This window comes from Aestuariibacter sp. GS-14 (assembly GCF_006494365.1).
Classification (GTDB): Bacteria; Pseudomonadota; Gammaproteobacteria; order Enterobacterales; family Alteromonadaceae; genus Alteromonas; species Alteromonas mangrovi.
In genome coordinates this window covers 173,015-230,685 of record NZ_VHIP01000003.1, presented here as the reverse complement: position 1 = coordinate 230,685, position 57,671 = coordinate 173,015, and the positions used below count along the sequence as shown (strand labels likewise).

Here is a 57,671-nt window from a genome sequence, read left to right as displayed (position 1 = left end):
ATGTGAGTGAAAATAGTTCAGGGATCAGGGTTCTGCTGGCACTTCCGGTGAACTTGACCAGGCAGAAATCACTGCTTTTACCAGCGTTGCCAACGGGATCGCAAAAAATACCCCCCAAAAGCCCCACAAGCCGCCAAAAAACAATACCGCCACTATGATGTACAAGGGGTGTAAACTCACGGCTTCAGAAAACAGTATAGGTACCAGCAAATTACCATCTAACGCCTGAATAATGCCGTAAGCAACCATCAGATACCAGAACTCAGGTGTAATACCCCACTGGAACATCGCAACCACAGCGACCGGAATAGTCACAACGGCGGCGCCGATATACGGAATTAATACCGATAAGCCAACCAGTACACCGAGCAATAACGAGTACCGCAAATCCATAATGGCAAACGTTACACACGACACGGCACCAACGATAATAATTTCGATAACCTTGCCGCGAATATAGTTGGCAATTTGCACATTCATCTCGTTGCCAACCTGCGTTATTAACCTGCGCTCCCGTGGCAACAAGCGGGAAATACTCTCGGTGAAGTACGGCTTGTCTTTCAACATGAAAAACACCATCAGCGGCACTAAAATAAGGTATATGAGTAGAGCCGCAACACTGGCAATAGAGCTAAACGACGCTGACAGCGCTTCCTGTCCAAAATCTACCAGGTGCTGGTTTGCACCTTCCATCATCTCATATATTTGTGAAAACTGAACGTACTCAGGGTATTTGTCGGGCAGCGTCAGTAACCAGTCCTGGGCTTTCTGCCAGATGTTCGGCAACTCCTGAACCAGACTCATGCTCTGCTTGGTTACCACGGGCACCAGGCCAATCAGCAATAAAACCATCACAGACACAAAGCAAAGCAGTACCAGACTGCACGATAACGTGCGCTTCATGCCAATGCGGGTTAACTGTGATACCGGCCAATCGAGCAAGTAAGCTATAACAGCAGCAACAATAACCGGCATCAGCATATTCCCCCAAATCACCAGCACGGCACTGGTGATCAGTATGAGGATCAGCAGCATGGTGGCATCGGGATCGGAAAATTTGCGTTTATACCACCTACCAAAAATACTTAACATGTAGACATCCTATGTAATTCCTTTACGGGTAATCACTTTACTTACGGGCCGGGCTGGCATACATGACCGTGAATTTTTCAACTACGCTAAATTCAACAACACCACAACATGCAGCGGTAAGGGGCGTTACTATACCGGTATATAGTGCCCTGCACTAGGTCTGGTGCGATGAATTCGCAATACTGTCAGACATGACAATTTTACGGTAAGACGCTTGCTTGTATAACAGGCTTGTGTTGTGATCCTATTAGGTTATGTTTGCTTATTAAACAGGCAAATAGCTACTTTTAATTCAGAAAAAAAGGAACTGTCAGGCAAACTGTTGTCCAATAATCAGCAGTATTGGGTGTTTGCCAGGGGAATCATGATTTCATCGCTATTTTTTAGAAGCTCTATCGTTAGTGCAATATTGGTAACGCTTCTGGTTGCCGGTAAAGCCGAGGCGCAAACACTTGGCAGTGACAAAAATACATTGCCTGAAATTGGTGTAGTGGCTTCCGAGGCCCTGACACTCGACAAAGAAATACTGATCGGCGACGCGATCATGCGCCAGATGCGCGGTCAGGCACCAATGATTGGCGATCCCGTAATTAATGAATACATTCAGGATTTGGGTAATCGTTTGGTACTCCAGGCCGACAATACCAAGTTCCCTTTTCAGTTTTTTGTAATTAACAACAACGCAATGAATGCCTTCGCATTCTACGGCGGTCATGTGGGTGTTCACACTGGGATCATCACAGCGGCCGATAACGAAAGTGAATTAGCCTCAGTTCTGGCGCACGAAGTAACACACGTTACCCAGCGTCACCTTGCGCGAAGAGCACTGTCTCAGCAGCGCAGCTCACCGCTTCAGCTTGCCTCAATGTTTGGCAGTATTTTGTTGGCGATGGCTAATCCGGAAGCCGGTATAGCAGCACTTTCTACTACGCAGGCCATGTCAGCCCAAATGGGCATTGATTACACCCGTTCAAACGAACAGGAAGCCGACCGCATTGGTATTGATATTTTGTATTCTGCGGGTTTTGATCCCAAAGCTACTGCCAGCTTTTTTGGCAAAATGGCCGAACAATACCGTACCAGCTCGCGTCCTCCGGAGCGGTTACTGACCCACCCTTTAACAGAAAAGCGGATTGCCGATGCCCGGATCCGAATGGATGGCTATCCCAATGTGAGGCTTCCACCGAGTAAGACATTTCATCTGGCAAAAGCCAGAATTCAGGCTCGCTATCAGTTTAAGCCGGATTACTCTCTGGAGTATTTTCAGGCAATGAATGACACTGGTACCTATTTGATTAAAGAGGCCGCCCAGTATGGTTTGGCCATTGCCCTGTTTGAAAACGAAAAGTACCAGCAAGCTAAAGCAATCAACGACGCGCTATTACTTCAAGACAAAGAGAATTTGTTTTACCTGGATTTAGCCACAGACATTGAGATTGCGCTGGGCAACCCACAAAATGCCATCACTCAATTAGAACATGTGTTGGCGCAAAAGCCGCGCAACAGCGTGGTTGTATTGAACCTGTCTAACGCATTGGTATCAGCCAAGCAATATACACGAGCAATCGAATTACTGCGTGATTACCTGTTGATTCATCCACAGGACGAAATTGCTTATCAAATCCTAACCGATGCTTACAAAGGTGAAAAGTTGTACATGGGAATGCATCAGAGTAAAGCAGAACTGCTAGCGTTATACGGCGCGTATCCCAATGCAATAGACGAATTACAATACGCTTTTAACTTTACTGGCGACAATCACCTGGAAAAGCAGCGCATCAGAGCGCGCATCCAACAGTTCCGCGACGAACAAGAAAAACTGAAGCAAATGCAATAAACGAAGTAGCGCTAGTTTGATGAAAGTGCTGTCAGTAAAGCCTTAAGTCCTGCTTCGGTTTGCTCTCCGTGTAACGTTTGTATCAGCTGCCCGTCGGGTGAAATGATGTAGGTTGTTGGCAATACGCTGGGCATGGGCACAGGTAGGTTTGCAACGTCTGTACTGTTCACCACCGGGAACTGAATGTCCTGCCGGGCAATCATGGCATTCAGTTCTGCTGCTGCTAAATTGTCGTAGCTCACCCCCAGAATTCGCGCCTCACCAGAGCGGTAAAATGCATTTAATTCAGGTAACTCACGTAAACAAGGTGCGCACCATTCGGCGAAATAATTAATCACTGTCCAGGACTCCGATTGCCAGGAATACGCTTTACCGTCTGCCGTGGACAAGGTTACATCGCTACCCGACATTTGGCGCTGCGCAAATACCCCTGCCAGCATGGCAGCCAACGCCAAGACAATCAGAACCGCGGTCTTAATTGATCCTCGTTGTTGCGTTTGTCGTTTAAAATCTGCGACAATTTTCAATTCGTTCAAGCCGATACTCCTTCGCGCTAACAAAACAGGATATGAGAAACGCACATGGCAGAATTAAAAATACTACACAATCCACGCTGTTCAAAGAGCCGTGAAACCTTAGCATTGTTACAGGATAAAGGCTTAACGCCGGAGGTTGTGGAATATTTGAAAGAACCGCTGAACGTAGCCGAGTTAAAAACGCTGTATGTGCAGTTGGGTTTAACTGACGTAACCAGCATGATGCGCGTAAAAGAAGCGGAATACAAAGACGCCGGGTTAGATAACCCATCAACCACAGATGATGAGCGTTTCGCAGCCATGGCTGCGTGTCCCAGATTGATGGAACGTCCAGTGGTAATTAATGGGGGCGTGGCAAAAATTGGCAGGCCGCCTGAGTCGGTACTGGATATTCTGTAAATGGGTCCGGTATTAATTCTGTACTACAGTCGCCACGGTGCTACTGCTGCACTGGCGCGGGCTATTGCATTGGGTGTTGAAGCGACAGGGGCAACCGCCCGGCTTCGCACTGTGCCACCATTAGTAACAATAGAAGAAAACAACGCGCCGCCGGTTGAGCCGGAATCCGGCCCACCGTATGTGACCCTACAGGATTTAAAAGAGTGCAGCGCACTGGCACTGGGCAGTCCCACCCGATTTGGCAATATGGCTGCCGCGCTTAAGCATTTTTTAGACTCAACCAGCAGTTTGTGGCTGGATGGCGCGCTTATTAACAAGCCAGCCTGTGTATTTACCTCGAGCAGCAGTATGCACGGTGGACAGGAAAGCACTTTACTGTCGATGATGCTGCCGCTGCTCCATCATGGCATGGTAATTTGTGGTCTGCCTTACTCTGAACCAGCGTTGCATAGTACAACCGAAGGCGGCACCCCTTACGGCCCAACGCATGTTGCTTTGAGTCAGCATGGTAACCAGTTAACGCAAACGGAAAAACAATTGTGTATCGCGCAAGGCAAGCGTCTTGCTACACTCGCAGCTTCGCTTAATCAAGGTAATGTTGTATGACCTCCAAGGCTCCATCTATGTCCCCAACTATGGCACCTGCCACCAAAAAATTCCGTTATCTGGCACTCGTTTGCACGCTGGCTTTATTTGTTTGGGTAGTGAGTTGGCAACTTATTTTCACAACCACGGAACAGTATTCACTCAAATTCATATTCCTTATTTATGCCCTTCCCTTACTATTACCGATGTGGGGCATTATTAAAGGCAAACCCTATACGCACGCTTGGGCTAACTTCATTGCACTGTATTATTTGATGCATGGTTTTACCGTGTTATACGCGGAACCGGCAGAACGCGGGTTTGCTATTATTGAACTGGTACTGGTAGTTGGCATGTTTACCGGTTGCAGCGTATATGCCCGGCTTCGAGGCAGGGAATTAGGCCTCGGTTTAAAGAAGTTAAAAGAGGAGATGCAAGAAGAATGCGAGCGGTTTTCAAAGCGATCATAAGCACCACTGTTGCGATTAGTTTAACGACGCTGTTGGCTGGATGTGGCGGTGGCGGCGGCAGTAATGCGCCGGGCAACCCAACGACGCCAACACCAGACTTTACCCGGCTAACGCCGTTAAAATCAGAAAATGGTTTATCTGTTTTTGGTAATGACATTATTGATGTGAATGCCTCTGCTGGGTTTGTGGTGCTGGCCGACAATGGTGAGTCACTGACCAACGTGCAGTGGGAACAAACGTCAGGGCCAGCATTAACATTGTTGGCAGATCAATCACAAGCTATTGGTTTCGACGTAACAGAAACCGGTGACTACGCTTTTACCGTATCGGCCACTACCGCAAGTGGTATTTTTCGCACTGTAACCGTGTCATTTACCACCAGTGATAACACCCCCGAAGACACAGTTAATTTGCGACTGGATCATATGGCTACCGAGCGTGGCCGGGTATCCATTCGGGTTGACAGCCCTTCCAATAAAATCATTACCTCAACCCAATGGACCCAAATTGGTGGCCCTGCCCCTGCTGAAATCACCTATCAGGAAGACCGCACCAATGGCCCTATGCGCTCGGCATTTATGGAAGCCCCTGAGGTATCCCGCGACGAAGTGATGGCGTTTCGCGTGACTGCTACTTTTGATGATGGCACTACAGCCAGTGATGACGTGCTGATCGGTGTAAAAGAAGCCAGTATCGTAAACTCGGCGATTTTCACCGATATCGAGATGTACGTTACTACCGATTTACGCCCCTATAATCCGAATACGCCTTATGCAGATGCGCTGTTGGAATGTGTTTACAACAACACAGTAGTGAATAGTTGTTCATTCGACAAACTCCCACTGATTGGCATGGATACCCTGTCACCTACTATCGACACTATTTTAGATCGTACACTTGTCTCTCACGCCTGGATGGGTGAGCGTTTCAGGGAGTTTTTAACTCAGTCTGCGGCGGCAGAGGACATCATAAAATTACTGCGCGGTGTAACTGCCGTTGTTATTTCGTACGATGTACGCCCGTCTTTTTATTGGGTAAGAACCGGTGCGATCTATCTGGATGCCCGCAACTTTTGGCGCACACCACAAGAGCGCGACACCATTAACACTATTCCCGATTACCGCAGTAGTTTTGGTAACGAACTGCAATTTGGCATTTACTGGCGGTACGTGAAAGACGGCGAATACTATTATCCTCAGTCGTCATTAGCGGCCAGCAGCCGACTTTCGAAGAGTTTCGATCAACTGGAAGCATCACTGGCCTGGCTGATGTACCATGAACTGGCTCACGCCAATGATTTCTTTCCCCCCTCAGTTTGGTCAAGTGTTGATTCATCGAGCAATCCATTGAGCCATTTCCAGCGTTACGGTGCACAATCCTCAATAATGTCATCAAACTATCCGTTGCAATCGGCATTACTGGAAGGATTGGCAGATGTATCATTTGGTGGTGAGGATGCAACGACTGCGCAGAAAAATACCACGCCAGCCGAGGTTGCTGATGCGTTCAGTGCTGACATTGCGCCCGCCTATTATGCCTATTACACCGAGCGCGAAGATTACGCTATGTTGTTTGAGCAATTTATGATGCTCTATCGCATGAATGTAAGCGCCGATGTCGCGGTTATTGGCCGAAACAACAACGACGATGCGCTAATCACCTGGGGGCAGCGTCATCGCATTAATCAGGACACACTACAAGTTAGAACGGCATTTGCGGTACAGCGCATCCTGCCCGACCTCAACGTGTCCAGCATTCAGGCGGATTTACCCGATGTTATTCAAATGCCGGCCGGCCAGTCGTGGTTCGATTTGGTTACATTAGACAGTGCCGGAAACCTGCGTTTCCTGACAAGCGGAAAAGAAGCAAACTCCCAAGCAACACTGCCGCCTTTGCAGATTGCAGAGTTTGAGCGTCATTTACACTAGGGCGTCTTGATCTTTGCTGTATAAATTTTGTTCGTTCTAGGTGTTCAGCGATCGCGGCGCATGTTCGCAGGTGCAGTGGTTCTGCATCAAGAGCATGCAACAAAGAGCGGTGGACACCTAGAGCGAACCCTTCGGGCAGCGCCTGTGCAACATTTCTACTGCTTCAGCCCAAGTTCATGTAGATAACTACACTTCACTTGCGCTTAATTGTATAAATATCGCACAGACTGCTGCAAAATCATACAGCAAAGTTCAACACGCACTAGATTAAAATTCAGAGGTAAGCGGGCTATTGGCGTAATGACATTATTCCGATAGCTCGCGCTTCACCAGCGCGACGGAAATTTTCTTTTGTTCCTGTAGCGAGCGTTGATCCAGTCGCTCCAACAACGCCATTAAGCTTGGCAAGTCGCGCTGACTGTGATTCAACAGGTAATGCAGCGCTTGTTCAGACAGATTTAATCCACGTTGTTGCGCTCTGGAACTTAACACTTCAGCACGCTCTTCGTCGGTTAAACCCACTAATTGAAATGTTAACCCGGCACTGAGCCTGGAGCGCAGATCAGGCAATAAAAATTCACTGTGCTGGGGCCCAAGTTGCGAAGCAAAAATCAACAAGCCAACCCCAGTTTCACTCACCCGGTTAATCAAATCGAATACCGCTTCTTCCCAGGCTTCATTGCCACCGATATGCTCAAGGTTATCCAGACAAATCACTGGCAATAATTCCAAAGAATCCAGTACTCTTGGCGATAAGCCTATCAGGTCTGCACAATTGAGGTACACATGTGGAATATCGCGAGCAGCCAGTTGATGACACACAGCATAAAGCAGATGACTTTTGCCCTTGCCATTACCGCTAACCAGATTGATCAACGGAATCGACGCCGCATGTAAAATTGCCAGCGACGGTTCTTCCCGCCAGTTGGGTGAGTGCTCAGCGACACAGGCAAGCAACGTCAGAACCTGTTCATTACCTCCTGCCACAAAACTGGCAAAGGTTTCATCATCAGGCAGAGTTACTGGCAAAGGAAGCTGCATAAATCACTGACTCCAGAAATAATGCATGCCTTCCAGAGGCTGACCAAACGCATCTCTAAGTGGCTGTAAACGGTTATCGAGACTCAACACCGCGCGCAAATCTTTCTCGCTGCCAAGCAGATGTAAGCTAAATGTACTTACTGTACCTTGTTGGCGTACTAAGGTAACGCTTTCGGTAACACTTAACGCTTCTAGATATTGTTGAACGGCAACATAACCACGTAAATCATGCAAATTACCCACAGACAATTCTATACGCTGTTCGCTATTGGCATCGCCAGGCAAAATAGCGTAAGTCTGGCCCAAATGATCGGCATAACGGTTGATTAGTTGTGTTATTAACTCATTAGGCTCGTCGCCAATCAGTGTACCGTGAACAACCTCCGAGGAAGCGCCGTTAAAAGGAACGTAGAAAAAATCCAATGAATAACGGCCTTTCTTTGCTCTGGCTGCCAGGGTTGAAAACTCTTCCTGGGTAAACAACGGGCCGTCGTCGAGTGCAACTGGAGTGATGTGACCTTCCGGCAATGCCAGCAACGCTTCTTGTACGCTTTCCGCCTGTTGCAGGGGTTGCTCCAACCGCGGCTCAATGAAGTCTGATTGTGTTACTGCCGATGTCTCAGGCTCTAATCCGCTCGTATTGGTAGCGTAATCTGTACCCGGTAACACGAAGTCCCGTGTACGATTGCGATAAATGCGGGCACCTAATACAAAATCCACGTTGTATCGTGCGGATGCCAGATTAAGCTGACGAGGAAATAACCCCCAAACGTCAAAGGCGTTAATACGCGCAGCGTCGTCTAAATCCATCAGTGGAAACGTTAACGGTACCCCTCGCACTTCAGCTTCACGCCGAGCGGTAATAGCAAACTCGTTTACCTGTCCATCGCCAGTGATACGCCGCTCGCCTTTGTCATTTTCTGTCGCCAGCCACAACAAGGCATCAGGGCGACGATCTCCCCAAATGGGCAGTCGCTCGCGTTTTAGTACCGTTTCTAATTGTTGGCGGTCGAATTCGGCAACAAAGTATAGCTGACCGTTTTCCTCCGTATAGCGGTAAGCTCTTAAGTACCGATTGGCATCTTCACTGATTGTTTTCAGTGCCTGATAACTACTGATATCACCCTGCCCGGTAAATTTGATCAATAATTGCGTGAGTGCCTGACGGGTAGCTGCGCGCTGCGTACGACTATTGCGATCATCTACTGCCACTTTTGCAGATTGGATGTTAATTGTTGAACTCGCCTGTACAGGCAATAGTATCTGGATCAACATGCTGCCCATTATCAGAACAGCACAACATAACTTTGTTTTAGCAATCATAAACCACTTAAGCAGAACGCTTTCTCCCTATCCCTGAACAGCAACATCTGTTCGGAAGTGAGTGACTTCGAGTAGTGAACAGCAATCGCTTTACTCAACTTTCGACCTTTTTACATTCACTGACTATTTGCAAATCACTTCTGGTACCAACTGGTCAATACAGTGGTGATAATTTTTGTATTGTGAGCTATTTAAATCTGATTTTCACCACAAAAATGAGCATTGTGCTGATCTATCCCGATGCATCTGTACAGAAAACAACCGCTCAACCCCAAAGGTCAATATTGACGACCAATATCCGCTGGCGGTACCTCTTGTCCCCTGTTGGGAATAATACACATTTCCTGCTTAACTTGAGGGATTACGCATTGGACTTAGAGACGGATACTGGTAGAATCCGCGCATTCAAACCCGTCCACCTAAAAAGGCTTGCCCGTGACTGACAAAAATACCTCGTTAAGTTATAAAGATGCAGGCGTCGACATCGATGCTGGCAATCAATTAGTAGAACGTATTAAATCGGTAACCAAACGCACTAACCGACCAGAAGTACGTGGAGGTCTGGGTGGCTTTGGCGCACTGTGTGCGCTGCCGGAAAAATACAAACAACCGTTGTTGGTTTCAGGCACCGATGGCGTGGGTACAAAGCTGCGTTTAGCCATGGACTATGCGCGTCACGATAGCGTGGGTATTGATTTAGTTGCCATGTGCGTGAACGACCTGATAGTTCAGGGTGCTGAACCCCTATTCTTCCTGGACTATTACGCCACAGGTAAACTCAATGTAGACACCGCGGCCGACGTAGTATCGGGAATTGGTGCTGGCTGTGAGCAGGCAGGTTGTGCACTTATTGGTGGCGAAACTGCTGAAATGCCCGGCATGTACCATGGTGACGACTACGATATCGCTGGCTTCTGTGTAGGCGTGGTAGAAGCCTCTGAGGTTATTGATGGAGCCAATGTTACTGCTGGCCAAAAAATCATTGCGCTGGGTTCATCGGGTCCGCACTCAAACGGCTATTCTCTTGTTCGTAAAATTATTGAAGTAAGTGGTGCCGATGTAACACAACCATTGGAAGGTAAGCCAATTATCGACCATTTGCTAGAACCCACAAAAATCTACGTTAAATCCGTTCTCAAGTTGCTGGAAACAGTAAAAGTGTCGGCTATTTCTCACATTACCGGTGGCGGTTTCTGGGAAAACATTCCTCGTGTACTGCCTGAAAATGCGAAAGCCGTAATCGACGGAAAAAGCTGGGAATGGCCAGCAGTATTCAAATGGCTACAAACTAACGGCAATGTAAAAACCCGCGAAATGTACCGCACATTTAACTGTGGTGTAGGTTTGATTATTGTAATTGATAAAGCCGATGTTGATTCAGCTCTGTCTATTTTAACGCAAGCCGGTGAAAACGCCTGGTTGATTGGTAGCATTGCTGAATTAGATGGTGATGCACAAGTAGAAATTACCGAGTAATGCCGATGTCCAGTGCAGTGCCTAATATTTGTGTATTAATCTCCGGAAACGGGTCAAACCTTCAGGCCATAATTGATGCTGTTGCGGCGGGTAAAATTCACGGCAAGATTGCCTGTGTGATATCAAACCGTCCAGACGCCTATGGTTTAGAACGTGCAGAAACCGCAGGGATCCCTGCGGTTTGCCTGGACCACAAAACCTTTGATGATCGCGAAAGTTACGACGCTGCACTGATGCAAACGCTCGACAGCTATGCACCCGACTGCGTAGTGCTAGCAGGTTTTATGCGAATCCTTACCGCTGATTTTGTTGATCATTATCTGGGTAAATTATTGAACATTCATCCATCCTTGTTGCCTAAGTACAAAGGGTTAAATACGCACCAACGCGCCATCGACAATGGCGACGAGGAGCACGGATTAAGCGTTCACTTTGTAACACCAGAACTTGACGGCGGCCCGGTCATCATTCAATGTAAAGTGCCGGTGTTTAGCGACGATGATGCTGGTACACTGGCTCAGCGGGTGCAGGAACAGGAACGCCATATTTACCCATTGGTGGTACACTGGTTTTGCAGTGGCCGGTTATCAATGAATAATAATAAGGCAGTATTAGATGGGAATCTTCTTCCAGAAGGCGGTTACGCTAACGATTAAGCGTGTTATTTGCATATCTCTGCTCGGCCTGTTTTCTTCAACAGGCTTAGCGTCCACCAAATCAACTCATATCGCCGAAGTCCAACTACAACCTTTTGAAGCTGTATACTACGCTTATAAATGGGACGACAATCTGGGCTCGGCAAAAGTTTCATTAGAAGCGTTATCACCTGGGCTGTATTCACTGACTTATCAATCAAAATTATCCAAGTTCTTCCTCACAGACAAACGTTTTGAACACTCTATTTTTAGAGTCGACGGCGATACTATTACGCCGCAGGAATACAATTATTCCCGCACCGGCACGGGTTCAGATAAAGCACTAAAAGTCACATTTCATGCAGGACCACCCGCCTTTATTGATATCGACAATGATGGCGAACAAATGCAGTTACCCTGGCAAAACGAATTGGATAACCAGCTTTACCGACTCGACCTGACAGTAAGACTGGCACAGGGTGTAAAAGAACTGGATTACCAGTTTATTAACTATCGCGGTCAGCAAAAACACTATGGCATGCAGGTTCATGGGGTTGAAAAATTAACCTTGCCCTATGGCGACATCGAAGCGATTAAAGTTGAAATAGAACGCGACTCTGGTTCGCGGGTAACTTACGCTTGGTTTGCGCCAGAACTAAATTATCAGATGGTAAGGTTACAGCAGTTTAAAGACGGTGAAGAGCAAGGTGATTTGCGCTTAAAAGCCTACGCTCCCATGTAAACAGAATTTGACTCAATTGCGCGGCTTCAGCCGCGCAATTGGCTTTTAACTATTATCTTTCCAATTGTATTTCCCTTCAATTAACTACCTCTAAGCGAACTTCGTTTATTACACGGATTTAACACCGTTTTTACTTGATTTTTCGGCTATGCAGAGATAGTTTTAACGTATTCTGGTCAGACCTCAACAGTAGATTATGAGGAGTAAAAATGTCTGATTTAGTGTGGATCATTATCGTGTTGGTCGCACTCGCAGTGTGTGCCTATAAACGATTTACCTTAACTAACACCGTAGCAATCGGCGCGGCTGCGCTAATTATTGCAACGCTGTTTGGCAGCCTGGGCTTTTTCAGCTGGGTGTTCTTTGCATTACTTGCAGTCCCCTTTGTAGTGCCTTCGGTACGTATTCCTTATCTCACTACACCCATGCTGGCATTTTATCGCAAAGTAATGCCTGAAATGTCATCCACTGAACAGGAAGCCATTGATGCAGGTACCGTATGGTGGGATGGAGAAATTTTCTCTGGCCGTCCAAACTGGCATACCCTTCATGCTATTCCTAAAGGGCGCTTAACCGCCGAAGAACAGGCTTTCCTGGATGGTCCGGTTGATCGCGTGTGCAGTATGATTGACGAGTGGCAGGTAAACCATAAAGATGCCGATCTGCCCCCTGAAGTATGGGCCTACCTGAAAGAACATAAGTTCTTTGCCATGATCATTAAAAAGGAATACGGCGGTCTTGATTTTTCTGCCTATGCCCAATCCCGCGTAATAGCCAAACTGGCGGGCACCAGTGCGGTGCTCTCGAGCACAGTAGGCGTGCCTAATTCGTTAGGCCCGGGGGAATTGCTCCAGCATTATGGTACCCAGGCTCAAAAAGACCATTATTTGCCGCGACTGGCAAAGGGTGACGAAATCCCCTGCTTTGCATTAACCAGCCCGGAAGCGGGTTCCGATGCGGGTGCCATTCCCGATCAGGGCATTGTGTGTAAAGGCGAATGGGAAGGTGAAGAAGTGCTGGGTATGCGTCTTACCTTTGACAAACGCTATATCACCCTGGCACCGGTTGCTACTGTAGTGGGCCTGGCGTTTAAACTGTATGACCCAGACCAATTGTTAGGTAACAAAACCGATTTAGGTATTACCTGTGCGCTCATTCCACATGACACTAAAGGGCTGGACATAGGCCGTCGCCACTTCCCGTTAAATACGCCATTCCAAAACGGTCCGGTACGCGGAAAGGATATTTTCGTTCCACTTGATTTCATTATTGGTGGCGCTGACATGGCCGGTAAAGGCTGGCGCATGCTGATGGAATGTTTGTCGGTTGGCCGTTGTATCACCCTGCCCTCTACTTCAGCGGGCGGTGCAAAAGCCTGTGCCATGTCTACCGGTGCCTATGCTCGCATTCGTCGTCAGTTTAAAATTCCTATCGGACACATGGAGGGCGTGGAAGAAATGCTTGCCCGTATCGGTGGCAATGCTTACATGATGGACGCCGTAACGCGTTTGTCTACGGTAGGTGTAGACCTGGGTGAAAAGCCCTCCGTGATCTCTGCCATTTGTAAATACCACCTCACTGAGCGCTCACGTATCGTGGTAAACGATGCGATGGACGTGCATGGTGGTAAAGGCATTATGCTGGGGCCAAACAACTACCTGGGACGTGGTTATCAGGGCATGCCCATTTCGATTACTGTGGAAGGCGCAAACATTCTTACCCGCAACATGATGATTTTTGGTCAGGGCGCTATGCGCTGCCATCCTTATGTTCTGGAAGAAATCAAAGCCGCAGCAATTGACGATAATGACGAAGCGATTCAGGCGTTCGATAAAGCCGTATTTGGCCACATTGGCTTTGCCCTTGCCAATGCGGTGCGCAGTTCGTGGTTTACACTCACCCACGGATATCTGCACAGCTCACCATTCAAAGACAGCACTGCGCGATATTATCAATTGCTACAAGGTTACAGTGCCAACCTGGCGCTACTTACCGACGTATCGATGGGTATTCTGGGCGGCTCACTTAAACGTCGCGAGCGTTTATCTGCGCGCTTAGGCGATTTGTTGAGCTACATTTACCTGGCAAGCGCAACATTAAAACGCTTCGACGAAGAAGGTCGTCAACACGAAGATCTGCCCTTAATGCACTGGGCTATGCAAGATTGCATTTATCAACTGGAAACCGCCTTAATGGACTTCCTGGATAACTTCCCGATTGGCTGGCTGGGCAAGGTACTTAAGTGGAAATTAATTCCATTTGGACACCGCGTAAGCAAACCCAGTGATGAAACGGAACACCAAATCGCACAGCTATTGCAAACACCCGGAACAGCGCGAAGCCGTCTGGGTGATGGCCAGTATTTAACCCGCGAACCAGGTAGCTTACCCGGTGAGCTGGAGCAAACGCTGGATGATGTGATTGCGGCTGAACCCGTGTTCGACAAGGTTTGTAAAGCACTGGGAGAAAAGCGTCAGTTTACCCAACTGGACAAACTGGCTGATATTGCTATTGAGAAAAAACTCATTACCGATGAAGAAGCTGATTTGCTGCGTCGTACAGAGGCTGGCAGAGCGAAAATCATCGCAGTAGATGACTTCGCGCACGAAGAACTGGTTGCAGCTATTCGCTAATATAGCGTTGATATTAACCGTTGCAAAAGGAAGCCAATTGGCTTCCTTTTCTTTTTTACACTATTACATTTTTGATCTGAACATAAAATAAACGGCCCCTACCATACACAAACCCGCCCATAAATAATCAAGCTTTAACGGCTCCTTTAAGTACATCACCGAAAACGGGACAAAAACGGTTAGCGTGATCACTTCCTGAAGTATTTTAAGCTGTGCCACCGACATAACCGTAAAACCAATGCGATTTGCCGGTACCTGAAACAAGTATTCTATAGAGGCAATTCCCCAACTCACCAGCGCCGCAATAATCCAGGGTTTCTGATTAAGCTCTTTCAGATGCGCGTACCACGCGAAGGTCATAAAGATATTGCTGCAAAAAAGCAGCCCAACAGAAATTAACAGCGGAGACATAACAACCTGCCAGTGTAAACAATTGACGGAGTAATAAGCTACAAAGTCTGAACTGTTATATACCTGAGTTCAATACACTTTTGTGGCTTAATCTACAGCATTCAGTAACGCAGACGCAGGACAGGTCAACCAGGTAGTGTTAGCTGCGCAAGGCTGCTGTTTGGAAAAGCTGTTGTTTTTCGGCTGCCGTCAAAAAGGCTTGCTCAACGGCATTGCGCTGTACCGAGTCCAGTTGGGTATCCGATAACTTAATTACCGTTTTTGCGACATGAAATTCGTGAGCCAGATTGATAGCCGATACACCGGGATCATCGGTGTTTAACGTGACGGCCAAACCTGCATCCAGAAACGCTTTTAAAGGATGATTTGCAGTATCTTCTACTGTTGCAGTTTGATAATTGGATGTTGGGCAGGCTTCTATTCCAATATTGTGTTCTGCCAGATAACGCATTAACCGTGGATCCTGTTGCGCAGCAACACCGTGCCCAATACGCTGCGCGCCAAGCAATTCGATGGCATGCCAGATACTTTGTGGCCCGTCAGCTTCACCTGCATGCACGGTAATGTGCCAACCAGCATCACGGGCCTGCTTAAAGTGCGATACAAACAAAGGCGCAGGAAACCCCAGTTCATCACCGGCTAAATCTAATGCCGTAATATTATCTTGATGCGCTAGCAAACCTGCCAGTTCTTGCGAACAGGCATCGGTACCAAACGTTCGGCTTAGTATCCCAATCAGATTCACCTTAACGCCAAAGTCCCGCTCACCATCTTTACATCCCTGAACAACGGCTTCCACAACACGGGCAACCGTTAACCGATGCGTTTGTGCCATGTAATACGGTGAAAAGCGCAGCTCAACGTAGTCGAGTCCTTCTTGATTGGCGTCTTCTACGTTTTCATATGCAATACGATAACAGGCATCATAATCGGCTAATACCGATACACCGCAGTCGAGCTTGGCCAGGAACGCCAGTAAATCACTGGTTTTGTCCTGAATCTGACAAAATGGGATGAGCCCCTCAGCAGAGGATGCTGGAAGTGAAAGCTGGTGTATTTGCGCCAACTCCCAAATGGTAGCCGGGCGAATGTTGCCATCCAGATGCCGATGAAGATCTACTTTTGGTATGCGTGGGTTCATCGGCACCTCATGAGAAGTATTAATTGATTTGGAGCTTGTCCATTAGCAGCACCGCCTGGGTGCGGGTATTAATATCCAGCTTCTTCAAGGCTGCACTGATATGCGCTTTAACCGTTGCTTCGGTTACATTCATTTCGTGTGCAATTTGCTTGTTCATCATGCCAGAACGCACATAACGCAACACCAGTAACTGCTTGGGGGTCAGCTCTTTAAAGCGCTCAAGCATATCACTCATGTTACTGCTGTGATCAGTGAGTCTCTCAGCAATACTGGCTGGCAACCATTGTTCACCACCTAACACAATGTCAATGGCTTCGGCAATTGAACGTGTGGGCGTGGATTTAGGAATGTAGCCTGATGCTCCCAGCGCCATGGCTTGAGAGATGACATCAATGTCATCATTGGCAGAAACCATCACTATGGGTAAATCGGGTAATCTTTCTTTGGCGGTTGTCAGAGTATCGAACCAGTTTGATCCTGGCATAGACAAATCCAGCAACAGCAAGTCAACGTTATCATTGCGTTTTAACACATCAAACAACGCATCTGTTGAATCAGCTTCGATTACCGATAATCCGTCAAACAAAGGAGTAAGCGCCGCAGTGAGTGCCTCCCTGAAAAGGGGGTGGTCATCAGCTATAACAAATCGCATTTATAAAGGCCTCAATCGCTTCCAACTGCATATCAGCATAGGGTAATACTAAAGATTAACTTATTGAAGTAAAGAATTGGATTGTTGGTGTTTTTTTTCTATTTTTACTTGGATTTCCGCTAAGGCAGAGTAAAATTGCCGCCCGTTATTTGCGCATTGGAGAAATTGTGGCCAATAAAGACAATATTTTTGCAACGCCTCGTGAACATGTTGGCGACTTTTGTTTTGATGATGCTGTAGCTGATGTATTTCCGGACATGATCAATCGTTCGGTTCCCGGCTACCAAACAATCATCGAAACCATCGGCGAACTTGCAGAGGCTTATGTTACGCCACACTCTAATGTGTATGATTTGGGTTGTTCACTGGGTGCAGCCTCATTATCGGTGGCACGCCATTGCCCGCCAAATCAGTGTCAGATTCAGGCCATTGACAGCTCCGCTGCGATGGTAAAGCGCTGCCAACGCGTAGTTGAAGCATTCAATTTACCTAACAAAATTCACGTTTGCGAAGGCTTTGCTCAAACAGCCCAAATTCACTATGCGTCTATGGTGATCATGAATTTTACCCTGCAGTTTATTGCACCAGAAGAACGCAGCGCAGTCATAAAAGATATCTACGACGGACTCAATACCGGTGGCATATTTGTGTTGTCGGAAAAAGTGCAGCACGAGCAATCGGCAGGCAATGCGTTGATTAACAATCTGCATCTGAATTTTAAACGCAAAAATGGTTACAGTGAGTTAGAAATCAGTCAAAAACGGGCAGCACTGGAAAATGTAATGCTTATCGACAGTTTCAGTACTCATGAACGCCGTTTACGTGACATTGGGTTTTCTGACGTGGTGATGTGGTACAAGTGCTACAATTTCATGTCGCTGGTGGCAATTAAATAAGGGGTTGCTAATGAGTGCACAGGCTTTGTTTTCTGACGCCTACCGGGATTTGCTGGATGGCCCCCTTTCCCACTGGTTAAATACCCTGCCACAACAACTGGATGACTGGTACAGCCATGCGTTGCACGGCGAGTTTAAAAAATGGCAAAAGCTGGTTGAAAAGCTACCCGCTATAAACGCCACCAGCCTGGATTTAGTTAACAGTGTAACAATAGAAACAGACCCGCCCATAACAGAATATCAGCAAAAGTTCATTGAAGGATTGTTGCGGCAATTTATGCCTTGGCGAAAAGGTCCGTTTCATCTGCATGGCATTCATATTGATACGGAATGGCGATCAGACTGGAAGTGGGATCGCGTTAAACCCCATATAGCGCCGCTGGCGGGTAAGCAGGTACTGGATGTCGGTTGTGGCAGTGGTTATCACCTCTGGCGTATGCGTGGTGAAGGGGCTGCCAATGTATATGGTATCGACCCTACTCAGTTGTTCCTCATTCAGTTCATGGCTATAAAACACTTTATTGGCAAAGCGCCGGTGCACCTGTTGCCTTTGGGTATTGAACAAATGCAACCGCTCAAAGCCTTTGATACGGTTTTTTCGATGGGCGTGTTGTACCACCGCAAAGATCCCATTCAATTTTTGCAACAACTGAAAGACCAGTTAAAACCCGGCGGTCAACTGGTGCTGGAAACGCTGGTTGTTGAAGGTAATGAGAATACCGTAATGATGGCCGGTGAGCGCTACGCACAAATGCGTAATGTGTGGTTTTTGCCCAGCTGTGACGCATTAAAAGTATGGTTAAGCCGCTTAGGTTTTGTAGACTGCCAAACCGTGGATGTCAGTGTTACCTCAATCGAAGAGCAGCGCGCCACTTCGTGGATGACCAATCATTCACTGGCAGACTTTTTAGACCCTAATGATCGAAGCAAAACCATTGAAGGCTACCCCGCCCCGGTTCGAGCGGTGATCACCGCTATAAAAAAATAGAACCACAACCCCTCTGCTTGCTTACTCAATCGAGTAGTTGCCTGGCCTGTAAAAATTACAGGCCATCTGCCCTATTGCTACATTTCAGTGAATTTACCCAGGACACAAAACCACAATATCCCGTCCAGAAAAGGCCAGAAAATTAAAATTAACTACAACACGTGATTCATTTTTTATAGGTAATAACTCTTATGATAAAACTCGAATCGAGCAGCAGAGCGCATGAGTTAATGTCCCAGTATGCCCGCGAGTCCCTTTCTTTAATACTCTCGATCCATGAATTAAAAACATCAAACGTTAAGTAAACTTCCATAACTTTTCACGCAACCGAATTTTCTTGTTAGGTATCGATAGTAGTTGATACTACATTTTGACCTCTAAATTGCTAAACCATTACTCCGCAACGAACTTGATTATTTTCTCCCCATAACGAGCAATTAAGTGACCACTTTTTGTGCAACAATCACAGTGCGGCTGGAATTTATTGCCAAACTACCTAACGCTAACCTCACCTTGGCACAGATGTTGTAAGTATCAATTCACCATCAGCTTAGATATTGTGCTATCGGCCCATAACATAAGGCAGCGCCATGGATATTTCTTTATTTCTTGAAGAACATCAGCTTCCGGACAGCTACAAAGACATCGCACAAAAGTGGTTCATTCCATTAGCTGAAGATTTAGCGATGCACTATAACAGTGCAATTAAACCGTATTTTGTGGGTATCAACGGTTGCCAGGGATCGGGTAAATCCACACTTTGTGATTTTCTGGTGTATTACCTTTCACAGCATAAAGGCCTGAACGTAGTATCTTTGTCGCTGGATGATTTTTATTTCGACCAATCCCATCGCAACGCGCTTGCGGTAAAGGTCCATCCATTACTGGCTACCCGCGGTGTACCCGGTACTCATAATACCCCGTTGGCACTCAAAACCTTTGATCAGCTTGGTCAGTATGGAACCGCGTCCATACCGCGCTTTAACAAAGCAACAGACAACCCTTATTCGGTAATTGAATGGCCGGTAGTCAATACACCCGTTGATATCGTGCTAATGGAAGGCTGGTGCTGGGGCGTAATGCCTCAGGAAGAAACAGCATTATCCACACCAGTCAATACGCTTGAAAAACAGGAAGATCCACTGGGTACCTGGAGTCGCTACGTCAACCGGCAACTTACCGAACATTACCTGCCACTTTATGAACGCATGCAATGTTGGATCATGCTTAAAGCCCCTTCGTTTGACCAGGTGTATCAGTGGCGAACCGAACAAGAACACAAATTGGCTGCCCGCGTAGGCAGTGACCATCCTGGCATCATGACCGACCAGCAAATTGCGCGGTTTATACAACATTATCAACGCTTAACAGAGCACGGCCTGTCAACTTTACCAGCCAGGTGTGACTACGTATTCCATTTGGATGCACAACGACAGATAAACCAGCTGACAAAAAAACAACAAAAGGCAGTTAAATGAACCCGTCAGACACCCTGATTTTTACTGACATGGACGGCACATTGCTAGACCACTTCACCTACAGTTTTGCGGCGGCGGCGCCTACTCTGGAAACACTAAAAACAAGAGGAATTCCAGTAATACCCAATACCAGCAAAACATTTTTAGAAATGGTTGAGCTGCGTGAAAAAATTGGCTTAAAAGGGCCGTTTATTATTGAAAACGGTGCGGCAGCTTACATTCCCCATGGCTTTTTTAAACAAAAACCAGCGGGTACCACTTGGCAGGATGGATTCTGGTGTAAGTCCTTTATTTCGTCCAAAGGATACTGGTTAAAGCTACTGGAGTTAGTAAAAGCAGATTTTGCAGCAGAGTTTACTCACTTTAGCGAAATGTCGATTCAGGAACTCATGGATGCGACAGGCTTGAGCGAAGAAGAAGCCCAACTGGCAGCAAAACGTCAGTTCGGCGAACCCGTGCTATGGCTTGGCACAGAAGACAGGAAACACGCATTTATTCAAGCCGTTAAGGAACGCGGCGCCACACCGCTGGAAGGTGGCAGATTTATTCACATTTCTGGTGATTGTACCAAAGGTAAAGCCCTGCGCTGGTTTATGGAAGAATATCGCCGTCAAACTGCTACCGATGTAACGTCGATAGCTTTAGGTGATGGCAAAAACGATATTGCGATGATGGAGGCGGCAGACATTGCTATACGCATTGCTTCACCTACGCATCAGCCCCCTTCCCTGACTAAAAAAGACAATGTTTATACCAGCACCTTAACCGGCCCTGAAGGCTGGACAGAAATGCTCACACAATTGCTTTCATTGAAAGATTAGGAGGACACATGGCCGATTTTTATCAAAACGGTATAGTTACTACTTTGCACAACCTGTCGAATCGCTCAACTGAAGCACTGGAAGCAGAGTTGTTGCGCTTCTCTCAAAAGCGCCCGATGGCACTGATCCTGCCTTCGTTGTTTTCAGAACTCGAAGGCCCGGCTCTAACGCATATTGTTGATGAACTGGTAAAAGTGCCATACCTGTCTGAAATTGTGATCGGACTGGATCGCGCCGATGCCGACCAATACCGTCACGCCCAGGGATTTTTTAAGCGTTTACCACAACACCACCGGATTTTGTGGAACGATGGCCCTCGTTTAAAAGCCATTGATGAAGAGTTACAGTCGCTTGACTTAGCTCCTAAAGAATTGGGTAAAGGCCGCAACGTGTGGTATTGCATGGGCTATGTACTGGCGTCTAACAAGGCGGAATCCGTTGCATTGCATGATTGCGATATTGTTACCTATAAGCGCGACTTGCTCGCTCGTTTGATTTACCCGGTAGCCAACCCTCAGTTCAACTATGAATTTTGTAAAGGGTATTATGCACGGGTTGCCGATGGAAAAATCAATGGCCGTGTATCACGCCTGCTGGTTACCCCTTTACTACGCGCCCTGAAACGCACGCTGGGCGACAACGAATACATTGAGTTTATGGATAGCTTCCGTTATCCGTTAGCGGGTGAATTTTCATTCCGCCGCGACGTACTGAACGACATCCGCATTCCCAGCGATTGGGGACTGGAAATCGGTGTACTGTCTGAAATGCACCGCAATTACTCACACAACCGCTTGTGCCAAGCTGACATTGCCGATGCCTATGATCACAAGCATCAGGATCTGTCGTTAAATAATGAACAAGGCGGCTTATCCAAAATGTCTATAGACATTACCAAAGCGGTCTTCCGCAAGCTTGCCACACAAGGTTTTACATTCAGCAATGAAATGTTCCGCTCAATTAAAGCAACCTATTTCCGCATTGCATTGGACTTTATTGAAACCTATCACAACGACGCAGTAATGAACGGACTGAGTCTGGATATCCACAACGAAGAAAAAGCAGTGGAAATGTTTGCCAGTAATATCATGAAAGCCGGCCAACACTTCCTTGAAAACCCAATGGAAACACCGTTCATTCCAAGCTGGAACCGGGTAACCAGCGCGGTTCCTGATATTCTGGAACGCTTGCTGGAGGCTGTAGAAGCAGACACTGAAGAATTCAGAGGATAGCCATGACTCAACACTGGAATTACCTACACGAGAAAATCAGCCACCATCTGCAGTTTATTTATGCCGATGTGGTAACCGACATTCCAATGGGTGAACTTGCTACGCAGTTAATGAACACCATTGGTTTGCATAGTGAAGAAGACATAACCATTCCCTCGCCTCATCACAATCACTGGGATGAGCAGGATATCGTTATGATCACCTATGGCGATAGTGTGATGAATCAGCACGAGTCGCCGCTGTTCACATTGTTTCGCTTCTTACACACCTATTGTAAGAGTACCGTGAACAAGGTACACATTTTGCCGTTCTACCCGTTTAGTTCTGATGACGGATTTTCGGTTATTAACTATTCCAGTGTTAACGAAGGTCTTGGCACCTGGTCGGATGTACACCGTATTGCCGCAGAATACGGCCTGATGTTTGATTTGGTTATCAATCACTGCTCATCACGCAGTGTGTGGTTTGATAACTTTATAAAGGGCGATGGTCCGGGCAGTGATTTTTTTATGACTGCAAACCCGACTGATGATTTGTCTGATGTGACTCGCCCGCGCACCAGTCCACTGTTACGAGAAACCGAAACGGCAAACGGTACGCAATATGTGTGGTGTACCTTCAGTCACGATCAGGTGGATTTTGATTTCAGAAACCCCAAGGTACTGCTCACCTTTATTCAAATTATCAAGCATTACATCGACAACGGTGCCAAATTGTTCCGTCTGGATGCCGTCGCGTTCTTGTGGAAAATCATTGGTACAAACTGCATTAACCTGCCGCAAACACACGAAGTGATTCGTTTGATGCGTACGTTAATAGAGCATGTTGATCCCAGTATCATCATCATTACTGAAACCAACATTCCTAACCGTGAGAACCTCACTTACTTTGGTAATGCTAACGAAGCGCACGCGATTTATAACTTCTCGTTGCCACCTTTATTGGTCAATACCATGGTAACGGGTGATTGTACTTATCTGAAAAACTGGATGATGAGTATGCCACCTGCGCAAAACGGAACGACCTACTTCAACTTTATCGCCTCACACGACGGCATTGGTTTGCGCCCGGCTGAGGGATTGTTGAGCGACGAGGAACTGGGCACGCTGGTTCAGGCCATGCAGAACTTTGGTGGCCGGATTTCCTGGCGATCGTCGGAGCATGGTAAGCAGAAGCCGTATGAAATTAACATTACCCTGTTTGACGCTATGCAGGGCACCGTAAAGGGGCCTGATAAATACCAGATCGACCGATTCCTGTGCGCCCACGCCGTGATGTTAGGGATGGAAGGGATCCCTGGTTTATATATTCACAGCTTGTTGGGTACCTCTAACGATTACGAAAAAGTGGCGAATACCGGGCAAAATCGATCAATTAATCGCAAACGCTGGGATTACGGTGAGCTGGAAGCCCTGTTGGACTCGCCGTATTCACAACACCACAAAGTCCTTACCCGTTTGTCACAGTTGATTCGCATACGCAAAGCGCAGGAAGCCTTCCATCCGAATGCCACGCAATTTACGTTACAACTGGGAACAAAATTGTTTGGCTACTGGCGTCAGAGTCTGAATCGCAAACAAAGTATATTTTGTATCAGTAACATCACAGACGAAGAACAATCTATTCTGTTATCTGACATTAACCTGATAGGCACCGACAACTGGATTGATCTGATAAGTCGCGATCAGGTAGCGGATGTACTGGGTTTTATGCAGCTTAAGCCATACCAAACTGTATGGCTAAGTAATATGGACTACGAGGAATACCGAAAGGCAAATGCCTGATTTACAGGCGGTAAACAGCGATATTCTACACTCGCTGTTTGCCGTTATTCTGTTCCCTACTCTCTGCTCAATGGTGTTATACTGCGCGCCTCATTGAATTGTAAGACATTATCATGGCTGCGAATCCCTGGTTACCCCTACAAGATGCGTTAAATACCCTTCTGGCTGCTGCGCCCTCCCCAACTGAATCGGTGAACTTGCCGTTAATGGAAGCGTTAAACCGGGTGGCTAGCCAGGATATCATCGCGCCTATTAACGTTCCGCCCTGTCACAACTCGGCTATGGACGGCTACGTCATGCACGCAGACGATGCAAAAGCCGGTAATCAGTTGCCCATAGTAGCCAGTATCTTCGCAGGCGATACCAATGAGCATGTTATCGGGCGTGGCGAATGTGCGAGGATCATGACCGGCGCGCCGATCCCGGATGCATGTGATGCCGTTGTGATCCAGGAAGATACTGAGCGCACAGATACTCACATAGTGATTATGGAAACCGCTGAAAGCGGTGCCAATATCCGCCAGACTGGGGCAGATATTACAGCCGGACACTGTGTAATTCGTGCAGGCACCCGGTTACGCCCCTCTCATCTTACTCTGCTCAGTTCACTGGGAATGGCAACAGTAGACGTGTATTGCCCGGTTACTATTGGTTTAATGGCCACAGGTGATGAGTTAAAGTCTGCCGGTGAAACGTTGGAGAAAGGGCAAATTTACGAATCCAACCGCATTGGTGTGGCTGCACTACTGAATCAGTGCCAGGTTAATCTGATTGACTACGGTATTATTGCCGATCGACCCGACGCCATTCGCACCGCACTGCACACCGCGTCACAACAATGTGATTTGGTAATATCCAGCGGTGGTGTATCGGTAGGTGATGCGGATTTTATTAAAGACGTATTGGCCGAACTAGGAAAAGTCGCCTTTTGGAAAGTCGCCATTAAGCCCGGTAAGCCTTTCGCTTTCGGGCACATAAACAAGGCGCTATTCTGCGGTTTACCCGGCAATCCGGTATCTGCCTATGTTACAACCGAACAATTGGTGATCCCGCTCATTCGCCATATGCAAGGTGAATCGGTTAACGCGGAATCTCACCGCCAGTTATTACCCGCAACTCTATCGGTATCAATAAAACGCAGAGCAGGTCGTCTGGACTTTCAGCGGGCCACATACCATACCGATGAACACGGTAAGCTGATGGTTACACCACACCGCAAGCAAAGTTCAGGGGTAATGACAGGCATTGTGGAAGCGAACTGTTACATGCTTATTCCCGCAGAAGCCGAACACCTTCAAGCTGGCGATAACATCATGATCCAACCTTTCAGCATTTGGGGTTAAGTACCGGTATGATTATGATTTCCCGGCGCACTGCACTTGAAAGTCGTCGGCTGATAAAACTCGCGTGGCCATTACTGATTGCGCAACTTACCCAGATGCTAATGGGTGTAAGCGATACTATTATTGCAGGGCGTTACAGCGCTATAGACATGGCCGCCGTCGCATTGGGTTTCAGTATCACGATTCCGGTGATGAGCTTTATTCAGGGGATTGCGCTGGCAATCCCGCCACTGGTATCGCGCCTGCATGGTTCAAAAGCCCATCATCAGGTGGCGAACACCACTCAACAAGCAGGCTATTTGCTGTTGCTGATCAGTATTGTGCCGTTTACCGCGGCATTTTTTGCACCCGCCATAGTATCGATATTTCCTATGGATGCCACCCTGGCAACCATTACAGCAGATTACGTGCGATACGTGTTTTGGTCGTTTCCTGCATTTGCCTTGTATCAGTGGGCTCGCAATTACTGCGAAGCACTTGGGCATACCAAACCCAGTATGATCATTACCGTGATTGGCCTAATCGTGAATATTGCAGGTAACTTCCTGTTTGTTTACGGCGGTTGGGGTATTCCAGCATTTGGCGGTGCCGGATGCGGTATTGCGACTGCCCTGATATTTGTAGCCATGAGTATTGCTACGCTCATTTATATTCGCATAGCGCCAAGACTTCAGTCGTTTAAATTGTTTGCACACTGGTACTCACCGTGTCTGGCTGACATTAAGGCTACCTTTTTCTTTGGTCTGCCAATCGCCATGACAATTCTATTTGAAGTGACCTTGTTTGCAGTAATTGCCCTGTTACTGGCCCCCTTTGGCCCAATCGTGGTAGCCGCTCACCAGATCGCACTCAACTTTTCGTCACTGATGTTTATGTTCCCACTGAGCATGGGCATGGCAACGTCTATTCGGGTAGGATACCGAATTGGTCAGAACCGGCCTAACCAGGCTCGCACTGCGGTAAAAAGTGCATTATGCATAGGCGCACTGGTTGCTTGTTTAACTGCCGGCTTTACCATATTCGGGCGTGAGATCATTATTGGCTTATATACAAGTAATAAAGACGTACTTGTTATTTCCTCTCAATTACTGGTATTTGCAGCCATTTTTCAGTTTTCTGATGCGGTTCAGGTCATCTCTGCCAACGCACTGCGCGGCTACAAAGACACCACAGCCATGTTCTATATTACCTTTTGTGCTTACTGGCTAATTGGTTTGCCCGTTGGCGTGATCCTGGGACGTACCGACTGGGTTACCGCCGCCCCGCTCTCAGCAACAGGTTTCTGGCTGGGGATCATCGCCGGATTAACCAGCGCGGCCATTATGCTGGGTGCTCGTTTGTATTACATTCAGCGCAAATTAAAAACTCAGGCTATAAGTGCATGAACAAAACAATCAAAAAACTCGACAATAATGTAATAAAAGCGCTAACGGTGGCGTGTGAAACAGCTAAAACCTGGAACATTGGATTTGAATGGCTAACGCACACTGCAAAGTACAACCATTTCCCCGGCAGCCTGATGGTAACCTGCGTGTTTAACACCGATGAAGAAGTAGCTTCTGCACAACAAAATGGGCACGATACCCGGTTACGCCAGCTTATTCAGCAGCAACTGCTCAAAGCAGGAATAAAATTAAAAGACAGTCGTCATCATGTGCGATATGACAGCGAAGAACGTTGTGCACAAGAAGACGCCGGACACTGGCAAAATCGATTACAGCGCATACTGGGTAAATAACCTGTTAGCCTCAGCGGTAGATCAACCAGCGCAGGTGATCTTAAGCTCAGCGCATTTACCTTGCAGTATTTCAGCACTATAACCATAGTTTCTGATTAGCAAATTCACTGAGGGTGTCATGGAAGATTTTTATGCACTAAGGCTGTTTCTGGCCGCATTTTTCACGTTTGTTGCGGTATTTTATACGTCGTTAGTGATCGTAAAAAACCGGCGTCAAAAGCGAGTAGTGTGTATGGGCCGCCGTTATAGTCAGCATTGGTGGAACCACCTGACTTTCCGGGTGTTTCGCGTTAGCATCTGGCTGGTTTGCGTTGTTCGATTGTTTTACCCAGCCACCGATCAATTTCTTCTCCGATTATCCGCGTTTGAGATACCACAACTGATGTGGGCGGGTGCAACGTTTATGGTAATGGGCTTTGGATTAGCCATAGCCGCTAATTTGTCGTTAGGCAAACAATGGCGCAGCGGTGTAGACAGCACTGCAACACAACAACTGGTAAGTGAAGGGCTTTACAACATCAGCAGAAACCCGGCTTATGTGGGCGTGGCAATTGCTCAGTTTGGATTTTTTATGGCCCTGCCCTCGGTATTTACCCTGATTTGTTTATTGGTGGGTTGGCATGCCCTGTATAAGCAAGTCAACATTGAAGAGGTGGCGCTGAACAAACAGTTTACCGCCCAGTATCAACAATATTTACAGAGTGTGCCACGCTGGTTTTAACATGATCGATTTTATTCCTGTACTCATTTATTTTTTCGCGGTTATCGACCCTATCGGCACGCTACCCGTGTTTATGGCATCCACTGCACACCACACAGCAAGGCAACGACGCAACATTGCATTGATTGCTTTTGCCGCTTCCAGTGTTGTGCTGCTGTTTTTTATTGTTGCAGGTGAATTGATTCTTACCGCCATGCACATTCCTTTACCGGCCTTTCAGATAGCTGGTGGTATAGTTCTTTTCCTGTTTGCGCTTTCGATGATATTTGGTGAGGGCAAGCCTGAACAGGAGCTAAAAATGGCCGACAACGCCAGGGAAACGGCTATTTTTCCTATTGCGGTGCCCTCCATTGCCAGCCCCGGTGCGATGCTGGCGGCGGTATTGCTAACGAAAAACAATGTATATACCATCTGGGAGCAAGCCCAAACGGCGGCAATGATGATGATAGTGCTGGTGATCACGCTACTATTGATGTTGGGCAGCAACGTAATTATTCGAATTATAGGCCCGATGGGCGCAAATATTATCAGTCGCGTAATGGGCTTTATTCTGGCATCGCTGGCCACCACCAATATACTGGCAGGTATTACCGATTATTTTGGTATTGCCCTGCCTCAGTGATGCTGGAGCTTAATGATTGCTGTGCTTAATGATTGCGGCGCTTAATGAAAGTGACGCTCAGTGATAATGACGATCATGGCGATGGGAATGAGGATGTGCGTTATGACCGTGTTCGTGTTGTTGTGCAACATTGTGACGTGAATGCGTATCCGGCTGGTCTGGATGGGGTGACTGTTGCCACAAATCACCAATCACCGGGTCGTCTTCATCAGCATGGCTTTCCCATTTGTAGCGTTTAATCGCCGGTTTCGGATCGCGTTTCCAGTATAGTGCCGCCGCGATCACACCACCTAGTGCCCCAAAGAAATGTGCCTCGTACGAGATACCGGGATCGCGGGGAAATATGCTCATGACCATGCCGCCATACATAAAAAACGCAATCATCATAAGGGCGACTGAACGCTTGTCCTTTCGCAACAGACTTACCGTAAACAAAAAGAAAAACAAACCGTGGCTCACGCCACTGGCACCCAAATGCACCGATTCCCTGCCAAATAACCAAATGCCCACACCAGATGTAAGCCACGCCCACAGCAGCACTTTTCCTTTGGATGAGGGGTAGCCGTAACGCACCATACTGCCCAGCACAATCAGCGGCAGCGTGTTGTTGAAGAGATGCTCGTATGAACCGTGTACCAGCGGCGAGGTTACAATGCCGTACAAGCGAACCACGTCATGCGGGATTACACCCAAAAGTGACAAATCAAGGTGAAATAACACACCGGCAGATTGGATCACCCACAACAGGGCTATTGCAAACACTACGGGCATGATGGATGGGGTGAGTTGGTACGCGTTTTGTCGTTTCATTCCCCAGATATTGGGACGCGAAACATAAAATCAATCTAACCAGTCAGACGGTGAATCTATATCACAAGCCGCTTCCTCCAGTGGCACAATATTAACGGCCTGCGGATTTGCCTGATATCGCTGGCGTATTATTTTGCCCGCCCCCTGATCGCCAGTAAGCAGGGTTAAAGTGCGCCGCTGTGAAGGCGGAAAGATTGCCGGGGCCCCCAGCAATCCGTCATACTGACTGACAGTAATAACCTGCGGCTGATAGGCGCTGCACAATGCCGCTAGGCCATCTGCGGTAATACCGGCTTGATCGCCTAATCCCAACAATAATGCGTCGCGGCTGCTTACTTTTTGATTAGCCAGTTTTACGCTACTGGCTAATCCGCTTTGCCACTGGCTGTTGTATTCAATGACGATATCCTCTGCCGCACTGGCGCAGATAGCGTCGTGCCAATGGCCAGTGATCACCGTTATCCGCTCAATCCCGGCTAGCTTATATTGCTCACAAACATGCCAGAGCAGAGGCAACTGCGAGTCAGGGTGAATGGATAGCAGTTTATTGCTCCCATAACGGCTGGCCTGGCCAGCTGCTAGGAGCACAGCATGAATATTGCTGAAACCGGCTTCTAACTCAGGACTTTTCAAAATGCTGCGCTTCTTCTAACAATTGCGGAATAGGAATAGCGCCTACGGGGCGATATAACACCAGGGTTTCCGCAATCTTATCCTGAATGGTTTGGCGGTTTGGGTCCCAGAACACCTGGAAAAAGCCCAGCAATCCGGTTGCTATACCTGCGCCATAGCCGCCGTAACGACCAAAGCTTTCCCACAAATTGAGCGGGCTTCCGTCGAGTTTCACCACTTTGATACGCAGTAATTTCTTACCGATGGTATGCCCGCGCCACCACGCTGTAAGGACGCTGTAGTACAATGCAGCCCAACCAAAGCCAAGGCCTAGATCACGAATAATTCCTTCAACCCAGCCAATAATACTTTGTGATCGCTGAGTATTGTTGTCGTTACCCAATCCCAGCCTTACTACCGGTTCATCTGCCTTCTTGGTTGACGGCGGTGCGGGGACGGTACTTGCCTGTAACGTGTCGTTGTCTGAGTTGGCCTTGTCTGAGGTGCCCTCATCTGCATTATCCCCCTGCGCTTCCGGCTCTTGTAGAGCATTAAACGCTGCGGTATACAATTCTGATAATTCAGCTCGTGTTTGCGCGTCGATGTCTTTGTCGTTAAAGAACGCCTGAAGTTTGCGATCAAAATCCGATTTTGACATGCCGGTATCCGCCATTGCTTCGCCAAAATCCGCAGCAATTTCCTTATAGCAATCCATATTGTCTTCACATGCCCGCCATGCAAGCTGTTGAGCTAAACCCAATCCTGCTTCAGCCCATTGATTGGTACTGTCCGGCGTACCAATATTTTTAACCGGCGATCCGTTATATGAATCTACTATGCTGTAGGTCACCATAAATAACAGGCAAGCTGCAGAAAAACGCAATAATTTACGCGCGGTAGTGCGCTTTGTTCCTTTCGCTAAATGACTACCGGCTTTAAAAAACGTCACAGCTGCAAAACACGCCAGCACAAACGCGTGAGCAGAACTTAACATCGCAACAATAGAAATATCGATTAACTGCGCAACTAACCTTCGCAAAGGCGTTGCCAATGGCTGGCCCAACAACGCATCAGCCACGCCAAACGCGTACGGCGTAACGATTTCCCGGGTTTCTTTATTGCTCAGTACCGGCTCTTCACTTTTGGCAGTGGCAGATGCGGGCTCTGGATTGGATGCGATTAGATTTTCTGGTTCTTCTGTCATGCGATGCCATCCCTGTAATGTTAGAACTGTGCGCGTTAAGGCTGTGTTTCGGTGTAACCCCGAAATTCGTGTAAATGCAATTGCGGTGAAAAACTACCGCAACAGGCATCATTTATACGCTTTTTTGCTGGTCAACAACAGCGTGAAAACTACTTTTTCTGTAACGATTTTATACCCCGGCTCAGGCCATCCAGCGTAAGGGGGAACATGCGATTTTCCATTAATTCATTAATTAAACTAACAGATTGGTAGTAAGGCCAGTAATTTTCTGGTTGCGGGTTAAGCCAGATACAATGCTGAAAATGCTGAGTGAGCCGTTGCATCCAGGTTGCGCCCGGCTCTTCATTCCAGTGCTCCACACTACCACCCGAATAGGCAATTTCGTAAGGGCCCATGGTGGCATCACCCACAAAAATTACTTTGTAGTCGCGACCATACTTGTGAATGATGTCCCACACCTCGATGCGTTCATTATTGCGCCGGGCATTGTCTTTCCACACCGACTCATACACGCAGTTGTGAAAGTAGTAGTAATCCAGATGCTTAAACTCGGTATGCACCGCAGAAAACAATTCCTGGACGCCTTTTACATAGGCATCCATGGAGCCACCCACATCGAAGAACATCAGCACCTTTACTGCATTGTGTCGCTCTGGCTGCATATGAATATCCAGCATGCCGCCTTGCCTGGCGGTACTGGAAATCGTTCGCGGCATGTCCAGTTCTTCACTGGCACCGGTTCGGGCGAACTGGCGTAACTTGCGCAATGCCATTTTAAGGTTACGCGTACCCAGCTCAGCATCATTGTCGAAATTCTTAAATTCCCTTTTATCCCAGACCTTTACAGCTGAAAACTTGCGATTTCCATCCTGACCAATGCGCACGCCTTCAGGGTTGTCGCCATACGCGCCAAAAGGGCTGGTTCCACCTGTTCCCACCCATTTATTGCCACCAGCATGACGCTTTTGTTGTTCCTCCAACCGTTCACGCAAGGTCTTCATCAATGCTTCCAGGCCGCCCTCACGTCGCAATTTCTCGCGCTCCTCCGGAGTAAGGTGTTTTTCAAACTCCTTGCGCAACCATTCTTCAGGGATACTCTCACCGAACAAATCGATAGCCTCAACGCCTTTAAAATAGGCCGCAAATGCCCTATCGAATTTGTCGAATTGAGACTCATCTTTCACCATAACAATGCGGGCTAAATAATAGAATTGTTGCAAGTCGGCATACACCACTTGCTTTTCCAACGCTTTAAGCAAATCCAACAGCTCGCGCAACGAGGTACTCACCCCGTATTTGCGTAACGTGAAAAAGAAATCAACTAACATTAGCGGCGTGCCATAAAGACCAGTTTTTCAAACAGGTGAATGTCCTGTTCGTTCTTTAACAATGCACCGTACAACGGCGGAATACTGGCTTTGCTGTCGCTGTTTTGCAGTGCTTCAGGTGGTATATCTTCTGCCACCAGCAATTTCAGCCAGTCAATCAGCTCCGAGGTTGATGGCTTTTTCTTTAAACCGGGCACTTCCCGAATATTGAAGAAAGACGTTAGGGCTTCTTCCAGTAATCGTTGTTTTATATCCGGGCAATGTACTTGTACGATTTGACGCATTTCGTCTGGCGTGGGGAATTTTATGTAGTGAAAGAAGCATCGGCGAAGGAAGGCGTCGGGTAATTCCTTTTCGTTGTTGGAGGTTATAATGACCACCGGACGCTGCACTGCTTTAATGTACTGCTGCGTTTCGTACACATAGAATTCCATCTTATCGAGTTCTAACAACAGGTCGTTGGGAAACTCAATGTCAGCCTTGTCTATTTCGTCAATCAGCAATACCGGACGTTGACCTGCTTCAAATGCCTGCCATAGCTTGCCTTTTACAATGTAATTGCCAATGTCATGAACCCGGTCGTCGCCCAACTGTGAGTCGCGCAGGCGCGAAACTGCATCGTATTCGTATAATCCCTGCTGGGCTTTGGTTGTCGATTTAATGTGCCACTGAATTAACTCAGTACCCAGGCTCGCGGCCAATTCTTCTGCCAACCGGGTCTTGCCGGTACCCGGTTCGCCTTTAATTAACAATGGGCGCTCAAGCGTTATGGCCGCATTTACCGCCAACTGCAGGTCGTCGCTGGCGATATAATTTTCAGTACCTTTAAAAGCCATGTTATTCCTCGAAACTGTAAACCATTAAAATAACCATAACATATAGCCAAAATCACTTTGCTTTTTTCAGCTTAATAACAATGATATAGGGGTAACGAAATGCGCGTTAACGTGCAACACCGTCCCAAGCTATGTTAGTAAGTCACTATGTTCTAATATTGTAGGGCTCAGGACAAACAAAAAGGAACAAGCATGCAAGTTTTTGAAGATAATTCACTTTCTATCGGTAACACGCCGCTGGTTAAATTAAATCGCGTTACATCAGGAAACGTTTACGCGAAAATTGAATCCCGTAACCCAAGTTTTAGCGTTAAGTGCCGTATTGGTGCAAACATGATTTGGGACGCGGAAAAGCGCGGAGTCCTGACCGCAGGTAAAGAAATTGTTGAACCTACCAGTGGTAATACCGGTATCGCGTTGGCATTTGTTGCAGCAGCGCGTGGTTATAAAATCACGCTGACCATGCCTTCAAGCATGAGTCTGGAGCGTCGTAAACTATTAAAAGCCCTGGGTGCAAACCTGGTGTTAACTGAAGCGCCCAAAGGCATGAAAGGTGCCGTAGCAGCCGCTCAGGAAATCGTTGATTCCAACCCCGAAAAATTCGTGCTGCTTCAGCAGTTTGAAAACCCGGCAAACCCGGAAATTCACGAAAAAACGACTGGCCCGGAAATCTGGCAAGCCACTGACGGCAAAATCGATGCTTTCGTAGCGGGCGTTGGCACTGGCGGTACTATCACTGGTGTTAGCCGTTACATTAAAAAGACGCAAGGCAAAGCCATTACTTCTGTTGCGGTAGAACCTACCGATTCGCCAGTCATCACTCAGGCGAAAGCGGGTCAGGAGCTAACGCCTGGACCACATAAAATTCAGGGTATTGGCGCAGGCTTTATCCCTGGCAACCTGGATTTGGATTTGGTTGACGAAGTTGAGCGCGTAACCAATGAAGAGTGTATGGAAATGGCGCACCGCCTGATGGTAGAAGAAGGTATTCTGGCAGGTATTTCGTCTGGTGCCGCAGTGGTTGCAGCTAAACGTTATGCCGAGCGTCCTGAGAACAAAGACAAGATTGTTGTTGTATTGCTGGCAAGCGGTACAGAACGTTACCTGTCGAGCCCACTCTTTGCGGGTGCCTTTGGCGATCAGGAAGAAGTTCAGTAATTACTGAAATCTTTCACGATTACAACGGGGCCTTCTGGCCCCGTTGTTGTTTTCAGCCTGTATGATTTATTGCTGCAAAATGCGTAAGTTTGATTGTCTGTTGCCTTTCAAAAGCATTCCTTGTTACTCTAAGGCGAATAACTACAGGTTGATATACAATGAAAAATTTCCTTCATTTGCTGTGTATAGCCAGTCTGATCTGCATAATGAGCGGCTGCGAAAAAGAAGAACGGATCGGGCGATACGGCATGCTCGATGAAAACACACCTGAATACACTGCGGTGATGTTTATTCGCGGTATCTATCTTGATGACAGTATCGATCGCGCAGTAGATATTAGTACTGATCGCTTAGCGCGTATACTGCAACGCTACCATACAAACAACAACGTACAACGTCACCTGTTTAACCTGAAATACGATACGGTTGAAGTGACGCCTCAAACGGGGCAGTCAGTTGGACGAACCGAATACGCAGAGAGCGCAATCGTTACCCTGTTCTTTTCTGGCGAGTACAATGGCGACAAAGTAGAAGACTTACGCACCCTTGAACTGGTTAAAGTAAACGGTCGCTGGAAAGTAGATAAAGTTCAGGCCGATCCGTTTTTATAACGGATCGGAATCATCACCCTTATTGTGATTTGCTTACCTGGGTTAAAAATGAACCCATTTATCGTCTTTTAGCATAAACCCATTACTGGAAATTGGGTGTGCGAACCCTTGTTTATCAAACAGGATCTCCTGAATAGTGGCAAGACTGGTTGTGTCCTCACTGCCCGTTACCAGCACCACATCCCTTGCCGGTATAAACACCACAATTTCACCTTTAACCGGGAACTGTTGCTTGTTCCATATGCTATGAAACAACAGCATGGATGCTTCGTACATGCCATCAGCCACCAGCATACACAAGGTGGCAGGATCGCCTTGCAGTTGCACATGTTGCAATACCCTTTGCAAATTATTTAGCGCAGTTTCACGCAGGCTGGTTTGTTGAACACCCAAATCCTTGAGGTCGTCCTGGGTCATAAACCTAACCGAGGTGGGAGTATCAAACACATATACCACAAACAATTCTTCGTTTAGTGCTTCGTAAACCAGGCCGTTATCTGGGTCGGCATCTTTCAACATATCACCTACCTGCTGGATATAAGACAGGTCTTTAATTACCGGCATCACTTCAGCAAGCGTAAATTCTGCACTGTCCAGATTGCGGGTCTCTTCCAAACTAGCAGCATAGGTTGCAATAACATTGTCGATATCCTCAGGGCTTTGCTTGTAATCGATATAAGCGTTATCCAAATAGCTGGTCATCTGTGCACCATTTGGATATTTAATTGCAATCGCCAAGGGTTCTGAAATGGTCACACTAATGCCTGGATAGGTTTCCTCTAACGCCTTTACGTAACGCGCAGTAAACGCCTCAGGCGCTAACACATCCGCGGCAAATGAACACAGCGAATACACAGAAAGAAGTAATGCAATTAAGTATTTCAAGCGAACGTCCTGTTAGTTGGTTGCTATTATGAGTCGGTTTATAGTTGATATGCTCCAGCCACATTCCGAGGCCGGTAAATCGCCAAGAGAGAGGTTAACGCGTTTCGCATTGTCGTTAAGAAAGTGGGTTTTGTGCTCGCCGCTAAGGGCGTTGATGCGCTGCTTGCGCAGAATGTAGCCTTCCATGTGCTTTCCGTATACCAATTAGCATACGGTGTTATAGCACCGCAGTCTGAACTGTTCAACTGGCCCAGCTGCGGTGCAACATGTATTAATCTGCCAAATGTAATATCCAGCCGACTAATTCATTGGCCTGCTCTTTTGATAACACAACAGAGTTGGGCGGCATAGCAACGCCTGAAACCTCGCCCTTCCAATGACTCTGATAAGGGCTGGAGCCATTTAGTACGGTAGTAACTAATGCAGCTTTGGCATCAGGATCGTTACCGTATTTTTTGGCCACATCCTGCCAGGCAGGACCAATTGGCTTAAGACCATTGGGACCTTTACCGGCACCTGAAATAGCGTGGCATGTTACACAACCACTTTGATGAGCCAGGTTAATCATTTTTACGTCTTGCGATTCTGCCTGTCCGGCATGGGCGATAGAGGCTGCGCAAGCAAGTGCACTCACTAATCCAAATTTACCTAATTTCATGATATTTCCTTAATAAAGTGAAACTGAAATCAGGTTACGCCTGCACCAATCGGTACTCTATCCTCCCAAAGTACTGGTTAGCGTTGTAGCTGATGTGGATCAATAAAATTCAATCAAAACAGCGGTGTTCAGGCCTGTAGAACAGCTGTAAAGCATCGCTCACGACACACCCATTGCTTGCGTGATTTTTTAGCCGCCCACACCATGGTTACGCCAATACACATCCATGCCATCCAGTGCGTAACAACACCATATGACATCCCTACGCCCAAACCGGCACCAACCAGCACCAGCAAAGGCAGTTCAATAAGCGTTTACCCTTGCGCTTGTCGTAACTCAGCTCATAGGTTGTTACTGGTTGCTCATCGGCAGTGAGCGAACAGGTAATGTTGCCTTTAAGCAGACTATCAACATGCAACTCAATTCGATAAGCAATCCCCTCGTGGTCACATTCATGCACAGTATGTGTTTTTATGTTGCGCGCCTGGCTCACCAGTTTGTTGTTGATGTAAACCGCTTCTTTGCCTGTAAGCGCGCTGACTTTCAGCACAATAACCTGCTGCAAGTGTGTAAATGTAAAGGTCATCCCTTTGAGAAGCGATAGATCTACGTTGTTATTTAGCGTCATTTTTCCCTCTGAGCTAACGTCCATTTTGTAGCCAAACAACTCATTTTTGTTACTTCAGAAACCGGATACTAAAGGGATAAACCCAAACCTGCCCATTGTTTGCTTTTATGGCGGCTACAATGGCGAAAATCAGATTAAGCAATGCCAGAATCCCCAAGCCAATGATCCCAATAAAGATCACCACCAAAATGCCGCAAATCACCGAGTAAATAAACAGGCTAATCAACCAGTTTATGGTGACCTTACCGTGCATATCGATAGCGTCGTGCTTGTCTTTGTTGGCAATCCACAAGATAACCGGCAGCACAAAACCCAGACCGGGAATAACAATACTGGCCAGTTGGCTTAAATGTATTGCCATGCAATAGGTGTTCAGGGGCATCCCCCAGTATTCTTCATTTGAATTCATGTGACACTCCGTGTTTAGGTTGATCGAGTCTGATCTACTTTAACACCAGCGCCTAATGTGGGAACAGACTATAAGCAGTTATATAAAAAACTGCTCAACGATTAACGCAGTGATGTACCCAGCAACAGAACTTACCACCACAAATAGCAGTGCTTTGCCTATTAGCAAGGAACCTTGTTTGGCTCCATAAAATTTGTAGGCGTAAACCGGCACACCAATAACGGCAACAAAGGCAGCAAGCAGCGGATAAAACTGCAGGTGAGTTTTGTCGTGCTCGTCGGCATGCTGTTTACACCATACAAACAAGCCAATGCCTAAAAATAGCGTATGCGCGGCCCAGGTAATATCAGGCGTACCATAATGAAAGAGATAATAGGTATCTGCTGCACTGGCTACAATGTAAGAACTAAACAATACGATTAATGTAATGTAGGACGACTTCATACAATCCTTTTTTCCTTTACAACCTCAGAACGTGTGTCAGGTAATGCTAACAATACCCGATTTACTTACAATCCGCGAAATCTCGACAGAATGCGTTTACTAGGGATTTGGCATTGAGAGGTGCCGCCAAACAGCCTGATGCGGTTTCGGGCAAATAGCTTATAAAACACATCCCTTACACCACTGGGAATAACGGTAAATAAACGAAATACAAACCATCCTCCACTTAAGTCCTTAGTGATCTCGAGTGCCGCGTCAGACCACAAATACACTCGCCCTTGCTTAACCAGCATAAAGGTATCTACACCTACGGTTTCAACACAGTGACGCCGAATAATGGCCTGGGCGTAATCTGATTGCATGGGGGAAAAAATGAATCGCTCGGATTTATCCCGTTTGATAATGAAAGACACTGCGCCATTACAGAAATTACAAACGCCATCGTAAATGATCAGGTATTTATTGTCGTCTGACACTGTTGCGTCCCTTTACTTCAGATAATGCTTTAGGGTTAGTCGGTATAACCACTTTCAATTCATTCGTTAATGAACTTATTGAAATTTCTGCGTTTATAGCCAGGTCTGTCGCTGTAGGGATAAGTTACAACCCGAGCTTCGCAGGTGCGGTTTGGGTGTCTTGATTCAGCAATTCGACCAGTCTTGCTTTTTGTTTGGATGCCTCAAACCAAAAGCCTCCGGACATCATCGCCACACCAAAAACAAGCATAATGAAAGGCATAATCATGGGCCACGAAAAATTATCCAAATTAAACAGCATCGCTATACAACCGATCCCCAGCCCCAAAATCCAGACACTCATAAACCCTATTGCAAACATCCTTAATCGCATAGTGATGGCAACTCTAACGCCATCGTTATGTTGCTGCACCTGCCCTTCAATTACAGGTAAAAACGCGTTTTGATAATCAATACTTTTAGTTATTTGAAACTCATTGCCGTTTATATAACCCGTAAATTCACAAGCAGAATGATTGCGAAAAAAGGTGCTTTCACCGGTAACAGACTGTATGCGATACATAACGTCAGTCACTGATTGCGCGGAATCAACATAAAATTGATCATAAGGAATGAGCTTCATAAGGTTCTTCTCGTGATGACGCCTGGACGTCGGGCAGAAAATGGCTAATTAGTTAATAAAACCGATAAGCCAGACTTATAAAAGGATAACTTCCACCGTTATAGATGTTATAGCTAAACCCAGCGGTGAATCCGCTTTTTTTTGCGCCATTAAAATAATATTTGTAACCAATAGACACGCCGCGTTTTACATCATGTTCCACTTCAAAATAATCATTTAAATTAGAATCAATATGCAGAGTTCCAATATAAGAAGACAATGCATGATGTTTCTCAAAAAAATAATTACCGCCGACTCCCAGTCCGAATTTTTCACTATCTTTATTTGACGCGTAAAATAAGCCCGTAGCGAGATAAAGATCCAGATTATTGGCAGGAGTTGGTAAATGAGCTTGCACACCAATACCGCCGTACTCGACACCAACGCCGGATTCAAGGAAAAACTTACTGTTCGCCGCAGATGAAAATGAAAAAAATAAAAGAGCAAAGCTAATAAATCGTTTTGTAAAGATCATATCGTTTTTAAGTCCGTGTTCGATGCGATATCAGAGTACCACCAGCAGGCGGTTACTCTCTCCTCATCATTTAATCAAAAGTGGTGCACTTATTATCTGAATTCGGGGACTGATTGGACGTGGCTTCTATACCTGAAGACACTGGCAACTGGTGAGCCAAAACAGGTACAGAGAGTAATGCAGAGAGTAAAATGGCTTGTTTCATAACTACATTCCTTGTTTAAACTGTACCCACTTATCAGAACATTAAAAACCAAATACGTTCGCGGGCGCTAACGCCTACAGCTATGGTTTGGGTAAATTCCACTTGTCACCTACATTCCGATTCCTGAAGGTCAACGAAGTTCCGGAGATGTTTAAGATATTTTTTGGGCACTTTTCCATGCTGTTTTTTATAGGCATTCACCATGGCAAGATGTGTATAGCCGCCTTCACAATTACCCTGTTTATCAATAAGCATCCAATCCTGGATGTCATAAACAGGAATTTTCTCCCGAATATCCACATGTTCAGTGGGATTAGGTGTGTAAACAGGTTCACTTACCAACGTCACAATAACTGAACCATCTACCATGCTATGAGCAATACCCCATACGTGATCTGAACCGTCATTTGACTTAATAGCAAACTTTACAAAAGCGTCTTTTTTGCCCTCACTAAGACCCGACTCCAGTCGATGTAATTCGCTACGTGCACGGGCAATACATTGCTGATTGAAAACATCGTCTTTATCAATGGCTACCACATCGATTGGTGGATAAAAGTGCCACACCTTAGCAATGAAATAGGGATATAACACCAAGGAAAAGCCGAAGGCTATAGGCGCGCCTAGATCTGGCCCAAAAAAATAATGCAAAACCCAATAGCTCGGGAAGAATAATGTGAAAGAGAAAACTGTTATTCCCAATAGCCTCAGCATGTCATTTAACTTCCTTTTTAGGTCCTGACTTTTAAATAACAAAATCAGAAGCATTATGCCTGCATTAATAACTTGAACTCACCGTTAGCTGATACGTGGTTTCAAGTTCTACTCCACGTCAACACTGAAGCAAACTAAGGTTTCTGCATTACGGAGTGTTCGGTTCCTTCGCCTGGCGTAATAAACAAAACTTCGCAACGGGTGTTTACTCTAGCTGTATGCCAGGTATTGCGCGGAATGATGGTAAATGTGCCCGGTTTATTCAGTGTTACTTGTTGTTCGGCATCGTGATGACGCAACACAATGTCTATTTCTCCGCTAAGCAGCACAATAATTTCATCGCCATTAGGGTGACGCTCCCACGATTGCCAGTTCTCTGTAAAGATATAAGCAGAAACCAGTTCGTGACCTGTAAAACCATTAAAATTCCGCTCCAGTCTGTTGTATAGACCGGCGTCACACGGTTCGGTAACCGCACTTTTTTGCGGATTGATTACAACAAAATGATCAAAAAGCGAATTGGCCATACCTTGCCCAGTGAGTGATGCACCTGAAAATCCTAGCCCTGGTGAAAACAAAAGCTAAAATCTGAGTGGTTACAGAATAGGTTCATCATAGAGCGATTTGTTGCTTTACTTCAATACGGCTAATATTCATGCACACAGCAAAAAGCCACCCGGAGGTGGCTTTTACTAACATACAAGATCACTCAACGGTTTATTTACCTGCCTACGGCTACGCCTTCCCGTCTTGGATCGGCTCCACCGAGGTAACCGTTTGGCACAACCTGGATCCCATGCAGGCCACTGTTCAGATCAACAATTTTTACGTTGTGACCCAAGGCTTCTAATGGCGCTTGTAATGCTTCAATGGGCGTGCCCTTTTCCAGCGCAGTATAATCGTTGCGATTGGTGATTTTCGGCAGGTTAATGGCCTGTTGAATGTCCAGTCCATAATCGATTACGCCAATGAGGGTTTGTGCCACGTAGCTAACAATGCGACTGCCGCCCGGTGAGCCTACCAGCAATTCAAGATTGCCGTCTTTGTCGAATACCATGGTGGGGCTCATCGCGCTTCTAGGGCGCTTATGGGGTTCAACCCGATTTGGCACCGGGAAGCGGTTTTCAGACGGTGAAAACGAGAAGTCAGTTAACTGATTGTTCAACAAAAAGCCTTCTACCATCAGGCCAGATCCAAACATAAACTCTACACTAGTGGTCATAGAAACGGCATTACCGGCTTTATCTACAATCACAAAATGACTGGTATTGGGTTGCTCCAACGTACTGCCTGCAATTACCTGGGTACTAAATGGTTCCCCTGCGCGGGCAAATCGCCATGGTTTGTCTGGTGCAATAAACTCACCACGACGTTCCAGGTAACCTTCATTAATTAAGGCTGCGTATGGCAGGTTAGTAAAATCACTGTCTGCAATAAACTTCTCGCGATCTGCAAACGCTAACGCACTGGCCTGAGTGTACAGGTTAGCAAATTCAGGGCTGTCTATGGCGTAGTCGGTTAAGTTAAAGCGCTCCAGTAGTTTAAGGATTTGGAACACATTGATGCCGCCTGAACTAGGCGGTGCCATTCCACATACCTGCTTGGTGCGGTATTCACCACATACCGCCTGGCGTTCAATCACTTTGTAATTGGCCAAATCCTCTTCATTCAGTACGCCGGGGTTAATATTGGCCGTTTGCACTGCTTTGGCAATCTTGGCCGCCAGTTCGCCTTTGTACATGTAATCTGTACCCTGCTCGGCGATGTTACGCAGCGTTTTACCCAACTGTGGATTTTTCTTCACGGTACCGGCTTTCAGCGGTAATCCTGCGGGGTAAAAATAAGTGGCAGTGGACGGGAAAGATTTCATGCCTTTGTGGTATTGCTCAGCCATGGAAACCAGTTGTTCAAGACGCTTGGATACCTTAAAGCCTTCTTCTGACGTAGTAATGGCATCAGTAAAAAGTGATTTCCACTCAAGCTTGCCGTATTGCTGGTGGGCGGTTTCCAGCGCTTTCATTACACCAGGTACGCCTACAGATTTTCCGCCAACTACCGCATCAATCCATTTCATGGGCTGACCGTGTTCCATAAACCAATAGGCATTTACACCGGCCGGCGCCATTTCACGGCCATCGAACGTATGCAATGTTTTGGTTTTGTTGTCCCAATACAGCATGAATGCACCGCCACCCACACCTGAAGACTGCGGTTCAACTAAGGTGAGCATGGCCTGAATGGCAACGGCCGCGTCTATGGCATTGCCGCCATTTTCTATGATGTTTTTGCCTGCCCAGGACGCATAAGGGTTAGCTGCCACAACCATGTACTCTTTACTGGCGAGCGCTTGCTTTTCGATGTATCCCGTAGCGGCTTCAGGTTCGCCCGCTTCACGCGGAGCCTGCTGAGAAAAAGATGGAAAACTGGCAGACAGGGCCAAACACCCTGCCAGAATAAAACTACCTGTGCGACTACGACTCAAAATGAATCTTCCTCTATTTGAATTTTTCCGGGTTAATTGGTCGCTTATGCAGAAATGCATCAAACGCTTCCTGCGCAGCGTCAGTGCCCATTGCTTCAATGAAAATATCCAGTTCGTAGTCCATGTGCTGCTGGATGTCTTCTGCCTCGTTATTTAATAATGCTTTGGTTTGTAATAATGCAAATTTTGGTTTGGCCGCTAGTTTGTTGGCAACGTCGCTAACGGTGTCCCGCAAGGCTTCGGGATCTACAATTTTTGTTACTAAGCCAAAATCGCTGGCATCCTGTGCACTAAAGGGTTCGCCCAGCATTAACCATTCACTGGCGCGACGGCGTCCTGCCATGCGAGGAATGATATAGCTGGATGCATACTCGGGTACTAATCCTAAGTTAATGAAAGGCAATACAAATCGAGTGCCCGTTGCACAATATACCAGATCACAATGTAACAGCATGGTTGTGCCAATGCCAACCGCTAATCCCGAAACTTCGGCGATTACCGGCTTTTTGCAGTTGGTTAACGCTTTCATGAAACCAACGGTTTCTGCCAGATGCGGATCATTGCCGTGATTGGCAAATCCGGAGATCTCATTACCAGCACAAAAAATGTCGCCATTGGCCCGAATTACCACCACTTTGCAGGTGTCGCTGTTGTGGGCTTCAACCAGGGCATCGCCCATTGCCTGATACATATCGCGGGTTAACGCATTTTTCTTTTCAGGTCGGTTGATCACGATTTCCGTAACAGCGTTATTACGTGTAATTTGAATGTCTGACATTGTGGACTCCATTTTATATTGTGCTTAGCGGCGATCTGATGTTGTGCATCGGATTAGCTATAGCGTGCGAGGGTTAACACACTTACCGAAGGTTATTTGGTACCAGATTAGTTTTTCGTTATCATAGCGCCCCACTTACCGATTCAAAAATTGATTCCAATGATAGTTGCGCTACCACTTAAACCACAGTTTAGCCTTGGTCCGGCAATATTGCTTGTTACTGTGATCCTGTTGTTTTTCATGGGTTCATCTACCACAGAGCTGCTGGCCTACGACCGCTATGCACTGGAAAGTCTGGAAACCTGGCGTTTATTGTCGGGCAATCTGGTACATACCAACGGCTATCATCTGTTGTTGAACGGCGCGGGCCTGTTTTTTTTATGGGCATTGCATGGCGAACACTACAAGCCATTACTGTTCATTAAGTTGTTTTTATGGTGTGGGCTGGGTACCAGTTTGGGGATCTATTTTCTGTCACCTTCATTGATTTGGTATGTCGGGTTGTCGGGGGCTTTACATGGTTTATTTGTGTGGGGAGCCTGTATGGATATTCGCAATAAAGTGTATTCAGGTGCCCTGCTGCTACTCGGCATAATGGCAAAAGTAAGCTGGGAACAATGGCAAGGCAGCAGTAAGGATGTAGCAGAATTAATTGGTGCGTCGGTCGCTATCGACGCCCATCTTTACGGTGCGGCAAGTGGTTTTGCACTGTTTTTACTGATGTGGGTGATGTCGGTGTTGTATTCGGTTATCAAACCCCGGCAGGCAGCTTAGTTGCCCATAAAAAAAGCCGGGCAGTATGCCTGACCGGCTTCATCGTGTTTTCAGATAAACTGTTTTATTACAGGTTTTCTTCAAATAATTTGAAAATACGGCGGTATTCGTCCAACCAGGAACTTGGCTGAATAAAGCCATGAGGCTCCACTGGGTAAATAGCCGTTTCGAAATCCGTTTTTTCCAGCTCAATCATACGCTGTACCAGGCGAACAACGTCTACAAAGAACACGTTGTTGTCTACCATTGGTGCATTGATCAGCAGTGTTTTCTCTAACCCTTCAGCAAAGTAAATGGGAGAGCTTTTGCGGTAAGCAATAGGGTCAACATCCGGCGTATTCAGAATATTCGATGTATAGGCCGTATTGTAGTGAGCCCAGTCTGACACCGGACGCAGTGCCGCACCAGCCTGAAACAGATCCGGCGCAGTAAACATCGACATAAACGTTAAGAAACCGCCATAAGAACCGCCATAGGTACCAATACGGTTGCGATCAACGTTCGCGTTGTTCACCAGCCAATTTACCCCATCACGTAAATCTTCCACTTCCGGCGTTCCCATTTGACGGTAAATAGCTGTGCGCCAGTCGCGCCCATAACCAGCAGACGCACGGTAATCCATATCCAGTACCACGTACCCTTTTTGCACTAACATGCTGTGGAACATGAATTCACGGAAATACCCCGACCACCCCAAATGCGCATTCTGCAGGTAGCCAGCACCATGGTTAAATACCACTGCGCGCTTAGCATCACCTTGCTGATACCCTTCTGGCAAATAAACGCGGGCATAAATAGGTTTGCTGGTATGGCTGGAAGGAATGGCTACCACCTGCGGTGCCGTCCATGGCAAGGCTTTAAATGCTTCACTCACCGTGTGGGTTAGTTGAACAGGTTCAGAGCCATTCCCCAAGCGCTGTATAAATAATTCGGGTGGCTGGGTTACTTTTGAATGGGTCAGCAACAACGCGTCTTCACCTGGGCTCAGCACATATTCGGTTACGCCGTTCAGATCAGTAAGCGCTTCGTGTTCACCCGTAGCCACATTTACCCGGTAGATCTCATAAATTCCAGGGTGCTTTTTGTTGGCCTGAAAGTACATGTACTGATCGTTGCTGCTCAGTGTTACTTCATCCACAATGTACTCACCAGATGTGAGGGCACGCGGCTTTTCGCCAGGCTTTTGCACATACAAGTGGCTATAACCGGTATGCTCCGACTGATAAAACAGGGTGTGGGTGTTGTGTAACCAACCAAACTGATTAAAGCGATAATTTACCCAGGCATCATCGTGCAAACGATGTTCGGTATTAAACTGCTTACTGGCGAAATCCACCGTTACAATCCAGCGGTCTTTGTTGTCCCAGGCTTCCAGCATTAGCGCTACCGCTGTGCCGTCCTGATGCCAGCGTATTGACGGCTCACGCCAATACCAGCTATCCAACAGACCAATGGCGCGCGGCAGGCGGTTTACTGTGTAAGTTTCACCCCGCGCGGCAGCGTTTTCCGCTTTAACTGATGCAAGCACGTCGTCGTTGTACCCTGGCAAATTCATATACGACAACTTATGCTGAGTATGCGCCTGAATATCGAGCAACCAAACGGTTTCCTCAACGGGCTGAGCATCTGCTACACGCTGACGCACATCAATAGCCGCTATACGTCCATCTTCCTGAATGTAGTGCGGCATAATGTCGGTTTTATCCCGATAGCTGCCTTGCTTGGTGGTGACGACAATGGCGTGTTTGCCATCGGGAGATAAGGTTGCAGCCACTAACCGATCGCCCGACGGAAAATAGAATGGCGCTGGTGCAACAGCCGGGCTTGCAGCACGCATTGCTGCATCGTGAGCAAAGGCGTCATCCCGGTTTTTGCGCTGAACCTGAATATATTGAATCAGTGTTTGCTGTTCAGCCGCTATATAGTCTTTTGGCGGTTTATTGGCAACAGGGGCATCTTCAAATTTCCAACTCATCAGCATCGCCTGCTGACCGGTTGTTAAATCAAAAGCAACCACGCTATCACCGGTTGTCGCCATCAGGCGGTTATCGGTCATAAACGTTAAATTGCGCAGCGACTGGCCACCCCGGGTTAACTGTACTACCGCGCCGTCAGCCAGTTTTACAAAAACACTGTCTTCAAAACGCCAGGCCGTATATTTACCATCGTTACTGGCGGCTTTTTCATCGTAACGGTATGCGTGCTGAGCCGACAACTCAATTTTCGAACCGTTGCCGGTTTTATCCGCTTTAATCAGGTAATAATCATTAACCTCACTGCCCTCGCGCTTGCGGGCGTACACAATATCGCCATCCAACGACCAGGCAGGAGCGGTAGGCTCCCGTCCCAGCCAATCGGGATCTGACATTATTCGATTAAGCGTGATCTCGCCAGTGGCACCAGGGTTAACGGCCTCAGTACGAACAACTGCGGCCGGCACTGGTGAAGCAATGGTTGAATCGGTTGCCACCGGGGCTTGCGATTCAGTGGTGTTCGCGCATGCGAACAAAAGCAGGCTGATACTGCCGGCAATAATATTTCTGGTCAGGTGATTTGGCATATTCTTGTTTACTTATTTGCTACAACCCGGTCATTATAGCCACGATAAACCATCGCTTGTGAATATTTATCTTTAAACTTAAACGCTTTGCCGTATGAACGGTGTACTCAGTAATCCGCCGTTGCGCACTGTCACCGGCATTATTTGGATACAGAGTGATCCAAGGCAGTGGTTTTTACTGTATTTCTCAACACATCACACTAACAGGACGACACGATGAAAAAACTTATGGGCGCCTTTATTCTTAGCGCAATGGCCTTTACCAGCCAGGCAAACACTTGCCCGGATGTGCTGAAATTTATGAAACGCAAGCTGAACTCTCAGGAAACGGTAAACCTGTGCAACGAGTTTCAGGGCAAAACACTCCTGATCGTGAATACTGCCAGTTACTGTGGCTACACACCTCAATTTGAAGGTTTGGAAGCCATGTACGCAGAATTAAAAGAGCAGGATTTTGTGGTATTGGGCTTCCCTTCTCACGACTTCAATCAGGAAGCCAAAGACGAAGGTAAAACGGCTGAATTATGTGAACTGACATACGGTGTTAAATTCCCTATGTTTGAGCCAACTCATGTGAAAGGCGACGAAGCCGATCCATTATTCCGCATGCTTGCCAAAGCCACCGGTGAGGCACCCAGCTGGAATTTCAACAAATACCTGGTAGACAAAAACGGTAACATTGTTAAGCACTATAAGAGCTCTGTTAAACCTTCCGATAAAGCCCTTCGCGACGATGTCGCCAAAGCGCTAGCCATGTAATACCAGCCTGCCTGTTGCACATCCTCGGCGTTCAACAGGCAAAAAAAAGCCCCGTACACAACGGGGCTAAAGCACACTCAACTTGGAACACACTTTAGCATCAATAGAACAGCTATTTATTCTGCGCCATTTTTGCTAACTGCATATAGTTGGTCTAATTAGTTAGACAAAAGTTCAATAATTTTTTCATTTGCTGAAGAAAATGCTTTTTGAGCAGCCTCTTCACCCATATTCAGACCTTCGGCATACACAAAATTCACACTGCGGATCCCCATGAGGCCAAATACGTGGCGAATATAAGGGGTTTGTGAGTCGTATTCAGTCCCTGCATAAATACCTCCGCGCGCAGCCAATACTGTTACAGGCTTATCGGCAATCAGGCCAACCGGGCCGGTTTCGGTGTATTTAAATGATTTGCCTGCACGCGCCAGACGATCAATCCAGGCTTTAAACGTAGACGGCACACCCAGGTTATACATTGGCAGGCCAATCACTACTTCATCGGCTTCAATTAAACGCGAAAGCAGTGCGTCTGAAATACCGGCTAATTCTGCTTGCTCACTGGTGCGCGCTTCCGGGGCGGTCATCCACGCAGCCATTTCTTTTTGCGTTAAATGAGGTAGCTGAACCTCATTCAGATTCAGTACGTCCAGCTTTACCTGCTGGTCATCAAGTTTTGCAATATAGTTGGCGACTAATTTTGAAGAATTGCCCGCTTCACCGTTTAAACTGCTGTTTACTACTAAAATTGTTTTCATGTCTGCACTCCTGTCAGTTGATGTAGTTATTTAATCAACAACAGTAACGGACATCCATGGCTAAAAATCACACCTATCATTCTATTTAACCGAATGAATTTTACACGGCAGATATATCAACGCACAAAAAAGCCCCGAGGTACCAGGTACACGAGGCTTTTTTATTGCTATGAAATGCTGACTCTGGCTTACGTTAGAGCGTGAAGCTATTTAACGCCTGCTCAAAATCGGCCACTAAATCGTCGGTATCTTCAATACCAACAGACAAGCGGATCATGGTTTCCGTAATCCCCATTTTAGCGCGCTCACGCTGGCCATTTTCGAAGAAAATAGTAGGCGCAACCGGCAACGCCAGTGTACGTGTGTCACCAAGATGCGTAGCAGAGATAACCAATGCCAGCTTGTCTAAGAAAGCACAAGGCTCAATGCCTGGCACCAAATCAAAACTGAGAATCGAACCGTAATTAGCCAGTTGTTCACGGGCAATAAAATGTTGTGGATGATTTGCCAGCCCGGGGTAATACACGGTTTGCACTTTAGGGTGAGCTTCCAGATACGTAGCCAGTTTTAACGCGTTATCGTTACTGCGCGCGGTGCGAAGCGATAATGTTTCCATGCCAACCGAAATAAGGTGAGCAGACTGAGGCGCTAGCGTGGCACCTATATCGCGCAACCCTTTTTTCTTGATTTGGGTAATCCCCCACATGGCTTTATCAGCTACCTGATATTTAGGGATGATATTAGGGAATTGGGTCCAGTCGTATAATCCTGTATCAACTACCGCACCACCCAATACATGGCCATGACCTGCAATATATTTGGTAAGTGAACACAGAATGAGTGACACTTTCATGGCTTTAGCATCAAAACTTGGCGGAGGAGTCATGGTGTTATCCACCATAAAGAGCAGCTTATTCTCTTCACACCATTGCCCAATTGCCCGGGCATCCGATACTTGTGTAACCGGATTAGCTATCGTTTCAGCAAATACTGCTCGAGTATTAGGCTGCTTTGCGTTAATCACATCCTGAATGGACGTCACATCCACGAAGGTAAGCTGGATACCGAGATCCTGCATGGTATCCATGAAGCTGCGGGTATTGCCGAACAAATACTGGCTAACAATGATGTGATCGCCTGCTTTGAATAACGACAAAAACGTGCTGGTAATAGCCGCCATACCAGTAGCAAAACACACACTAGTGAGTCCGCCTTCTAAATCGGCGATCATATTCTGTAGTGCCACCACCGAACCAGACGATGAACGCGAATAAACGTGCCCTACTTTTTTGCCCTGAAATACATCAACCAAATCTTGTGCTCGTTTAAATTCGAAAAGCACTGAATTAGTGGTACTGCTATGCACTGCGCCATCTGTTGGCTGATTCAAAAGTCGATCAGCATGGATCTGACGGGTGGTTACTCCCAGTTTTGTCACGCGTTGGGCTCCGTTACTGTTTGCTGTGGATACTTGGCATCAATGGTGCGGTAAAAAGCATAAATCTCGTTCATTGATGATGCTAAGTCGTCGGATACGGTAAGAACCGGACCAAACACCAGCGCTTTACGCCGGTAGTCCAATCCTACACACTGAATCGGGATTCTAGCGGTTTGTGCTATGTAAAGAAAGCCGCTTTTCCATGGAAACACCGCTTTTCTGGTTCCCTCAGGTGCCAGTGCGAGTACCAGTTTATCGGCATTATTTATTTGCTTTGCAATACTTTGCACCACGCCATGCGCCTGGCTGCGCTCAACCGGGATACCGCCAATCTTGCGCATGAAGTAGCCCAACGGCGGCGTAAAAATAGTGTGTTTACCGAAGAAAGATAATCGAATACGGATTGCAAACATCACTGCAACGCCAAGTATAAAATCCCAGTTTGACGTATGCGGTGCAACGGCAATTACCATTTTAGGTTCGTTTGCCATTTGGCCATCGATAACCCACCCGCGCTTATCCAGCCACCACCGGCATAGGCGACTAAACCAACCAGGCGCTCTGTGAGGCACCAATTCAGGCAATGAATAACACGCAAAAGACTGCTTATCGTGCATAAAAAACCTTTATAGTTATGATTATATCAACCCAATCGTAGCATAATTGGCTGCATTCAGCGCCAGTCGCTATAGATCAACACATCAATTGGTTACACTAACGCCTCATCGACTGGTTCAGACTTCTTTTACTGAGTAATAGCATGTGTATTATTTTTGCTGCGGTTCAACAGCACCCTGAATATCCATTAATCATTGCTGCTAATCGCGACGAATTTTATGCAAGGCCAACAGCGCCATCGGCTTTCTGGACTGAGCCCCCAGGATTGCTCGCTGGCAAGGATTTAATGGCTGGCGGGACATGGATGGGCATTACGCGTAACGGACACATTGCCGCACTAACCAACATCAGAAACCCCGCCACTCAATCCGATGATAAACTTAGTCGCGGTCATCTTGTGGTTAAATATTTAGCCAGTCCGCCACTATCGGCAATGTATCTTCGTACACTTGAAGCCACAGCAAATCAGTACAATGGCTTTAATATGCTGTTTGGGCATTACCGGAACCTGCTTGCATTTAACAGTGAATCATCAGCGCATGAATGGCTATCTCCGGGCGTACATAGCTTGTCGAATGCATCGCTTAATACCCCCTGGCCTAAGGTGCGCAATGGCACGCAAGCCTTGCAGGAATATATTAGCAGCGCCGACTCGCTGAACATTGATCACCTGTTTGCGTTGTTGCGCAATAATCAACAGGCCCCCATGGATGAATTACCCAGCACGGGCGTGTCGCCGGAATGGGAAATGGCGCTGTCGCCTATCTTCATTCATACACCAAAATATGGCACCCGCAGCTCTACTATACTCCTTGTTAACCAGCATCAGCAGGCATGTTGGTATGAATGTACCTACACAAGCGATGGTACAGTGGGGCAAATGCAACATTTTAGTTGGAAAATTGGCTAATTTTAGGATGATTTTCTATTCGTATTTGATAGTGATAGTGGCATAATGCGCAACCTGTGCAATGACTCCCGTTTTGCACAACAATAATGCAACGTGACGAACATTCTGAACGCTGCGGACTTTTGGTTATCGACTGGCCCGTTTTCAGCCGTCGTTAACATTGACTAATGAAATCGTGAGGACATACCGTGTTTGAAGTGTTACCCCTGCTACCCCCTGATCCTATACTTGGTTTATCTGCTGCCTTTAAGCAAGACAACAACCCTGCAAAGATTGATTTAGGCGTAGGTGTTTATAAAGACGAACAGGGCAATACCCCTATTCTGTCGGCGGTAGTAAAAGCACAAAAAGTGTTGCTTGAGCGTGAGACTTCAAAAACCTATATCACTCCGCAGGGTGTGCAAGGGTTTATCGACGGTATGCTGCAACTGATTCTGGGAGCACAAAGCCCGGTTCTTTTAGCCGACCGCGTTGCCGCAGTTCAGGCGCCTGGTGGCTGTGGTTCACTGCGTATTCTGGCCGAATTACTTACCCGCGTTAATGCCGATACAACTGTATGGGTAAGCGATCCTACCTGGGCAAACCACATTCCACTGATTGGCAATGCCGGTTTAACTATTGAAACCTACCCCTACTTCGACAAAGCAACTGCGTCTGTGCGCTTCGACGCTATGATGGATTGTTTGCGTAAGGTGAAAAAAGGCGATGTAGTACTGCTACACGGTTGCTGCCACAACCCAACGGGTGCAGACCTGACCAAAGCTCAATGGCAAGAAGTACTCAACGTTGCCAAAGAGCGTGAGTTCCTGCCTTTCGTAGATATTGCTTATCAGGGTTTCGGTGACAGCCTGGAAGACGACGTTTATGGCGTACGTTTGCTGTGTGAGAACCTGCCTGAGGTGATTATTGCCGCATCTTGCAGCAAAAACTTTGGTTTGTACCGTGAGCGTGTTGGTTTAGCGGCCATTGTTTGCGCCGACAGTAACACCCGTAAAATTGCTCAGGGTCAAATTCAGAGCGTTGCGCGTGGTATTTACTCAATGCCGCCCAGCTACGGCGGTGCGTTAGTTGATATTATTTTGTCTAACGACGCGCTGAAACAGGAATGGGTAAACGAGGTAGACGAAATGCGCGATCGCATGCGTACACTGCGTGGCCTGTTGGTAAGCAAATTAGCCGAGTACGGTGCACAGAAAGATTTCAGCTTCGTAAACGACCAAAAAGGCATGTTCTCCTTCCTGTGCATTACTCCGGAACAAGTTCAAAAGATGCGTAGCGAGCACAGCGTTTACTTTGTGGACTCAAGCCGCGTGAACGTTGCAGGTATCAGCCTGGCAAACGTAGATACACTGGCCAAAGCCATGGTAAAAGTAATCAACGCGTAATATTGCAATAAACAAGCGCACTGCTGGTCAGTGCGCTTGTTAGCTATTCTGCCACACAGTTAGCACAGCGCGCACAAATCACTACACACGACATACTTTACGTTATACGGATTTTAGCGGTAAGCAAATAACATACAGGTACAAGGATGCACAACACAAAGTCCTTTCTACTTCTGGTTTTAATTTCTATTTTTACTTTAAGCGCTTGAAGCTTGCTTCAAGGCGAGCAACACTAGGCTGGACCAACCCTGTCACTCAATGGTTCCATTATAGTCTCAATACACTTCGAACCGAATTAAACAGGACTCTGCGGAAAACAACTGTTTTCTCTGCTTAAACCTTGTCTGTAAGGCAACTGTATAAAAACTGCTTGAAAATCGGCGCTATCAAATCCAATGAATCGTTTAACCGGTGATCACCAGGCACCAAATGCAAACTGGCACTTTGTTCCCGTGCGAATTTAAGTACGTTTTCCACCGGTATAATTTCGTCCTGCCAGCCATGTACACACGACACGGCGCATTTAACCGGATATGCCTGCTTTTCGTAACGAGGCATGTATACTGCCGGGGCCAGCAAAAATATACCCTTAACGTTATATTGCAGGGCCGCTACCAACGACACATAGCCACCCATACTGGAACCCACTAACACCACTTCGGAATCGTCAGACGGCAGTTGCTCCAGCAGTAAAGCAACCCGCTCTTCCGGGTTCATCGTAGCTGAATAGTCAATACTTTCTATCTGACATCCCATGCTTTCAGCGATATCAGCTAAAAATCGAATTTTAGTGCCCCACGGGCCACTTTCTTTGCCGTGCGAAAAATAAACTTTCACGAATGCTCCTCCAACTGGAACACCGATTATCCCTATTCGTCACTAAATAACAATAATATTTGTCTTACACTAAACACTAATTGCCGAAAATATGAAATTAAAAACAAATGTTAACAAATAGTTACGCAGCAATATTGATGGATGTCGAGTAAGCGCGCTGTACCATGGCCTGCAGTTTTTTACAGGCATTTACGTATTTAACATCGCGCTGATAAAACACCTGCTCGATTATTTTACCATTGGCATCAATTAAGAAACTTGCCAAACGGGCCTTGCGGTGTGGCAGGTAAAAGTGATGCAGGGTTACATTTTTTGTGGCAGGCATAGTCGTAATAAGCTGATAAAAGCAAAACGGTAACTTGAAATGTGCCGCACGTGGATCGTTGCCACTCCAGGCCATAACTTGCTGAAATGTGTCCTGAGACTCATTTGTTTTTATGCCAAAACGCTGAATCAGATCATCAATGGTTTTTAGTCCGGTATTCATAATCCGCCCTCCTACTTGTTGTTACATACAGTACTGTATATCCAAACAGCAATCAAGCCAAATGTGCAACAAATAACCAATAAGATTCAAAATAAACCGAATTATTATAAATGGCATAAAAAAACCGTGTACACCATACAGTGAACACGGTTGTTTTTAACTAAGCTGAATTACTTGAACGCTATTTCATCAGCTGTAGACTGACTAACAGGCATCGCTTTAGGCTTTTTGAATAACTGACGTATATCGTCCAGTATCACGTACAATGCTGGCACTAGCAGTAGTGTAATTACAGTGGCAAACAAAATACCAAACGCCAGTGAAATAGCCATTGGGATCACCACCTGCGCTTGCAGGCTGCGCTCAAACATAATGGGTACTAGTCCCATGAAGGTTGTCAGTGAGGTCAAAATGATCGCCCTGAAACGCTGCGTCCCAGCGTTAATAGCGGCATCCATGAGACGATGCCCTTCCGCACGCGCCCGGTTAACAAAGTCCACCATAATCAGACTATCGTTTACCACTACGCCCGACAGCGCAATAATGCCGCAAATCGACAACACGCTTACAGCATGGCCAAGTGCTAAGTGGCCCACGATGGCACCAAAAATACCAAATGGAATGACCGACATAATAATGATTGGCTGACTGTATGAACGCAGCGGTACGGCAAGTAGCGCATAAATAGCGAACAACGCGAACAATAAGCCTTTAGCCAATGACCCCATGGCTTCCATTTGTTCACGGGAATTACCCTGTAACTTAAAATCTACCCGAGGGTAACGTTTCATTAATTCAGGGATCACCTGGCCTATCATTTCCATGGTGACTTTGTTTGGCTCGACCAAATCGACGTTTACGGCTGCCGATACTGTTACCGAGCGTTTACCGTCTACCCGAATGATAGAATCATAACCTTTCCCCATTTTAATATCGGCAACCTGATCAAAAGGCACATCCTGACCACCAGGCGCTCTTACTCGCATATTTTCCAAATGCCCAACTGAATTTCGGGCATCCTGAGGGTAACGCACCATTACCTTAATTTCTTCATCGTCGCGTTGTATGCGCTGTACTTCCGCACCATAGAAACCATAGCGCACCTGCTGCCCCAATTGCTGGAGCGTAATACCCAGTGCTTCTGCCTGAGGCTTGAGCTGTAACTGAATCTCATCTGAGCCACCTGAAAAGGTATCATTAATGTCAGATACACCGTTGTACTGTGCAAGCGCCGCTTTTACATCCTGGCTTATCTTTTCGAGATCTTCGATATGCGCTGAGCTGAATTCAAAACTCAGATCAGAACCACCACCCGGGCCGCCCGGTGACGCAAAACTCAGAGTTTTCACACCGGCCATTTCAGGCATCTGCTCCCGCCAGCGCGTTTGGATATCCGTATCGGTCAAGTCTCTTGCTTCGCCCTTGGTTAGCTCCACAAACACCTGTCCACCCAATGATCCGCTATCGAATGCAACGGCATGTTTTACTACACCCTGCCCGGTTTCTTTCTCGATTTGCGCATCCATTCGGTACATGGCTTCCAGCATGGTATCCAGCACATAGTCGCGCTGAGAGAGCGAAGAGCCGGGTTCAAGTTCTACCCTTGCCTGAACAAAGTCGCTGGGAATGGTGGGGAAAAATACAAAGCGTACCCAATCTCCTTTGAACAAGCCAAACGTTAAAATAAGCATACTCACAAACGTCGCCAGAGTGATGTAACGAAATTTCACAGCTTTTCGCAGGAATGGAGCATACACATTACTGATAAAGGTTTTTATACCTTCACTGAAAAAATCCCTGAAACGCTGGAATTTATTAGCTTTGGCTGGATCATAGGGCTTCATCTTCATGTGTGCCAGATGAGCGGGCAAAATCAATTTAGATTCAAGCAGTGAGAATGCCAGACACACTATCACCACCAATCCAATGGTCTTCCAGATCACACCAAATGGACCCGACACCATTAACATAGGCGAAAACGCAGCGATGGTGGTTAATACCCCAAAAGTGGCGGGCATCGCCACCTTTTTAACACCGGTTATAATGTTGTCGGTACTGTGGCCTTTAGCGTCAATCTCGGAATAGGCGGATTCCCCCATAATAATGGCATCATCCACCACTATCCCCAGCACTAAAATGAACGCAAACAAACTGAGCATGTTAATAGACACGCCCATCATGTCCATGGGCAATACCATAAGCGTACCCAGGAAACACACGGGCAACCCCACCATTACCCAAAATGCCAGTTTGATTTTCAGGAATAGTGACAGCACGATAAATACCAGCACGCCGCCCCAGAACATATTTTCAAGCATCATGTTTAAGCGATCAGCCAGGTAAAAAGACGAATCTCCCCATGAATCAGCCTGTATATGAGCCGGAAAATCCTTTTTGTGAGTGTCTAGGTATTGATTAACTTCTTTAGAGATTTCAAGGGCGTTTTGATCACCTACTGCACGCACGCGAATATTTACCGCTGGTTTATTGTCGAACATAGCGTATTGCGGATCTTCCACAAAGCCATCGTCGATAGTGGCAATATCCCCCAGTGTAAGTCTGCTGCCATCTTCTCTTGTCATCAGAACTACCTGGGCAAATTCGTACCCCGTATAAGCCTGACCTTTGGTTCTTAGCAAGATATTGCCGCTGTCTGACTTAATGGCACCGCCGGGCAAGTCTACCGATGACTGACGAACGGCATTAACGACTTCTGAGAACGTCAGATTGTATTTTTGCAGCGTGTATTCCGACAGCTCAATGGAGATTTCATAATCGCGATCACCAACTACCTGAACGTTAGAAATGCCAGGTAGATTTGCAACGTCATCACGTAGATTTTTAGCAAACTCTTTAAGCTCCCGTTCGCTGGCATCACCGTAAACTGCAACCCACATAACGTCCTGGAGAAATTTGGTACGGTAAACGGTAGGTTTTTCGGTATTACCCGGAAAGCTGGGTATGGCATCAACCTGGGCTTTTACTTCATCGAGCACCAGTTGCACATCGTAGTCTTCTTCCACTTCAATCGATACTGAACCCATGCCTTCCACGGCAGTGGCAGTAATTTTTTTAATGCCATCGAGATCCTTTATGGCATCTTCTATTTTCAGCAGAACACCTTCTTCCACTTCCTGTGGCGCTGCGCCCAGGTAAGGTACTCGTACCGAAATCAAATTCACTTCGAAATTGGGAAACACCTGCTTTTGAATTGAAATGGCGCCAAAAATGCCGCCAATCAACAAGA

Annotated in this window: 59 protein-coding genes (1 of these 59 cut by a window edge); 26 read left to right on the top strand and 33 right to left on the bottom strand. The window is 46.8% G+C overall.

Translation table 11 applies throughout. From position 1 onward, the window contains the following. Positions 1-24: 24 nt before the first annotated feature. Positions 25-1,092 carry an AI-2E family transporter gene (locus FJ444_RS06940; RefSeq protein WP_140957245.1) on the bottom strand — a complete coding sequence of 356 codons (1,068 nt, stop codon included), beginning with the start codon at positions 1,090-1,092 and terminating at the stop codon, positions 25-27. Positions 1,093-1,456: 364 nt separating this feature from the next. Here FJ444_RS06940 and FJ444_RS06935 point away from each other — a divergent pair, with 364 nt between their 5' ends. After that, complete coding sequence (locus tag FJ444_RS06935) at positions 1,457-2,929, top strand: M48 family metalloprotease (RefSeq protein ID WP_140957243.1); 1,473 nt, start codon at positions 1,457-1,459, stop codon at positions 2,927-2,929. A gap of 11 nt (positions 2,930-2,940) precedes the next feature. Here the strand turns inward: FJ444_RS06935 and FJ444_RS06930 are convergent, their stop codons facing one another. Continuing rightward, positions 2,941-3,465 (bottom strand): TlpA disulfide reductase family protein, encoded by a 525-nt coding sequence (locus FJ444_RS06930; protein ID WP_140957241.1) that lies wholly within the window; start codon positions 3,463-3,465, stop codon positions 2,941-2,943. Positions 3,466-3,510: 45 nt separating this feature from the next. On the opposite strand from FJ444_RS06930, the gene arsC reads away from it, so the two are divergent. From arsC to FJ444_RS06910, 4 genes are read left to right on the top strand one after another with little or no spacing between them, the layout of a single operon-like run. Further along, positions 3,511-3,864 (top strand): arsenate reductase (glutaredoxin), encoded by a 354-nt coding sequence (gene arsC / locus FJ444_RS06925; protein ID WP_140957239.1) that lies wholly within the window; start codon positions 3,511-3,513, stop codon positions 3,862-3,864. Beyond that, the gene (gene wrbA, locus FJ444_RS06920) at positions 3,865-4,470 is read left to right on the top strand and encodes an NAD(P)H:quinone oxidoreductase (protein WP_140957237.1); all 606 of its coding nucleotides are present in this window, start codon (positions 3,865-3,867) and stop codon (positions 4,468-4,470) included. A gap of 29 nt (positions 4,471-4,499) precedes the next feature. After that, positions 4,500-4,919 (top strand): DUF2069 domain-containing protein, encoded by a 420-nt coding sequence (locus FJ444_RS06915; RefSeq protein ID WP_140957585.1) that lies wholly within the window; start codon positions 4,500-4,502, stop codon positions 4,917-4,919. Further along, entirely contained in the window at positions 4,892-6,847 is a 1,956-nt protein-coding gene (locus FJ444_RS06910) for a hypothetical protein (RefSeq protein WP_140957235.1), read from the top strand. Before FJ444_RS06915 ends, FJ444_RS06910 begins: the two co-directional genes overlap by 28 nt. Before the next feature lie 306 nt (positions 6,848-7,153). Here the strand turns inward: FJ444_RS06910 and hda are convergent, their stop codons facing one another. Together hda and FJ444_RS06900 are read right to left on the bottom strand one after the other, a co-directional pair. After that, positions 7,154-7,888, bottom strand: coding sequence for a DnaA regulatory inactivator Hda (gene hda / locus FJ444_RS06905; RefSeq protein ID WP_140957234.1), 735 nt, complete (start codon positions 7,886-7,888; stop codon positions 7,154-7,156). 3 nt (positions 7,889-7,891) lie between these two features. Then, positions 7,892-9,163 (bottom strand): DUF2066 domain-containing protein, encoded by a 1,272-nt coding sequence (locus FJ444_RS06900; protein ID WP_181405092.1) that lies wholly within the window; start codon positions 9,161-9,163, stop codon positions 7,892-7,894. A gap of 483 nt (positions 9,164-9,646) precedes the next feature. Here FJ444_RS06900 and purM point away from each other — a divergent pair, with 483 nt between their 5' ends. The 4 genes from purM (at position 9,647) to fadE (ending at position 14,697) form a co-directional block, all read left to right on the top strand. Next, positions 9,647-10,687, top strand: a complete 1,041-nt coding sequence (gene purM, locus FJ444_RS06895) for a phosphoribosylformylglycinamidine cyclo-ligase (RefSeq protein WP_140957230.1) — start codon at positions 9,647-9,649, stop codon at positions 10,685-10,687. 5 nt (positions 10,688-10,692) lie between these two features. Continuing rightward, on the top strand, positions 10,693-11,343 hold the full coding sequence (gene purN, locus FJ444_RS06890) for a phosphoribosylglycinamide formyltransferase (RefSeq protein WP_140957583.1): 651 nt from the start codon (positions 10,693-10,695) through the stop codon (positions 11,341-11,343). Then, positions 11,303-12,064 (top strand): DUF3108 domain-containing protein, encoded by a 762-nt coding sequence (locus FJ444_RS06885; protein ID WP_140957228.1) that lies wholly within the window; start codon positions 11,303-11,305, stop codon positions 12,062-12,064. The genes purN and FJ444_RS06885 overlap by 41 nt, the downstream gene beginning before the upstream one ends. Positions 12,065-12,273: 209 nt before the next feature. Continuing rightward, a complete protein-coding gene (gene fadE / locus FJ444_RS06880; protein ID WP_140957227.1) occupies positions 12,274-14,697 on the top strand; it encodes an acyl-CoA dehydrogenase FadE in 2,424 nt (807 codons plus the stop codon). Positions 14,698-14,760: 63 nt separating this feature from the next. Here fadE and FJ444_RS06875 read toward each other — a convergent pair whose 3' ends face one another. The 3 genes from FJ444_RS06875 to FJ444_RS06865 all read right to left on the bottom strand — a co-directional run bounded on the left by FJ444_RS06875 (position 14,761) and on the right by FJ444_RS06865 (position 16,901). Beyond that, a complete protein-coding gene (locus FJ444_RS06875; RefSeq protein WP_140957225.1) occupies positions 14,761-15,108 on the bottom strand; it encodes a DMT family protein in 348 nt (115 codons plus the stop codon). A gap of 139 nt (positions 15,109-15,247) precedes the next feature. Then, the gene (gene add, locus FJ444_RS06870; protein ID WP_140957223.1) at positions 15,248-16,249 is read right to left on the bottom strand and encodes an adenosine deaminase; all 1,002 of its coding nucleotides are present in this window, start codon (positions 16,247-16,249) and stop codon (positions 15,248-15,250) included. Between the two features lie 19 nt (positions 16,250-16,268). Continuing rightward, positions 16,269-16,901: a response regulator transcription factor gene (locus FJ444_RS06865; protein ID WP_140957221.1), complete on the bottom strand. Its 633-nt coding sequence runs from the start codon at positions 16,899-16,901 to the stop codon at positions 16,269-16,271. 167 nt (positions 16,902-17,068) lie between these two features. On the opposite strand from FJ444_RS06865, the gene cmoA reads away from it, so the two are divergent. The 11 genes from cmoA (at position 17,069) to FJ444_RS06810 (ending at position 28,524) form a co-directional block, all read left to right on the top strand. After that, the gene (cmoA, locus tag FJ444_RS06860; protein WP_140957219.1) at positions 17,069-17,797 is read left to right on the top strand and encodes a carboxy-S-adenosyl-L-methionine synthase CmoA; all 729 of its coding nucleotides are present in this window, start codon (positions 17,069-17,071) and stop codon (positions 17,795-17,797) included. A gap of 10 nt (positions 17,798-17,807) precedes the next feature. Next, a complete protein-coding gene (gene cmoB / locus FJ444_RS06855) occupies positions 17,808-18,785 on the top strand; it encodes a tRNA 5-methoxyuridine(34)/uridine 5-oxyacetic acid(34) synthase CmoB (RefSeq protein ID WP_140957217.1) in 978 nt (325 codons plus the stop codon). Positions 18,786-19,375: 590 nt separating this feature from the next. After that, the gene (locus tag FJ444_RS06850; RefSeq protein WP_140957215.1) at positions 19,376-20,263 is read left to right on the top strand and encodes a kinase; all 888 of its coding nucleotides are present in this window, start codon (positions 19,376-19,378) and stop codon (positions 20,261-20,263) included. Continuing rightward, entirely contained in the window at positions 20,260-21,084 is an 825-nt protein-coding gene (locus FJ444_RS06845; protein ID WP_140957213.1) for a mannosyl-3-phosphoglycerate phosphatase, read from the top strand. Before FJ444_RS06850 ends, FJ444_RS06845 begins: the two co-directional genes overlap by 4 nt. Before the next feature lie 8 nt (positions 21,085-21,092). Continuing rightward, the gene (locus FJ444_RS06840; RefSeq protein WP_140957211.1) at positions 21,093-22,316 is read left to right on the top strand and encodes a glycosyl transferase; all 1,224 of its coding nucleotides are present in this window, start codon (positions 21,093-21,095) and stop codon (positions 22,314-22,316) included. 2 nt (positions 22,317-22,318) lie between these two features. Then, a complete protein-coding gene (locus tag FJ444_RS06835) occupies positions 22,319-24,100 on the top strand; it encodes a sugar phosphorylase (protein WP_140957209.1) in 1,782 nt (593 codons plus the stop codon). A 113-nt stretch (positions 24,101-24,213) separates the two neighbouring features. Continuing rightward, a complete protein-coding gene (glp, locus tag FJ444_RS06830) occupies positions 24,214-25,443 on the top strand; it encodes a gephyrin-like molybdotransferase Glp (protein WP_140957207.1) in 1,230 nt (409 codons plus the stop codon). Between the two features lie 14 nt (positions 25,444-25,457). Continuing rightward, entirely contained in the window at positions 25,458-26,828 is a 1,371-nt protein-coding gene (locus FJ444_RS06825) for an MATE family efflux transporter (RefSeq protein ID WP_140957580.1), read from the top strand. Then, positions 26,825-27,181 carry a Fis family transcriptional regulator gene (locus FJ444_RS06820; protein WP_140957205.1) on the top strand — a complete coding sequence of 119 codons (357 nt, stop codon included), beginning with the start codon at positions 26,825-26,827 and terminating at the stop codon, positions 27,179-27,181. Before FJ444_RS06825 ends, FJ444_RS06820 begins: the two co-directional genes overlap by 4 nt. Positions 27,182-27,299: 118 nt before the next feature. Next, positions 27,300-27,902, top strand: coding sequence for an isoprenylcysteine carboxylmethyltransferase family protein (locus tag FJ444_RS06815; RefSeq protein ID WP_140957203.1), 603 nt, complete (start codon positions 27,300-27,302; stop codon positions 27,900-27,902). A gap of 1 nt (position 27,903) precedes the next feature. Beyond that, positions 27,904-28,524 carry a MarC family protein gene (locus FJ444_RS06810; RefSeq protein WP_140957201.1) on the top strand — a complete coding sequence of 207 codons (621 nt, stop codon included), beginning with the start codon at positions 27,904-27,906 and terminating at the stop codon, positions 28,522-28,524. Positions 28,525-28,581: 57 nt separating this feature from the next. On the opposite strand, the gene FJ444_RS06805 is transcribed toward FJ444_RS06810, so the two are convergent. From FJ444_RS06805 to FJ444_RS06785, 5 genes are all read right to left on the bottom strand, one after another. Next, positions 28,582-29,334 (bottom strand): rhomboid family intramembrane serine protease, encoded by a 753-nt coding sequence (locus FJ444_RS06805; protein ID WP_140957199.1) that lies wholly within the window; start codon positions 29,332-29,334, stop codon positions 28,582-28,584. Positions 29,335-29,364: 30 nt separating this feature from the next. After that, positions 29,365-29,967, bottom strand: coding sequence for an NTP transferase domain-containing protein (locus tag FJ444_RS06800; protein WP_181405091.1), 603 nt, complete (start codon positions 29,965-29,967; stop codon positions 29,365-29,367). Beyond that, on the bottom strand, positions 29,954-31,150 hold the full coding sequence (locus FJ444_RS06795) for an RDD family protein (RefSeq protein WP_140957196.1): 1,197 nt from the start codon (positions 31,148-31,150) through the stop codon (positions 29,954-29,956). The genes FJ444_RS06800 and FJ444_RS06795 overlap by 14 nt, the downstream gene beginning before the upstream one ends. Before the next feature lie 149 nt (positions 31,151-31,299). Continuing rightward, a complete protein-coding gene (locus tag FJ444_RS06790; protein WP_140957194.1) occupies positions 31,300-32,478 on the bottom strand; it encodes a VWA domain-containing protein in 1,179 nt (392 codons plus the stop codon). Next, the gene (locus FJ444_RS06785) at positions 32,478-33,314 is read right to left on the bottom strand and encodes a MoxR family ATPase (RefSeq protein ID WP_140957192.1); all 837 of its coding nucleotides are present in this window, start codon (positions 33,312-33,314) and stop codon (positions 32,478-32,480) included. Before FJ444_RS06785 ends, FJ444_RS06790 begins: the two co-directional genes overlap by 1 nt. Before the next feature lie 192 nt (positions 33,315-33,506). Between FJ444_RS06785 and cysK the strand changes: the two genes are divergently transcribed. Then, positions 33,507-34,472 (top strand): cysteine synthase A, encoded by a 966-nt coding sequence (gene cysK, locus FJ444_RS06780; protein ID WP_140957190.1) that lies wholly within the window; start codon positions 33,507-33,509, stop codon positions 34,470-34,472. Positions 34,473-34,630: 158 nt separating this feature from the next. Continuing rightward, positions 34,631-35,083, top strand: coding sequence for a hypothetical protein (locus tag FJ444_RS06775; RefSeq protein ID WP_140957188.1), 453 nt, complete (start codon positions 34,631-34,633; stop codon positions 35,081-35,083). A gap of 42 nt (positions 35,084-35,125) precedes the next feature. On the opposite strand, the gene FJ444_RS06770 is transcribed toward FJ444_RS06775, so the two are convergent. The 14 genes from FJ444_RS06770 to FJ444_RS06715 form a co-directional block, all read right to left on the bottom strand. Continuing rightward, positions 35,126-35,968 (bottom strand): DUF1444 family protein, encoded by an 843-nt coding sequence (locus FJ444_RS06770; protein ID WP_140957186.1) that lies wholly within the window; start codon positions 35,966-35,968, stop codon positions 35,126-35,128. 12 nt (positions 35,969-35,980) lie between these two features. Beyond that, positions 35,981-36,154, bottom strand: a complete 174-nt coding sequence (locus tag FJ444_RS21345; RefSeq protein WP_181405090.1) for a hypothetical protein — start codon at positions 36,152-36,154, stop codon at positions 35,981-35,983. 85 nt (positions 36,155-36,239) lie between these two features. Further along, positions 36,240-36,626 carry a c-type cytochrome gene (locus FJ444_RS06765; RefSeq protein ID WP_140957184.1) on the bottom strand — a complete coding sequence of 129 codons (387 nt, stop codon included), beginning with the start codon at positions 36,624-36,626 and terminating at the stop codon, positions 36,240-36,242. Positions 36,627-36,888: 262 nt separating this feature from the next. Beyond that, positions 36,889-37,254 carry a hypothetical protein gene (locus tag FJ444_RS06760; RefSeq protein ID WP_140957182.1) on the bottom strand — a complete coding sequence of 122 codons (366 nt, stop codon included), beginning with the start codon at positions 37,252-37,254 and terminating at the stop codon, positions 36,889-36,891. A gap of 49 nt (positions 37,255-37,303) precedes the next feature. Next, positions 37,304-37,663 carry a DUF4870 domain-containing protein gene (locus FJ444_RS06755; protein WP_140957180.1) on the bottom strand — a complete coding sequence of 120 codons (360 nt, stop codon included), beginning with the start codon at positions 37,661-37,663 and terminating at the stop codon, positions 37,304-37,306. Between the two features lie 78 nt (positions 37,664-37,741). Beyond that, positions 37,742-38,107, bottom strand: coding sequence for a hypothetical protein (locus tag FJ444_RS06750; protein ID WP_140957178.1), 366 nt, complete (start codon positions 38,105-38,107; stop codon positions 37,742-37,744). Positions 38,108-38,172: 65 nt separating this feature from the next. Next, on the bottom strand, positions 38,173-38,583 hold the full coding sequence (locus tag FJ444_RS06745) for a thiol-disulfide oxidoreductase DCC family protein (protein WP_140957176.1): 411 nt from the start codon (positions 38,581-38,583) through the stop codon (positions 38,173-38,175). Positions 38,584-38,707: 124 nt separating this feature from the next. Then, complete coding sequence (locus tag FJ444_RS06740) at positions 38,708-39,205, bottom strand: hypothetical protein (RefSeq protein WP_255439063.1); 498 nt, start codon at positions 39,203-39,205, stop codon at positions 38,708-38,710. Between the two features lie 52 nt (positions 39,206-39,257). Next, on the bottom strand, positions 39,258-39,719 hold the full coding sequence (locus FJ444_RS06735) for a hypothetical protein (protein ID WP_140957174.1): 462 nt from the start codon (positions 39,717-39,719) through the stop codon (positions 39,258-39,260). A gap of 70 nt (positions 39,720-39,789) precedes the next feature. Further along, positions 39,790-39,924 (bottom strand): hypothetical protein, encoded by a 135-nt coding sequence (locus FJ444_RS21615; RefSeq protein WP_255439062.1) that lies wholly within the window; start codon positions 39,922-39,924, stop codon positions 39,790-39,792. Positions 39,925-40,029: 105 nt separating this feature from the next. After that, positions 40,030-40,692 (bottom strand): DUF2314 domain-containing protein, encoded by a 663-nt coding sequence (locus FJ444_RS06730; RefSeq protein ID WP_140957172.1) that lies wholly within the window; start codon positions 40,690-40,692, stop codon positions 40,030-40,032. A gap of 80 nt (positions 40,693-40,772) precedes the next feature. Beyond that, positions 40,773-41,165, bottom strand: coding sequence for a cupin domain-containing protein (locus FJ444_RS06725; protein WP_140957170.1), 393 nt, complete (start codon positions 41,163-41,165; stop codon positions 40,773-40,775). Positions 41,166-41,359: 194 nt separating this feature from the next. Next, positions 41,360-43,180, bottom strand: a complete 1,821-nt coding sequence (gene ggt / locus FJ444_RS06720) for a gamma-glutamyltransferase (protein WP_140957168.1) — start codon at positions 43,178-43,180, stop codon at positions 41,360-41,362. Beyond that, positions 43,134-43,898, bottom strand: a complete 765-nt coding sequence (locus FJ444_RS06715; RefSeq protein WP_140957166.1) for an enoyl-CoA hydratase — start codon at positions 43,896-43,898, stop codon at positions 43,134-43,136. The genes ggt and FJ444_RS06715 overlap by 47 nt, the downstream gene beginning before the upstream one ends. 159 nt (positions 43,899-44,057) lie before the next feature. Between FJ444_RS06715 and rrtA the strand changes: the two genes are divergently transcribed. After that, entirely contained in the window at positions 44,058-44,672 is a 615-nt protein-coding gene (rrtA, locus tag FJ444_RS06710; protein WP_370298015.1) for a rhombosortase, read from the top strand. Positions 44,673-44,739: 67 nt separating this feature from the next. On the opposite strand, the gene FJ444_RS06705 is transcribed toward rrtA, so the two are convergent. Beyond that, the gene (locus FJ444_RS06705; RefSeq protein WP_140957164.1) at positions 44,740-47,232 is read right to left on the bottom strand and encodes a prolyl oligopeptidase family serine peptidase; all 2,493 of its coding nucleotides are present in this window, start codon (positions 47,230-47,232) and stop codon (positions 44,740-44,742) included. Positions 47,233-47,448: 216 nt separating this feature from the next. On the opposite strand from FJ444_RS06705, the gene FJ444_RS06700 reads away from it, so the two are divergent. Further along, a complete protein-coding gene (locus tag FJ444_RS06700) occupies positions 47,449-47,991 on the top strand; it encodes a glutathione peroxidase (RefSeq protein ID WP_140957163.1) in 543 nt (180 codons plus the stop codon). A 158-nt stretch (positions 47,992-48,149) separates the two neighbouring features. On the opposite strand, the gene FJ444_RS06695 is transcribed toward FJ444_RS06700, so the two are convergent. The 3 genes from FJ444_RS06695 to FJ444_RS06685 all read right to left on the bottom strand — a co-directional run bounded on the left by FJ444_RS06695 (position 48,150) and on the right by FJ444_RS06685 (position 50,804). Further along, a complete protein-coding gene (locus FJ444_RS06695) occupies positions 48,150-48,749 on the bottom strand; it encodes an FMN-dependent NADH-azoreductase (RefSeq protein ID WP_140957161.1) in 600 nt (199 codons plus the stop codon). A 193-nt stretch (positions 48,750-48,942) separates the two neighbouring features. Beyond that, positions 48,943-50,187: a cystathionine gamma-synthase family protein gene (locus tag FJ444_RS06690; protein ID WP_140957159.1), complete on the bottom strand. Its 1,245-nt coding sequence runs from the start codon at positions 50,185-50,187 to the stop codon at positions 48,943-48,945. Next, a complete protein-coding gene (locus tag FJ444_RS06685) occupies positions 50,184-50,804 on the bottom strand; it encodes a lysophospholipid acyltransferase family protein (RefSeq protein ID WP_140957158.1) in 621 nt (206 codons plus the stop codon). Before FJ444_RS06685 ends, FJ444_RS06690 begins: the two co-directional genes overlap by 4 nt. 143 nt (positions 50,805-50,947) lie before the next feature. On the opposite strand from FJ444_RS06685, the gene FJ444_RS06680 reads away from it, so the two are divergent. Together FJ444_RS06680 and FJ444_RS06675 are read left to right on the top strand one after the other, a co-directional pair. Continuing rightward, positions 50,948-51,715, top strand: coding sequence for an NRDE family protein (locus FJ444_RS06680; RefSeq protein WP_140957156.1), 768 nt, complete (start codon positions 50,948-50,950; stop codon positions 51,713-51,715). Between the two features lie 188 nt (positions 51,716-51,903). Then, complete coding sequence (locus tag FJ444_RS06675; RefSeq protein WP_140957155.1) at positions 51,904-53,100, top strand: amino acid aminotransferase; 1,197 nt, start codon at positions 51,904-51,906, stop codon at positions 53,098-53,100. Positions 53,101-53,433: 333 nt separating this feature from the next. Here the strand turns inward: FJ444_RS06675 and FJ444_RS06670 are convergent, their stop codons facing one another. The 3 genes from FJ444_RS06670 to FJ444_RS06660 form a co-directional block, all read right to left on the bottom strand. After that, the gene (locus FJ444_RS06670) at positions 53,434-53,937 is read right to left on the bottom strand and encodes a YqiA/YcfP family alpha/beta fold hydrolase (protein WP_140957154.1); all 504 of its coding nucleotides are present in this window, start codon (positions 53,935-53,937) and stop codon (positions 53,434-53,436) included. A gap of 121 nt (positions 53,938-54,058) precedes the next feature. Continuing rightward, a complete protein-coding gene (locus tag FJ444_RS06665) occupies positions 54,059-54,424 on the bottom strand; it encodes a hypothetical protein (protein ID WP_140957153.1) in 366 nt (121 codons plus the stop codon). Positions 54,425-54,594: 170 nt separating this feature from the next. Further along, positions 54,595-57,671 carry the 3' portion of an efflux RND transporter permease subunit gene (locus FJ444_RS06660; RefSeq protein WP_140957152.1) on the bottom strand. The gene runs 79 nt beyond the window's last position, so 3,077 of the gene's 3,156 nt are visible here — the last part of the coding sequence; its start codon lies off the right edge, out of view; it ends in the stop codon at positions 54,595-54,597.

What these genes read in the sequence shown, in the direction of transcription:
- FJ444_RS06940 (WP_140957245.1), bottom strand. Translation starts at nt 1,092, where the DNA reads ATGTTAAGTATTTTTGGTAGGTGGTATAAACGCAAATTTTCCGATCCC.
- FJ444_RS06935 (WP_140957243.1), top strand. Translation starts at nt 1,457, where the DNA reads ATGATTTCATCGCTATTTTTTAGAAGCTCTATCGTTAGTGCAATATTG.
- arsC (WP_140957239.1), top strand. Translation starts at nt 3,511, where the DNA reads ATGGCAGAATTAAAAATACTACACAATCCACGCTGTTCAAAGAGCCGT.
- wrbA (WP_140957237.1), top strand. Translation starts at nt 3,865, where the DNA reads ATGGGTCCGGTATTAATTCTGTACTACAGTCGCCACGGTGCTACTGCT.
- FJ444_RS06915 (WP_140957585.1), top strand. Translation starts at nt 4,500, where the DNA reads ATGGCACCTGCCACCAAAAAATTCCGTTATCTGGCACTCGTTTGCACG.
- FJ444_RS06910 (WP_140957235.1), top strand. Translation starts at nt 4,892, where the DNA reads ATGCGAGCGGTTTTCAAAGCGATCATAAGCACCACTGTTGCGATTAGT.
- hda (WP_140957234.1), bottom strand. Translation starts at nt 7,888, where the DNA reads ATGCAGCTTCCTTTGCCAGTAACTCTGCCTGATGATGAAACCTTTGCC.
- FJ444_RS06900 (WP_181405092.1), bottom strand. Translation starts at nt 9,163, where the DNA reads ATGTTGATCCAGATACTATTGCCTGTACAGGCGAGTTCAACAATTAAC.
- purN (WP_140957583.1), top strand. Translation starts at nt 10,693, where the DNA reads ATGTCCAGTGCAGTGCCTAATATTTGTGTATTAATCTCCGGAAACGGG.
- FJ444_RS06885 (WP_140957228.1), top strand. Translation starts at nt 11,303, where the DNA reads ATGGGAATCTTCTTCCAGAAGGCGGTTACGCTAACGATTAAGCGTGTT.
- fadE (WP_140957227.1), top strand. Translation starts at nt 12,274, where the DNA reads ATGTCTGATTTAGTGTGGATCATTATCGTGTTGGTCGCACTCGCAGTG.
- FJ444_RS06875 (WP_140957225.1), bottom strand. Translation starts at nt 15,108, where the DNA reads ATGTCTCCGCTGTTAATTTCTGTTGGGCTGCTTTTTTGCAGCAATATC.
- add (WP_140957223.1), bottom strand. Translation starts at nt 16,249, where the DNA reads ATGAACCCACGCATACCAAAAGTAGATCTTCATCGGCATCTGGATGGC.
- FJ444_RS06865 (WP_140957221.1), bottom strand. Translation starts at nt 16,901, where the DNA reads ATGCGATTTGTTATAGCTGATGACCACCCCCTTTTCAGGGAGGCACTC.
- cmoB (WP_140957217.1), top strand. Translation starts at nt 17,808, where the DNA reads ATGAGTGCACAGGCTTTGTTTTCTGACGCCTACCGGGATTTGCTGGAT.
- FJ444_RS06850 (WP_140957215.1), top strand. Translation starts at nt 19,376, where the DNA reads ATGGATATTTCTTTATTTCTTGAAGAACATCAGCTTCCGGACAGCTAC.
- FJ444_RS06845 (WP_140957213.1), top strand. Translation starts at nt 20,260, where the DNA reads ATGAACCCGTCAGACACCCTGATTTTTACTGACATGGACGGCACATTG.
- FJ444_RS06840 (WP_140957211.1), top strand. Translation starts at nt 21,093, where the DNA reads ATGGCCGATTTTTATCAAAACGGTATAGTTACTACTTTGCACAACCTG.
- FJ444_RS06835 (WP_140957209.1), top strand. Translation starts at nt 22,319, where the DNA reads ATGACTCAACACTGGAATTACCTACACGAGAAAATCAGCCACCATCTG.
- glp (WP_140957207.1), top strand. Translation starts at nt 24,214, where the DNA reads ATGGCTGCGAATCCCTGGTTACCCCTACAAGATGCGTTAAATACCCTT.
- FJ444_RS06825 (WP_140957580.1), top strand. Translation starts at nt 25,458, where the DNA reads ATGATTTCCCGGCGCACTGCACTTGAAAGTCGTCGGCTGATAAAACTC.
- FJ444_RS06820 (WP_140957205.1), top strand. Translation starts at nt 26,825, where the DNA reads ATGAACAAAACAATCAAAAAACTCGACAATAATGTAATAAAAGCGCTA.
- FJ444_RS06815 (WP_140957203.1), top strand. Translation starts at nt 27,300, where the DNA reads ATGGAAGATTTTTATGCACTAAGGCTGTTTCTGGCCGCATTTTTCACG.
- FJ444_RS06810 (WP_140957201.1), top strand. Translation starts at nt 27,904, where the DNA reads ATGATCGATTTTATTCCTGTACTCATTTATTTTTTCGCGGTTATCGAC.
- FJ444_RS06805 (WP_140957199.1), bottom strand. Translation starts at nt 29,334, where the DNA reads ATGAAACGACAAAACGCGTACCAACTCACCCCATCCATCATGCCCGTA.
- FJ444_RS06795 (WP_140957196.1), bottom strand. Translation starts at nt 31,150, where the DNA reads ATGACAGAAGAACCAGAAAATCTAATCGCATCCAATCCAGAGCCCGCA.
- FJ444_RS06790 (WP_140957194.1), bottom strand. Translation starts at nt 32,478, where the DNA reads ATGTTAGTTGATTTCTTTTTCACGTTACGCAAATACGGGGTGAGTACC.
- FJ444_RS06785 (WP_140957192.1), bottom strand. Translation starts at nt 33,314, where the DNA reads ATGGCTTTTAAAGGTACTGAAAATTATATCGCCAGCGACGACCTGCAG.
- cysK (WP_140957190.1), top strand. Translation starts at nt 33,507, where the DNA reads ATGCAAGTTTTTGAAGATAATTCACTTTCTATCGGTAACACGCCGCTG.
- FJ444_RS06775 (WP_140957188.1), top strand. Translation starts at nt 34,631, where the DNA reads ATGAAAAATTTCCTTCATTTGCTGTGTATAGCCAGTCTGATCTGCATA.
- FJ444_RS21345 (WP_181405090.1), bottom strand. Translation starts at nt 36,154, where the DNA reads ATGGAAGGCTACATTCTGCGCAAGCAGCGCATCAACGCCCTTAGCGGC.
- FJ444_RS06765 (WP_140957184.1), bottom strand. Translation starts at nt 36,626, where the DNA reads ATGAAATTAGGTAAATTTGGATTAGTGAGTGCACTTGCTTGCGCAGCC.
- FJ444_RS06760 (WP_140957182.1), bottom strand. Translation starts at nt 37,254, where the DNA reads ATGACGCTAAATAACAACGTAGATCTATCGCTTCTCAAAGGGATGACC.
- FJ444_RS06755 (WP_140957180.1), bottom strand. Translation starts at nt 37,663, where the DNA reads ATGAATTCAAATGAAGAATACTGGGGGATGCCCCTGAACACCTATTGC.
- FJ444_RS06750 (WP_140957178.1), bottom strand. Translation starts at nt 38,107, where the DNA reads ATGAAGTCGTCCTACATTACATTAATCGTATTGTTTAGTTCTTACATT.
- FJ444_RS06740 (WP_255439063.1), bottom strand. Translation starts at nt 39,205, where the DNA reads ATGAAGCTCATTCCTTATGATCAATTTTATGTTGATTCCGCGCAATCA.
- FJ444_RS06735 (WP_140957174.1), bottom strand. Translation starts at nt 39,719, where the DNA reads ATGATCTTTACAAAACGATTTATTAGCTTTGCTCTTTTATTTTTTTCA.
- FJ444_RS21615 (WP_255439062.1), bottom strand. Translation starts at nt 39,924, where the DNA reads ATGAAACAAGCCATTTTACTCTCTGCATTACTCTCTGTACCTGTTTTG.
- FJ444_RS06730 (WP_140957172.1), bottom strand. Translation starts at nt 40,692, where the DNA reads ATGCTTCTGATTTTGTTATTTAAAAGTCAGGACCTAAAAAGGAAGTTA.
- FJ444_RS06725 (WP_140957170.1), bottom strand. Translation starts at nt 41,165, where the DNA reads ATGGCCAATTCGCTTTTTGATCATTTTGTTGTAATCAATCCGCAAAAA.
- ggt (WP_140957168.1), bottom strand. Translation starts at nt 43,180, where the DNA reads ATGCATTTCTGCATAAGCGACCAATTAACCCGGAAAAATTCAAATAGA.
- FJ444_RS06715 (WP_140957166.1), bottom strand. Translation starts at nt 43,898, where the DNA reads ATGTCAGACATTCAAATTACACGTAATAACGCTGTTACGGAAATCGTG.
- rrtA (WP_370298015.1), top strand. Translation starts at nt 44,058, where the DNA reads ATGATAGTTGCGCTACCACTTAAACCACAGTTTAGCCTTGGTCCGGCA.
- FJ444_RS06705 (WP_140957164.1), bottom strand. Translation starts at nt 47,232, where the DNA reads ATGCCAAATCACCTGACCAGAAATATTATTGCCGGCAGTATCAGCCTG.
- FJ444_RS06700 (WP_140957163.1), top strand. Translation starts at nt 47,449, where the DNA reads ATGAAAAAACTTATGGGCGCCTTTATTCTTAGCGCAATGGCCTTTACC.
- FJ444_RS06695 (WP_140957161.1), bottom strand. Translation starts at nt 48,749, where the DNA reads ATGAAAACAATTTTAGTAGTAAACAGCAGTTTAAACGGTGAAGCGGGC.
- FJ444_RS06685 (WP_140957158.1), bottom strand. Translation starts at nt 50,804, where the DNA reads ATGCACGATAAGCAGTCTTTTGCGTGTTATTCATTGCCTGAATTGGTG.
- FJ444_RS06680 (WP_140957156.1), top strand. Translation starts at nt 50,948, where the DNA reads ATGTGTATTATTTTTGCTGCGGTTCAACAGCACCCTGAATATCCATTA.
- FJ444_RS06665 (WP_140957153.1), bottom strand. Translation starts at nt 54,424, where the DNA reads ATGAATACCGGACTAAAAACCATTGATGATCTGATTCAGCGTTTTGGC.